We start from the raw sequence: 43,564 nt of genomic DNA on the forward strand, positions 1-43,564 counted from the left end.
TTGCCCGTGACGTCGCGCGAGTTCAGCGCCTCCCACAGTTCCGCCGCCTCCGCCTTGGCGACCGCCAGGTCCTTGTCGGACAGGAGGAACTTCTTCGTGTTCTTCCCGGTCTCCCTTGCTTTGCGGTCGTTGTCCAGGATGTCCGAGAGGCCCTTCATCGTCGCCCAGCCCTTCTCGGCGTGGAGTTCGGTGTGATCGTCGAGGGACTGACGTGCCCCACCTCTCAAGTTCCAGTTCTGGTGGCTAACTGACGGCCTTCACGAAAGGCTGCCGGCATGCCCCGCGCCTATCCCGCTGAGTTCCGGGTCCGTGCCATCGCGCTGGTTCGGGCAGGGAAAGAACAGAAGCAGACCGCCGTTGAACTCGGCATCCATCCGGTCACGTTGTCGAAGTGGTTGCGCCAGGACGACATCGACAACGGCCGGCGCCCCAGGACTTCCTGCCGCTCGGAGCGAAAGCCGTTCGGGCCGTCAGACCATCTACCTGCGGTGGCTCGCGCCAACACCGGGCGATGCATCCGCGCAGTCAGCGAGGCGCCAGCCTCGTCAGCCTGCGTCGGTCTCAAACTCGCGAGCAGCGGATTCAGTCCGCTGAGCCGGAGTTGACACTCCGGCACCCCACAAGGAACGTTTTCACAGGTCAGGGCATGCTTCTGGTGGGGCGGGTGGGACTCAAACCCGCGGCCGACGGATTATGAGTCCGCTGCTCTGCTTTACGCCGCAATCCGCCCCCTCATCACGTCCCAGTCGTCGGCATGCGGCCAGCCGCAGCCAGACGGGGAATGCCCTCGCCGCACGCACCGAGCCTTGCCATGCAAACGACAGATTGCGTCGGCAAGCCCGTTGTTGAGCTGGACGTCCGGGACCCGGTCTGGGTCTCGCGCCCGAGGCCAAGATCCGGGCCATTCCCGGAACAAGTCGCCATCCGCCGCCGGCAACGGTCCCGTTTCCACACGCCGGAGCAGGCACCTCGCGTGTACCACCATGAGACCAAGAACCTGCTGGCTGCCGTTCACCTGTTCTGAAGCAGAGCCTGGCTTGCCGACAAGCCGCTTCCGAGACCCCTCGCTGCAGCCATAGCCTCCCCATGGCGGTCCGCCCAAGGGGTGAGTACGGCAGCAGCGGCGCGCCGGGGCATTGGGGGATTCCCACAAAAGCCCCCTCGTCACGGACTTCTCCTTCCCTTCGTCGCCCAGGTAATCGGGGGCGCCTTGCCCCAGCACAATTCACCGAAGTCAGCATCGGCCTGGCCTACACGCGAGCGGTAGCTCCGGGGCGGACGCTCCAACAGCTGCGACACAAACGCAATGACACTGACACTCCGTCAGGAAAGTCAGCATTGGGTCAGCATCGGGCTGACTAAACCCGCCCACATATGGCCAGACATGAGAAGGCAGCGCTGCCCGTCGATGGACTTCGCAGGAGCGATCGACCTCTCGGGGAAACGGGGTGTCGAGCGGGGACAGCCGCGTCCCGCGAGAGGCCTGCACTAGAGCTGGAACCCCAGTTCAGCGCACCCTTCCGCGCGGTTTCAGTGGTACAGGCGGGAGTTCGGGAGCGCGCAGTGGGACCCCGTCGTACCCCACCACCTCACCGAATCGGGAGCCCGTCATCCAGTCCGAACGGGCCTGTGCGATATCGTCGGTGGACCGTCCGATGAAGTTCCACCACATGACCAACTCCTCCTCGAACGGCTCGCCGCCCAGGAGCATGAGGGACGCGTCCGACTCTGCGCGCAGGGGCAGTTCGGTGCGACCGCAGCCGAGGTAGAGCATGGAGCCCGGGAGCACCGGCACGCCGTCGACGTGCGCCTCGCCGGACATGGACAGAACGGCGTACTCGAAGTCGGGCTCCAGCGGCAGTCGTACGTCGGTGCCGCTCGCGAGGGACAGGTCGGCGCCGACGATCGGGGTGTACGTCGTGCCGGGCGAGGTCATGCCGTCGACGGTACCCAGGATGAGCGTGGCCTTGAGGCCGGCGGCCGTGACGAGCGGCAGCTCGGCGTGGTGCTCGAAGCGCGGGTCGGTGTGGCGGTGGCTGTCGGGGAGGGCGACCCACAGTTGCGCGCCGTGCAGGAAGCGGGCGTGCGACTTGGGGCTCTCCTCGGAGTGGCTGATGGCCCTTCCGGACGTCATGAGGCCCAGTTCGCGCGGGCGGATCGTCTGCAGGCTGCCCGTGGAGTCGCGGTGCAGCACCTCGCCCTCGTGGAGCCAGCTGACGGTCTGGAGTCCCATGTGCGGGTGCGGCGGGACCTGCATACCGGGCTCGTCGGAGATGTCGTCGGGCCCGTAGTGATCGACGAAGCACCACGCGCCGATCATGCGGCGGCCCAAGTTGGGCAGCAGGCGGCGGACTTCGGTGGACTCGCCGAGCTTGACCCGACGGGGACTGAGGAGTTCACGCACCGGCTCGGCCACCACGAAACCGCGGCCACCGCACAGCGCGGGAACTGCCTCGCGATCAAGATTGCTCATGGGCCACAACCTAGCCCCGTCGGGGACCGTCCGTCAGGCCGTCCTCCCTCCCCCGGGCTCCCGCGGACTCCCCCGGACGGGGGTACGTGGGCCGGAGTCGGTGCGGTCCTAGGGCTACGGGCGGAGGTCGGTAGGGCGTTGGTCGGGGACAGCCGAAAATAGTAGCCATGGACATAGTAGCCATGTATGGTTTTTCTCATGAGTTCGACATCCGCGCACGCGACCCCCGGCTTTCTCGTCTGGCGCCTGTCCACGAAGTGGCGCGTGGCCGTCGATCGGGCGGTCGCGCCACTGGGCCTGACCCACGCCCAGTACTCGCTGGTCGCGTCGCTGTACGGGATGCACAGGGCCGGGCAGCGGCCGAGCCAGCGTCAGCTCGCCGATCACACCGGACTCGAACCGCTCTACGTCTCGAAGCTGGCCCGCGCTCTGGAGGCGGCCGGTGTCGTCGACCGGACGCGGGATCCCGCCGATCCACGTGCGATCCGGCTGTCGCTCACGGAGGACGGACGCGTGGTCGCACGGCGCGCGACAGGGGTGGTCCAGGGGCTGCTGGAGCAGCTCCTCGAACCACTCGGCGGGCTCGGCGGCGAGCGCACGAAGGCGTTCAGCCGCGAGCTGGCGACCCTGCTCGACGTACCGCTCGATGCACCGATCGATGCACCGATCGATGCATCTCTCGACACACATCTCGATTCACATTCTGACGAGGAGTAGTCATGAGCATTCCCACCCCCCCGGTCGGCGGCCAGGTCGTCGGACTGGCCCACTACGCGAGCCGCGCGGCCCTGGAAGCCGCGCTGGCGCGCATCGGAAGCAGCTTCAACCAGTCGGTGGCCCTGCGGGCCGTCTCGGACCAGGGCGGCACCGTCGAGCGCGACCGGCTCGTGGAGCGGCTGACCGGGACACTGAAGATCGAGGAGTCGGTGGCCGAGGAGGCCGTCACGGAGATGACGGCCCTCAAGCTGCTGACGGAGACGGACACCTCGCTGGTGTCGCTCACCGAGCACGGCCGTGAGGTGTTCGAGGAGATCCGCACGGCCGGGAACGAGATCGCGGCCCGGCTGTACGCGGGCATCCCGGCCGAGGACCTGGCGACGGTAGGGCGCGTGCTGACCCTGGTGACGGAGCGGGCCAACGCGGAGCTGGCCGGCGGGTGACGCCCACGGGCCGAGGTGGTGGAATATTCAACCATCAGGTGAGGTTCTGGCACTCGAAGGAGGTCAGCAGTGGACACGAAGTACTACGACCAGGGGACGGCCGCGGAGCGCTGGGAGCGGGCGCAGCTGTTCTTCGACGCCAAGGACTACGCCGGTGCGGCGCGCGTTCTGGGCGGCCTTGTGGACGAGGTGCCGGAGCAGACCGGACCGCGGCTGCTGCTGGCCCGCGCGTACTATCACTCGGCCCAACTGCACCGCGCTGAGACCGAGTTGCGCACGCTCGTCGAGCGTGACCCGGTGGAGCACTACGCCCGGCTGATGCTGGGGCGCACGCTCCAGCGCCAGGGGCGTCACGACGAGGCCGAGTCGCACCTGCGCATCGCCTCCGCGCTCGCGGGTGACTTCGAGCAGGTGTGACCGCCCTTGCGGGTGCGACCATCCCTGGGGGTGCGACCGCCCGCCGAGGACGTGCACGTCGCCCGAAGGCATGAACGTCGCCCGAGGACGTGAACGTCCCCGGGAGCAGGACGAAGAGGCCGGGTGCCGGAGCGCCGTGGCCGGTCACCGAGGTGACCGGCCACGGCCACGGCACCCGGCCTCTGCCGTGTCACGCCGCGCGCGGCTCCATCAGCCGGGCCAGCAGGTCGTCCAGGCTGACCAGGCCGGTCAGCCGCCCCGTGTCGTCGCGTACGACGGCGAGGGAGGCGCGGTGCAGGCGGAGCTGTTCGACGGCGTGGGCGACCGTGTCGTGCGGTGACAGCTCCGGGACGGGGCGGGCCAGGTCGCGGGCGACCGCGGCCCGGCCCTGCGCGCGGGCGACCAGGGCGTCACGGGCGTGCACCGAGCCGAGAACCGTGACGCCGTCGCGGACCAGCAGGCGGGTGCGGTCGCTGTCCCCGGCGACGCCCAGTACGGCGTCGATCGCCGCGTCGGCGGGGACCGAGGTGATCCGGTCGGCCGGGATCTGGAGGTCCCCGACCGGGTGCTGCGGTGCGGTCAGGGAGCTGGTGATCAGCTCGGAGTCCTCCTTGCTGATCAGCCCGAGCCGCTCCGACTCCTGGACGAGGTGGGTGAGTTGCTCGCGGTTGTGGACCGAGGCCAGTTCGTCGCGCGGAGCGACCCGGCAGAGCCGGACCAGCGCGTTGCTCACCTTGTTCAGCCCCACGATCAACGGACGCACCGCCCGGGTCAGGGCCCGGAAGGGCGGCGTGAGCAGCATGGCGGAACGCTCGGGGTGCGCGATGGCCCAGGACTTGGGGGCCATCTCGCCGACCACCATGTGCAGGAAGACGACGACGAACATCGCGAGCGCGAAGGACACGCCGTAGCTCAGGCCGCCGGGCAGGCCCGCCCTGTGGAGCAACGGGTCGAGTTCGTGCGAGATCGCGGGCTTGGACACCGAGCCCAGGCCCAGCGTGCACACGGTGATGCCCAGTTGGGCGCCCGCGAGCATCAGTGACAACTCGCGCATTCCGGCCAGCGCGGCCCTGGCACCGCGTTGCCCGGCCGCGGCGGCCTGTTCCAGCCGGTGCCGCTTGGCGGCGACCAACGCGAACTCGGCGGCCACGAAGAACCCGCTGCCGATCAGCAGCAGTACGGTCACGAAGAGCGCCATCGAGAAACTCATGCCTGCTCCTCCGCACCGTCCACACGGTGGACAGGGTGGACACGGTCCGTGCCGCCCACACCGTCCAGGCCGTCCGTACGGTCCGTGCGGTCCGTCGCCGGCAGGCGTTCCAGGCGGACCCGTTCCGGTACGTGGCGGTCCAGTGCCTGTACGTCGATCGAGACGCGGCCTCCGTCGGACAGTTCGACGTTGACGCGGTCCGCGATGGCGGGGAAGCGGCCGAGGCGGTCGACGATCAGCCTCGCCACCGTGTCGTAGTCGTCCTCCTCGGGCAGGTCGATGCCGGTCGCCTCGGCGACCTCGTCCAGTCGGCGGCCGGCGTCGACGAGCCAGCCCTCGCCGTCGGCGACCGCGATCTCCTTGACGGTGTCGGTCTCGTCCGCGATGTCGCCTACGAGTTCCTCGGCGATGTCCTCGTAGGTGACGACGCCCGCCACGCCCCCGTGCTCGTCGAGGACGACGGCGAACTCGTCGTCGTGGGCCCGCATCTGTGCCACGGCCTCGGGCAGCGGCAAGGTGTCGGGCAGCAGCAGCGGTGCGCGGCCGAGCGCGCCGGCCGTCGTGCGGGTGAGCCGGTCGGCGGGCAGCCGCATCAGCTCGCGTACGCCCAGGACGGCGGTGATGTCGTCCGGGTGGTCGCCGAGGACGGGGTAGTTCGAGTGTCCGTACTTTGCGATCAGCTGGACGGCCTCCGTGGCTGTCGCGTCCTTGCGGACGAAGACGGCGTCGGCGCGCGGCACCATCACCTCGTCGAGGGTGCGGTCGGAGAACTCCAGGGCGTGGTCGAGGAGCTCGGCGGTTTCGCGCGGCAACTGCCCGTGCTCGTGCGACTCGCCGATGAGGTGGCCGAGTTCCTCGAGGGTCGCGCCGTGATGGAGTTCCTCGACGGGCTCGATGCCGACCTTGCGCAGCAGCTTGTTGGCGGCGCCGTCGAAAAGCCGTACGACCGGGCCGACGACCTTCAGATACGCGAGCGTGGAGCCCGCCAGGGCCTTCGCGAGGCGCTCCGGGACGGCCAGGGCCAGGTTCTTGGGGGCCAGTTCGCCCAGCACCATCTGGAGCACGGTCGCGAACACGAAGGCCAGCACCACCGAGATGCCGGTGACCGCGCCGTCCGGGATGCCGATCCCGGTGAGGGCGGGCTCGAGCAGGGCGGACACGGACGGCTCGGCGAGGAAGCCGACGACCAGACCGGTCACGGTGATCCCGAGCTGGGCGCCCGACAGCATGAAGGACAGCCGCTCCAGCACCTTCAGGGCGCGGGTGGCCCGTCGGTCGCCCGCTGCCGCTTCCCGCGCGAGCGCGAGGCGGTCGGCGGCGACGTACGCGAACTCCTGGGCGACGAAATAGCCGGTGCCGGCGGTCAGGACGAGCACGGCCGACAGGCCGAGTGCGGCACTCATCGAACACCACCCCACTGTGTGCCGCGATCAAGAGAAATCAGGCGGGGTGGTTCGGGACTGTGTCCCGGGGGGTCCGTCGGTCTGGCGGACAAGGAAGCGCTCCTCCGGAGTCGGTCTGTCCCTGGGAAACGATGCTGTTCGCAAACGAGTTCCCATGCCACCGAAGTTCTTTCTACACGGCTGTAGGAACCCCGAGGAGTGGTGGCGGAGCGACTGAGGAGTGGTGGCGGAGCTACAGCGGCGTGGCCGCGCGGAGGATCAGGACCATCGTCACGGCCGAGTTCGCCGACGACATCGCGGAGACGAGCGTGCCGACCGCGGCGCCCCAGGCGGCCAGCCCCACGGACGTGAACACGGACGGCCAGCTGCGGGCCGCCGGCGCGGGGCGCAGCAGGGCGGCGACCCGGCGCGGCACAGGACCCGCGGACGCGAATCCGGCGAGGCCGGTGAACGTGGCGAACCCCGGCACCGGGCCCCCGCCCGACAACAGGGCCGCCTTGCCGATCGCCCGCGCCACCACCGTGCGGTTGCCGACCGTCCGGGCCGCGTCCTCGTCCGCCCACCGCTCCGTGGTGTAGACGACGGTCGTACGCAGCGGCCGCAGGAACGGATTGGCGCGCGCCGCGAGTCGTACGGCGAGCAGGTGGCGGTGGTGAGCGGCCGTCAGGTGGGCCCGCTCGTGCGCGAACAGGGCACGTCGCTCGGGCGAGGTGAGGCCGCGCAGCAGAGCCGTGGTGACCACCACGCGGCCGCGGTGTCCGCCGGGCAGAGCGTAGGCGTAGGGCTTCTCCTCAGGGAGGACGACCACGCCACGGCTGGGCAGCGCGGCGAGCGCCCGCCGCGCGCGCCGGACGACCCGGTGGTGGCGCCACAGGGTGCGCCCGCAGACCGCGAGGACCAGGACCAGGGCCGGGATCGCCGCCTTGCCCGCGATCTCGTCGTACGGGACGGCCGCACGGACCTCCGCGTCGGACCAGCCGTCCGGAAGCGGGTTGCCGGGCAGCTGCGCGGTCCCGACGACCATCAGCAGGGCCAGGCAGAGTGTGCTGCACAGGGCCATGACGGTGGCGACCGCCGTCAGCAGCCGGGTGGCCGTACGCGGATGCAGATGCAGTTCGGCGAGGCGTGCCACCGGCCAGGCGCTGAGTGGCAGGACGAGCGGCAGAAAGACGAAGACCCCCATGAGACGTCAGTCTTCCGTACCGTCGGGCAACCCGTCGGCCCCGCCCACCCCGTCGGCCCCTCCCGCGACATCGGCCCCGTCCGTCGCATGGGCCGTCTCCAGGAGCGCGCGCAGGACCTGTTCGTCGTCCGGCGGCAGCGCGGTGACGAAGCTGGCGAGGACGGCCTCGCGGTCGCTCTCGCCGTCGAGGAGCCGGCGCATCTTGAGCGCGGCCAGGCCCGCGACGTCGGCGGTGGGCCGCCACACGAAGGAGCGTCCGCGTCGTTCGCGGGCCACCGCGTCCTTGGCGAGCAGCCGGGTCAGGATGGTGACGACCGTGGTGTAGGCGAGGCCGCCGCCGAGTCTTTCCTGCACCCAGGCGGCGGTCACCGGGGCCTGCGCCTCGCGCAGCGCGCCGAGCACCTGGCTCTCCAACTCGCCCTGCCCGCGGCGCCTGGAAGGCCGGTGCGGGTCCTCGCGGTCGCGCTGCGCCATGTCCGTCTCCCTCCGGCGTTCCCCTACCCGATCACGCTACCTGGCCTCCCTGGGTGCGCTTGCCACGGCGGTACGCGATCTCGCCGAGGACGACGTCCACGGCGACGAACACCGCGAGCGGGATGCCGAGCAGCGGGACGAAGTAGCCGAGCACGGCGACGGCCGCCATGAGCGGGACAAGGATCTGCGGCGGGACCTGCTGCCAGGCGCCGCGCGGGATGGGGCGGCCGAACGCGGAGGCACGGCCGCGCTGCCACCACATGCGATAGCCCCACACGATCAGCAGGACCAGGCAGAGCGCGAGGGCCATCAGGGCGATCTGGTTGACGAGGCCGAAGAGGACACCGCTGTGGGCGTCGATGCCCCAGCGCGTCAGTTTGGCGAGCAGCGGGTAGTCGGCGAAGTGGAGTTCGTCGGTGACCTTGCCCGTCGTCGGGTCCACGGCGACGGAGTCCTGCTTCTCGGGCCAGCTGCGCTGGACCTGCTTGACCACGTACGCGGTGGAGGCGTCGGCGGGTACGACGATCTCGACGGGGTCGCCGAGACCCTCGGCGCGGGCGGCCGCGAGGATCTTGTCGAGGCCCTGGGGCGTGGACGAGGCCGTGGTGCCGCCGGACCCGGAGCCGGTGTGACCCGCGTGCTCGCCGCCGGCCGCCACCGACGCGGACACCGAGGGGGTCGCCTGGCCGAGTGAGGTCCTGAGTTCGTCGATGTTGGCGCCGGCGTAGGTCGACCAGGTGAGTCCGGTCGCCGACAGGAAGAAGAACCCGGCCGCCGCCCACACACCGACGGTGCCGTGCAGCCCGAGGGTGCGACGGCGCCCGGACGTGCCCCGCAGCTTGCGCTGGGCTCGCCGTCGGCCGAACCACAGCACCAACCCGCCGGCCGCGATGACCCACAGCCAGCTCGCGGCGAGTTCGCTGTAGAGGCGGCCGTTCTCGCCGAGGTGCAGGTCACGGTGGAGTTCGTCGATCCAGGTGCGCAGCGGGAGCGCGCCGGTGGAGCCGTACTGCTCCAGCGATCCGCGCACCTTCGCGGTGTACGGGTCGACGAACACCGCGAGCGTGTGCCCCTCGCCGACGCCGGGGACGCCGGAGAGCAGCACCCTGGTCGTCGCGTCCGCCTCCGGCGACGGTCGTACGGCGGAGACCGCGCCCTGCGGGTGGGCCTTGTGGGCGGCGGCCACCTGCTGGGACAGCGGCAGCTTTTCGTCGCCCACCGGGACGGTCATTTCATGCGCGTACACGATCTTCTCGGCCTGGTACGAGGCGGCGTACAGGAAGCCGGTCAGGGCCGCGACCAGCAGGAACGGGGCGACGAGTATTCCCGCGTAGAAGTGCAGGCGCAGGATCAGGGGGCGCAGGGCCGCCTTTCTGGTGGGGGCCGGGGCGACGGGTTCGGGGGACTCGTCCGTCGTGGTCGTGGGAGCGGTGGACATGGGCGGGCTTCTCCGGTCGGACGGTGATGGGAATGCGGACAGAAGCGGGGAGAGGAGTGGAGACGGGGACGGGACGAGGAGGGGACAGGGATGGACTCGGGCCGTGGGCCGGGGAGTTGGCCCCCCGGCCCGGAGTGGTCCGTGGTGGTCCAGAAGTCGGGTCGCGGAGTCGTCGAGTTCCCGGGGCGCCACGTGGTCTGAGTCACACAGAGAGGCGCGTGGAGACCCGGCAGACGCCCCTGGCGCCGCCTCGCTTGACGCGATCGGTCTTGGCATCCTGGCGCGATGGCATCCGAACGTGACCCCAGCGCCTCCCGCCCCCTGAGCGAGCTGGTCGAGGAACTCCTCGACCATGAAGGCCCGTTGCCCATCGTCGCCGCCGGGCACCCGGTGCTGCGCCGCCCCGCCGAGCCCTTCGCCGGCCAGCTCGACCCGGGGCTCCTGACCCGCTTCGTCGCCGCCCTGCGCGCCACCATGCACGCGGCGCCGGGCGTCGGCCTCGCGGCACCACAGGTCGGCGTGCCCCTGCGGATCGCGGTCATCGAGGATCCGGCGCCGGTCTCCGAGGAGGTGCGGGTGGTGCGCGGGCGGGTGCCGCAGCCGTTCCGGGCGCTGGTGAATCCGTCGTACGAGGGGGTGGGCGCGGGGCGGGCCGTGTTCTACGAAGGGTGTCTGAGCGTGCCGGGGTGGCAGGCCGTCGTGGCCCGGCACGCCGAGGTGCGGCTGACGGCCCTGGACGAGCGGGGCCGAGCGATCGACGAGGTGTTCACGGGGTGGCCCGCGCGGATCGTCCAGCACGAGACGGATCACCTGGACGGCATGCTCTACCTCGACCGTGCCGAGTTGCGCTCGCTGTCCTCCAACCAGGCGATGGCCGATCGCTGGACGCAGCCGACTCCTGCGGAGGCCGCCGCCGCACTGGGCTTCGCCCTGCCCGACTGAGGGCGCGCGCCGCGGGACCCTGGGGCGACGGGTGTCCGGCGGCGGGAGTGACGGGTGCCGCCTTGCGGGCGGCCCCGACGGTCCGGGCGCGACCGACCTGCCTGAGACGGGACGCTCTCCGGGCCGGGCGCCAGGCCGGGCGGCAGGGCCGGGGCCAGGGCCAGGGCCGGATGACGCAGCCGGTCGGGACATCGACTGCCTGCCCCGGAAGGCCCGGGCCCGAACGAACCCGGAGCCCGAACGACACCGACCCGGAGCCCGAACGACACCGGTCCGGGCCCCGAACGGCCGGACCCGTCGGCCTCAGCCGCGCCGCCTCGGTCGGCCCGGGCCCGGCGCCGCCGAGGCTCGGACGGCTGCCGTCGGCCCATCGATCCCAGGTTCCCGAAGCCCCATACCCGGGGCCGAACCGCCCAGGCAGGAACGGCCGCCCCAGCCGGTCAACCTCAGCCGGCCGCACCCGAAGCCGCCGGGGACCCGAACCTCCGCCATGCCCCAGCCGCCCCAACGACCAGGTCCAGCCCTCCGATCCCGGACGGCCGCCCCCCAACGCGGTCGAACCCCGAATCGACGAACCCCAAGGCCACCGCCGCAACTCGAGCGCCGCCAGAACCCAAGTGGCGGACGCCGAACGGGTGAATCCGGCCGGTCGGTCCCGGAAGGCCGGGGCCCACGCCCGCGGCGCTCCAGCCGCCGACGTGCCAACCGCCGTTCCTGGCCCGTCGATCTCGGGCGGCCGTACCCGAACGACCGGCGTCGGCTACGCGTCCCGGTACATCTCCAGCAGCCGCAGCCACACCTCGCTCACCGTCGGGTACGACGGAACCGCGTGCCACAGGCGGCTGATCGGGACCTCGCCCGCGATGGCGATCGTCGCCGAGTGGATGAGTTCGCCCACGCCGGGGCCGACCAGGGTGAGGCCCACCAGGATCTCGCGGTTGATGTCGACGACCATGCGGGCCTTGCCGCGGTAGCCGTCCGCGTACAGGCCCGCGCCCGCCACGGAGGACATGTCGACGTCGACGGCACGGACGCGCAGGCCCGCGCGCTCGGCCTCGGCGAGGGAGAGGCCGACGGCCGCGGCCTCCGGGTCGGTGAAGACGACCTGGGGTACGGCCCCGTGGTCGGCGGTCGCCGAGTGCGCGCCCCAGGGATCGGTCTCCAGGAGGGGCACCCCGGCGGCACGGGCGGCGATGGCGGCGCCCGCGATCCGGGCCTGGTACTTGCCCTGGTGGGTGAGGAGCGCGCGGTGGTTCACGTCGCCGACCGCGTACAGCCAGTCACTGCTGGTGACCCGCAGGCTGTCGTCGACGTCGAGCCAGGAGCCCGGCTCGAGGCCGATCGTGTCGAGGCCGAGGTCGTCGGTGCGGGGCACACGCCCGGTGGCGAAGAGGATCTCGTCGGCCTCGATGCGGTCACCGGTGTCGGTGAGGGCCACCACGGTGGAGCCCTCGCGTGTCACCGCGGTCACCGAGGTGCCGGTGCGGACGTCGGCGCCCGCCTCCTTCAGCGACTCGGCGACCAGCTCGCCGGCGAAGGGCTCCATGCGGGGCAGCAGTCCCTTGCCGCGGACGAGGACGGTGACCTGGGAGCCGAACGCCTGCCAGGCCGTGGCCATCTCGACGGCGACGACACCGCCGCCCACCACGATGAGCCGGCCCGGCACCTCGTGCGCGCTGGTGGCCTCACGGCTGGTCCAGGGCCGGACCTGGTCGAGCCCCGGCAGGTCGGGGAGCAGGGCGCGGGTGCCGGTGCAGACGGCGACCGCGTGCCGGGCCGTGAGCACCTGCCGCTCGCCGTCGGGCCCGTCGACGGTCACCTTGCGCGGCCCGGCCAGGCGCCCGTGTCCGCGATACAGGACGGCGCCGATGCCGTCCAGCCAGCCGACCTGTCCGTCGTCCTTCCATTGGGAGGTGTAGTAGTCGCGGTGAGCGAGGACCGCGGGGACGTCGAGGGGGCCCTGCACCGCCTGGCTGAGGCCGGGTACGTGGCGGGCGTCGGCGCGGGCGATGACCGGGCGCAGGAGAGCCTTGCTGGGCATGCAGGCCCAGTACGAGCACTCACCGCCGACCAGTTCGCTCTCCACGACCGCGGTGGAGAGGCCGGCCGCGCGGGCGCGGTCGGCGACGTTCTCCCCCACGGGCCCGGCCCCGAGCACCACGACGTCGTACACGATGGATTCCGTTTCCGTCATGGGCACAGTCTGGTTGTTGGTGTGCTCGGAGGCCACACGGGTACGTGCGCGGAATACGCCGCCCAGGGGTGGCGTTGTGCACACCGGCTTCGCCCCGAGGCCCGACATCAGGAAGAGGTAGTCACGCCATGAGCAGCACGATGGAGCTGACCAAGGAGAACTTCGACCAGACGGTCACGGACAACGAGTTCGTCCTGATCGACTTCTGGGCCTCCTGGTGCGGGCCGTGCCGTCAGTTCGCCCCGGTCTACGAGAAGGCCGCGGAGGCCAACCCGGACCTGGTGTTCGCGAAGGTCGACACGGAGGCGCAGCCCGAGCTGGCCGCCGCCTTCGACATCCAGTCGATCCCGACGCTGATGATCGTCCGCGACCAGGTCGCGATCTTCGCCCAGCCCGGGGCGCTGCCCGAGGCCGCCCTGACGGACGTCATCGGACAGGCCCGGAAGCTGGACATGGACGAGGTCCGCAAGTCCATCGCGGAGCAGCAGGCCAAGCAGGCTCCGCAGGGCGAGTAGCTCCACGGGGCCGCACGGCGAACAGGTCCACCGGACCGCGGGCGGGTAAGCCCCGCACCACCCTTCCCTCAGAACGGGTAAGGCGCCACATCTCCGCGCACCGTCGTCCAGCGCACGTCGGTGAAGGCCTCCAGGTTGGCCTCACCGCCGAAGCGGGCGCCGGTGCCGGAGGCGGCGATCCCGCCGAAGGGGGCCACGGCTTCGTCGTTGACGGTCTGGTCGTTGATGTGGGCGATTCCGGTCGGGATGCGCTCGGCCAGGTCCAGGCCGCGCGCGGTGTCCCGGGTGACGATACCCAGTGACAGGCCGTAGGGTCCGGCGGCGGCGAGGGCCGCGGCCTCGTCGGCGTCCGCGAACGACCGTACGGGCGCCACCGGGCCGAAGACCTCCTCGGCGTAGGCGGGTGTGGCGTCGTCGACTCCCGCGAGGACCGTCGGACGGTAGAAGAGCCTCTCGTGCGTGCCGCCGGCCGCGAGCTTCGCGCCGCGCGCCGTGCTGGACTCCACCAGCCCCTGGATCTTGGCGAGTTGGGCGCTGTCGATGATGGGCCCGAGGTGCACCTGCGCACGGTGCGGGTCGCCGACGGCGAGCGAGTCGGCCTTGGCGGCGAGCCGCTCGACGTACTCCTCGTAGAGGGAGGCGTGGACGAGGTGGCGGCCCGTCGTCATGCAGATCTGGCCCTGGTGGAAGAACGAGCCCCACGCGGCCGTGGAGATCACCGCGTCGATGTCGGCGTCCTCCAGGACGATCAGCGCCGAGTTGCCGCCCAACTCCAGGTGGGCGCGCTTGAGGAGGCGGCCCGCCGCCTCGCCCACCGCGCGCCCGGCGGCGGTCGAGCCGGTGAAGGAGATGACCGGTACGTTCGGGTCGGCGACCAGCGCCTGGCCCGCCTCCGGACCGCCGGGCAGAACGTGCAGCAGGCCCTCCGGGAGCCCCGCCTCGGCGAGGACAGCGGCGAGCGCGAGTCCGCCGCAGACGGCGGTGCGCGGGTCCGGCTTCAGGACGACGGCGTTGCCGAGCGCGAGCGCCGGCGCCACCGAGCGGATCGAGAGGATCAGCGGGGCGTTGAAGGGGGAGATCACGCCCACCACACCGACCGGGACGCGTCGGGTGTAGGACAGACGCGGCGCCTCGGAGGGGAGGATCTGGCCGCTGGGGCGGGAGGCGAGGGCGGCGGCCTCGTAGCACTCCTGGGCCGCGACGTGCAGTTCGAAGTCGGCCTTGCCCGGGATCGAGCCGGACTCGCGCACGATCCATTCGCGCAGTTCGTCGGCGTGGGCGGCGAACAGGTCGCCGGCCCTGCGCAGCACGGCGGCGCGCACGAAGTGCGGTGCCTTCGCCCACTCCGCCTGGGCGGCACGGGCGTCCCGCGCGGCCGTGGCGACGTCCTCGGCGGCGGCGAGCGTGACCGTGGCCAGTGTCTCGCCGGTGGCGGGTTCGGTGACGGCGTACTCACCGCCCGCCAGGGTGCGGGACTGCCAGGTCTTGGGGTCGAGCAGCGGCATGTCGGCTCTCCGATCGTTCACTGTTCACCACCGGGACTCACGGTCCCAGCGGCAGTCCCGTGTAGTTGGCGGCCAGTTCGGCGGCCGCGTGGCGGGATGCCGTGATCCGGCGCAGCCGGGCGAGCTGGATCCGGTGGTCGAAGACATCCCCATTTGGTTGAGCGTGCAACATCCTAGTCATGTCGTACGAGAAGCGGGTGGCCTGCCATACCCGCGCAAGACACAAATCCGAGTAACGGTCGAGGAGTTGGGTCGATCCCGTGCGATGCGACTCGATGAGTGCGCGGGCCAGCACCCGTACGTCGGAGACGGCGAGGTTGAGCCCCTTGGCCCCGGTGGGCGGCACGATGTGCGCGGCGTCCCCCGCGAGGAAGAGCCGGCCGTGACTCATCGGCTCGTGGACGTAACTCCGCATCGGCGTGACCGACTTGGCGGTGATGGGGCCGCGTTCCAGGCGCCAGTCGCCGTCGACCGCGAAGCGCGCCGCGAGTTCGTCCCAGATGCGCTCGTCGGGCCAGTCGGCGACGTCGGTACCGTTCGGGACCTGTAGATACAGCCGGGACACGGTCGGCGAGCGCATGCTGTGCAGAGCGAAGCCACCGGGACCGCGCGCGTAGATCAACTCCGTGCCGGAGGGCGGCACATCGGCGAGGATCCCGAGCCAGGAGTACGGGTAGTCGTGCGCGTACGTGCGGCTCCCGTCGACGGGGAAGGCGTTCCGGGAGATGCCGTGGTAGCCGTCGCAGCCCACCACGTAGGCACAGCTCAGGGCCTGTTCGCGACCCTCGTGCACAAAGCGCACGCCCGGCGCGTCGCTCTCCGGACACTCGACCGTGAGGGCCTCGGCCTCGAACAACAGCGGTGTCCCGGCGGCGAGTTGGAGGGCGATCAGGTCCCGCACGATCTCCGTCTGGGCGTAGATCGTGACGGTACGGCCACCGGTGAGGGCCGGAAAGTCGATGTGGTGGCGCTCACGGTCGAAGCGCAGCTCGATGCCGTGGTGGATCAGGCCCTCGGCGTCCAGCCGGTCGGCGGCTCCGCACGCGCGCAGGGCGTCGACCGTGCCCTGCTCCAGCATCCCTGCGCGCTGGCGGTGCTCGACGTGGGCGCGCGACCTGCTCTCCAGCACGGCGCAGTCGATGCCCTCGCAGTGCAGCAGCCGGGCCAGCAGGAGCCCGGCGGGGCCGCCGCCGATGATGCCGACCGTGGTCCGCATGGCGCGCCTCCCGTACCTGATCGAGCCGCATCCGGTCCGGACGGGTCACATCCGGTCCGAACGGGTCGGATGCGGCCGGGGACCAGCTACAGCCTCTCTCAGGTCGAGTCGCGGTGCACCACCCGCGCGCCCAGTACCTCGTGGCTCTCGGGCGCCCCGCCCGGTTCGCGCACCACCCGGTCGACCAGTTCCGCGAGGTCGCGTCCGGACGGCAGTTCGATGTGGACGGTGCTGAGGCGGGGCCGCAGCAGTCGACCGAGCATGAGGTCGTCGGCGCCGATGACGGCCGTCTCGCCCGGGATGCCGACGCCCTCCTCCTGGAGGGCGCGCATCAGCAGCATGGCGTACTCGTCGTTGTAGGCGAACACGGCGTCCAGGCCGAGCGAGCGCCAGCGCGCCGCCAGCCGGGCGGCGGCCCCCTCCTCGTACGCGAGCGGCAGTGCGGTCGCCGTGGCGTCGGTACCGGTCAGGGACCGGCGTACGCCGTCGAGCCGGGACTTGGAGAAGATCTCCAGGCCGGGTTCCTCGGGCACCACGACGCCGATCCGGCGGCGGCCGCGGGCCAGCAGGTGGACGCCCGCGCTGTGGCCGACCTTGTCGTGGTCCATGAGCAGCGCGTGCGCGCCCTCGACGCGCTCGGGGCCGAGCGTGACGACGGCCCGGGCGCCGGAGCGCTTGAGGACGGCCACGCCCTGCGAGCCGAGGTCGCTGCCGGGCACCAGCACGGCGACCGGTCGCAGCTCCGCCCAGGCGCGGGCGGCCTCGTCGCCGTGCAGGCCGACACTGCCGTACTGCACGACCGTGTAATCCAGACGGCCCAGCGCCCACTGAAGTTCGTTGAGGAACTGGCTGTAGAGCGGTCCCACGGGCACGCTCGGCGTGGGCATCAGGACCATACGGCTGTGTCCGGCGCGCAGGGAGCGGGCGGCGGCGTGCGGAACGTACCCGAGTTCCTTGGCCGCCTCGTGGACGCGGCGGCGGGTGGGCTCGCTGATCCGGACGGCGCTGGTGTTGTTCAGTACGTACGAGACGGTGGCCCGGGAGACGCCCGCCAGGCGTGCCACATCGGCACTCGTCGGCACGGGTCGTTGTGCGGGCGTCGGCGGGACGGGCTGCTTCGGTATCTGCACCATGACGTCTCGCATCCTTGCAGAAACCCCGGGCGTCCCCTCGCGCCGGGGGAACCTCGTGGGCCCGCCCTGCCGGAACACCCGCTTCCGCGAGGGAACTTCCGCATCTCGTGCGGGATGGCCCGTGGTGCGGTTACCGTGCGGTAGACGACGTGCTCCGGAGGTGGTCACGTATGACTCACGACCGTGCCGCAGGTCTGGCGGAGTGTGCGCGCGCCCTCGCCCACGGGGAGGTGAGCGCACGCGAGCTGGTCGAGCGGGCGCTGACCCGTATCGAGGCGACGCAGCACTCCCTGAACGCCTTCCGGGTGGTGCGCGCCGAAGCGGCGCTCGCCGAGGCCGACGCGGCGGACAGGGAGCTCGCCGCCGGAGTGCGCGGGCCGCTGCTCGGGGTGCCGGTGGCGGTGAAGGACGACATGGACGTGGCGGGCGAGCCGACCGCGTTCGGCTGCCGGGGTGTTTTCCCGCCCGAGGCCGAGGACGGTGAGGCGGTACGGCGGCTGCGCGCGGCCGGCGCGATCGTCATCGGCAAGACCAACACCTGCGAGCTCGGCCAGTGGCCGTTCACCGAGGGGCCCGCCTTCGGCGCCACCCGCAACCCCTGGCACGCCGAGCACACCCCGGGCGGCTCGTCCGGCGGCTCGGCGGCGGCGGTCGCAGCGGGCCTCGTCCCGGCGGCGCTGGGCTCGGACGGCGCGGGTTCGGTCCGCATCCCGGCCTCCTGGACCCACCTCATCGGCATCAAGCCGCAGCGCGGCCGGATCTCGACCTGGCCGCGCGCGGAGTCCTTCCAGGGCATCACGGTCAACGGCACCCTCGCCCGTACGGTCGCGGACGCGGCCCTGCTCCTGGACGCGGCGAGCGGCAACCACGACGGCGATCTGCACCGCCCGCCCGCGCTGCGGGTGTCCGAGGCGGCGGGTCGCGACCCGGGCCGACTGCGGATCGCGCTGTCGCTGAAACCGCCGTTCACGGCGCTGCCCGCGCGCCTGGACCCCGTCGTACGGGCGCGGGTGGTCGCGCTCGCGGAGCGGCTCGCGGCGCTCGGCCACACGGTGGAGGAGGCCGAGCCCCGGTACGGGCAGATCGGGCTCACCTTCATCCCGCGCGCGACGGCCGGGATCGCCGAGCGGGTGCGCGACCTGCCGCATCCGCACCTCCTCGACCGGCGGACCCTGGGCGCGGCCCGGCTCGGCCGGCTGCTCGGCGGCGCGCCTCTGCGGGTGGCCCGGCGCGCCGAGGCGTCCCTGCACCGGCGGATCGGCGCGCTCTTCGACACGTACGACGTCCTGCTCGCGCCGACGACGGCCGCTCCCCCGCCGCGCATCGGCTCGATGGCGGACCTGAGCGGCCTCGGCACCGACCGGGCCATGATCGCCGCCTGCCCCTTCGCCTGGCCGTGGAACATCCTGGGCTGGCCGGGGGTGAACGTCCCCGCGGGGTTCGTCGACGGCGGCCTGCCGGTCGGCGCCCAGCTTCTCGGTCCGGCGAACAGCGAACCGCTGCTCGTCTCCCTGGCCGCCCAGTTGGAGGCCGACCAGCGCTGGCACGAACACTGGCCGCCGCACGGGGCGCCCGCGGACTCCCCGGCGGTGTAGACGAGTTCACCACACGTGCCGGGGGGCGAGTTCGGGGCACGTGCCGTGAGCGAGTTCGGCGCGAAGGCACTGACCAGGGGATTCGGGCCGTACGCTGGGCCCATGGACGATGCGTCGATGGTCGGGTTGATGGGGCGGGTGACCGGCACGGTCGGACCCGGGCTCGTCGGTGAGGTGATCGTCCGGGTCCGCGGCGGCGCCGAGCACTTCCTCGCGTACCCGGCCGCCGCGAAGGAGCGGATCGAGCGCGGCACGGTGGTGATGGTGGTCGAGTACCTGCCGCCGCGCACGGTGTACGTATCGGCCGCGTACGACAGTTGACGGCTCGTCTGTGCACGCTCCGCCCCAGGTGAGAGCGGTATGCGTCAAGATTGCAACAAGGATCCGTCAGCGTCTGTACCCCGGTCTTGCACAGGAGCACACTCCCTTCGTTCGGTGCCGATAGGGCACCATCAAAAGGGGGCGTATGCCGATGGTTGTCGGCGTCGTGGCGGGGGCGGTTGTCCTCGCACTGATCTTCATCGTTGTGGTCTTCAAGCTCATGTGGCGTGTCGCGGAGCCCAACGAAGCACTGATCATCTCCGGTTCGAAGCATCGGACCGAAGGCCTTGAAGAGGGCATGGGATTCCGCATCGTGACGGGGCGCGGCACGCTGGTGCTGCCGGGCGTGCAGGCGGTACGGAAGATCTCGCTCGATCTCAACGAGACCGAGCTGCACGTGGACTGCGTGACCACCCAGGGCATTCCGCTGAAGGTGCGGGGCGTGGTCATCTTCAAGGTGGGCGACGACTTCGTGTCGATCGCCAACGCGGGGCGTCGCTTCCTCGACCAACAGAAGATGATGTCGGAGCGGGTGCACAACGTGTTCGCCGGTCATCTGCGGTCCATCGTCGGTGGGTTGACCGTCGAGGACATGATCCGCGACCGGGAGAAGCTGACCGGCCAGACCCGGGCCGCGTGCGGTACGGAGATGGAGAAGCTCGGTCTGATCGTCGACTCGCTGCAGATCCACGAGATCGAGGACCCGACCGGGTACATCAAGAACCTCGCGATGCCGCACGCCGCCGCCGTACAGCGGGACGCGCGCATCGCGCAGGCGGAGGCGAATCGTCTCGCCACCGAGGCCGAACAGAAGGCCGCGGCCCGGATGTCGGAGGCGACCCGGGACAGCGAGATCCTCCAGGCCGGCTACCAGGCCGAGCGCGACAAGGCGGCGGCGAAGGCGCGGCAGGCCGGACCGCTCGCGGACGCCGCGGCCCGGCAGGACGTCGTCGTGCAGGAGACCCGGATCGCCGAGCTCGACGCCCTCCGTCGTGAGCAGCAGCTCCAGGCGGACGTCCGCAAGCCGGCGGACGCGCAGGCGTACGAGACGCGGGCCCGCGCCGAGGCCGAGCGTGACGCGCGTATCTCGGCGGCCGAGGCCAAGGCCAAGGAGACCGAGCTCGCGGCCGCAGCGGAGGCGAACCGGGTCAAGACGGCCGCCAACGCGGAGGCCGAGGCGACGAAGGCCCGGGGTGCGGCCGCCGCGACGGCGACCAGGGCCACGGGTGAGGCCGAGGCCGCGGCGGCTCAGGCCAAGGGTCTCGCGGCGGCCGAGGCGACCCGGGCGCAGGGTCTCGCGGAGGCGGAGACCATCAAGGCGAGGGCCGCGGCCCTCGCCGAGAACCAGGAGGCGGTGGTCGCCCAGCAACTCGCCGAGAACTGGCCGGAGATCGTCCAGGCGGGCGCCAGCGCGTTCGGGAACGTCGACCACATGGTGCTGCTCAACGGCGCCGACGGCATGTCGGACATGTTCGCCAAGGCGCTCACCATGGGCGGCACGGGCCTCGGCCTCGCCCGTCAGCTGCTCTCGTCGATGAACCAGGACGGGACGGCCGGCAACGGTACGGGGAACAACGGCGTCGCCGGGCTCAACGGGGCCGTACCGCCGCGCACGGAGAAGGTGCCGGTGGAGGGGGACGGCAAGCAGTGACGCCGAAGGAGAACGCCCGGGACTGATCCCGGCGGGGCGACGAGGGTGTTCCAGTCCCTCGTCGCCCGCTCTGCGTGGGCGCCGCGGCCCTCCGCCCCGACTGCTCGGCCTACTCGGCCCGCTCGGCCGCGGCGCCGACCAGACCGTCGAGCCAGGCCTGGTGGCCGTTGAGCATCGGGTTCGGGCGCTCGGTGGCCAGCGCGGCGGCGGGCCGACCGATCTGGGTCTCCTGGGTGAGGACGCGGACCCGGCCGCCGGGCAGGTCCTCCACGAGCCAGGCGTGCAGGACGTCGAGCCGCTCCTCGGGCGTGCCGTCCTGCTTCGCCGTCCAGGACAGACGGCCCGGAGTGTCTTCGCCGGGCGCCTGGAACTCCACGACGTGCGCGTCCAGCGGCGGGAAGCCGAAGGTGCCGAAGCTGAAGTGGATGCCGTCCGTCAGCACGGGGCCACCGCCCCGGGGAAAGCTGATGTCGGCGACGTTGTCGTAGTACGACCCCCACCGCGAGGTGTCGACGAGGTGGCGCCAGACGGCGACGGCGCTCGGGCCCGCCACGACGACCTCGTTGGAGACGAAGTTGTCACCGGTGCCCGGCAGATAGCGCTCGGGCCAGGTGATCGCGTTCTGGGTGGTCACGCCGAGGATCCGCCCATCGTGCGCCGGTACTGGCGCAACGTCTTCGGCAAACAGCTCTCGGCCCGGGCCGCAGTCACCGTGCCCAACCTGTACGCCGTCGTCTCCGCGGTCACCGCGGGCGCCGGCTACAGCGTGCTGCCCCGCTCCCTGTGCGAGGAGCACCTCGCCGACGGACGCCTCGCGCTGCTCCACGAGCCGGTCGAACCGCCCCTCAACACCCTCTTCCTCGTCCAACGCCCCGGCGCCGACGCGAACCCGGACGTCGTACGGGTCCGTGACCGCCTCCAACAGGCCGCCCGGACCTGGTAGTCGACCATCTCGGCCACCCGCTCGGCGGGTTGGACAGGGCAGGCTCTAACGTGAGCCGCGTGACTGCCTTTACCGATGACACCGCCGAAGACGTTCCCGGCCGTTACGGCCCTTCCGCGACCACCGAGGCCGAACCCCGCGAGGTGGGACGGGTGCGGACGGAGTACGCGCCCGCGCACGACGGCGACCCCGATCCCGGCGAGATCGTCTGGACATGGGTGCCGTTCGAAGAGAACGACGGGCGGGGCAAGGACCGTCCGGTGCTCGTCGTCGCCCGCGAGGACGCCGGCACGCTCCTCGCCGTCCAGCTGTCGAGCAAGCGGCACGACGGGGACCGGGAGTGGGTGCCGATCGGGAGCGGGCCCTGGGACCGGTCGGGGCGGGACTCGTGGGTGGATGTGGACCGGGTACTGCGGCTGCACGAGGACGGGATGCGGCGGGAGGCCTGTGCGCTGGATCGGATGCGGTTCAATTCGGTCGTGCGCCGCTTGCAGGAGCGGTACGGCTGGCGTTGAGGGCTCGTACGTAGGCGAACGTCTGCTCGAAGGAGCCTCGCGTCGCCTGATCCCTCGTGCGGTCCAGGACGCCGAACACGACATGGTCGAAAACACCCGCGAAGCGGCCCTCGACCAGCAAGTCGTGGAACGCGCCCGCCACCTGCGCCGGATCGTTCCGGAAGACGCCGCAGCCCCACGCGCCCAGCACCAGCCGGCGGTAGCCGTGGGCCGCGGCGGTCTCCAGGACGCGCTCGGCGCGAACGGCCAGGGCGGGTCCCAGCTCGGGCGCGCGCTCCGGGGCCGTGCGCAGGACGACTCCGGCGTTGGGGGCCGCGGCGGTCAGGAATCCGGCCGAGTACGGCTCGTCGAGCAGACCTCCGCGGTCGTCGCGGAAGACGGGCACGGCGGGTGAGTGGATGACACGGTCCGTGTAGAACGGATCCCGGTGAGCGCGGTGGTGGTCGTAGAACTCGCGGGCCCCCAGCAGACACGTGTACAGCGCGGAAACCCGGCACAGGGCCTCCTCCTGGGCCTGCGCGCCGTTCAGGAAGCCGCCGCCCGGGTTGCGCGCCGAGGCGAAGTTCAGGACGGCGACCGGGTCGGCCGGGCGTCCCACATCCTTGCGCACGAGCCGTCGGGCGGCCTCCAGGCTGCTCTCGCCCGTCACCTCGAACCGCGTGCTCCCGCGCGGTGCGCTCGCGGGGCCGGCGGCCGGTGCCCCGACCGGTTCAGGGCCGTACATGCGTGTTCCCGCCCGCGCGGCCTCGATGGCCGCGGCGATCGACACCGGGCGTCCGTCGGACGCGCGGTACCCGCCCGCCGCGACGATCTCCTGCGTCTGCTGCGCGAGCGCGCGCAGGCGCGCACTCATGGCGCGACCCCCGTACGCGCCACGAGGACGCCCCTCGCGATCTCCCCCGTCGCTCCCCCCGGCATTTCCTGGGCGAATTCCCCGGCCGATTCCCCCGTCGTGCCCATGAACGCATCGTGAGCGATGCTGGTCCTACGGCGCAACGGAATTTCCCAGCCTCGTAAACAGCGTCTCGCGGCCCGGCAAACAGCGCCTCCGGAACCCGCGAGCCACGAATTGCACCCTTGTGCGAACCGCCAAGAGGGTCTTGGGTGGGACGAGCGATGCCGGTCCGGCACCACAGACGTCGGGCCGGCGGCATGGTGGAATCTCAGGAGGATCCCGACATGTCCGATTCGGTGAGTGACTGTACGGAGCGCCGCTCCGCCGTCACCGAGGCCGAGGTGGAGGCGCTGGTCCGAGGCATCTGCTTCAAGACCGGACCGCCTCGCACCCTCGGTGTCGAAGTGGAATGGCTCGTCCACGAGCTGCGGCAGCCGCAGCTCCCGGCATCACCCGAACGACTCCAAGCGGCGTACGCCGCACTGCGGACCCTGCCCCTGCGTTCGGCGCTCACCGTCGAACCCGGCGGACAGCTGGAGCTCAGCTCCCTTCCCGCCGCCTCCCTGATGGAGTGCATCGGGTCCGTCTCGGCCGACCTCGACGCGGTACGCGCGGTACTGCGCGAAGCGGGTCTCGGCCTCAGCGGGTACGGCCACGATCCCTGGAACCCCCCGAGCCGCTTTCTCCATGAGCCGCGCTACGACGCCATGGAGCAGTACCTCGACCGGGCCGGCCCGGAGGGGCGGGCCATGATGTGCTCCTCCGCCTCCGTCCAGGTGTGCCTGGACGCCGGATACGAGGAACCCGGCCCCCTGGGGCACGGGCGCCGCTGGTGGCTGGCGCACCAACTGGGCGCTGTCCTGGTGGCCGCGTTCGCGCACTCGCCGGTGGCCGGTGGCCGGTACACGGGCTGGCGCTCCACGCGGCAGTCCCTGTGGGCGGCCATGGACCCGGGACGGTCCGCCGCGCCCCCGCTGGGCGGCGATCCGCGCGCCTCCTGGGCCCGGCACGTCCTGGACGCGCCGGTGATGTGCGTCCGGGCGCCGGACGGCCCCTGGGAGGTACCGGAGGGCCTGACCTTCCGGGCGTGGACCAGGTCCGAGACACCGCCCGACCGGGCGGATCTCGACTACCACCTGACGACGCTGTTCCCGCCGGTCCGCCCGCGCGGACATCTGGAACTGCGCATGATCGACGCGCAGCCCGGCGACGACGGGTGGATCGTGCCGCTGGCGGTGACGGCGGCGCTGTTCGACGACCCGGAGGCCGCGGAGGTCGCCTACCGGACCGTCAAACCCCTCGCGGAACGCGCCGAGGCACGGCCCGCTCCGTGCAACCCGCTGTGGAACGACGCCGCGCGGTACGGCCTCACCGACCCCGAGTTGCGTGAGGCCGCCGCCACCTGTTTCGCGGCCGCCGCCGAGGCCTTGCCCCGGCTGGGCGCCACCGCCGAGGTGCAAGAGGCCGTAGCGGAGTTCACGGACCGCTATGTGGCCCGGGGCCGCTGCCCCGCCGACGATCTGCTGAACCGCTTCCACAGCCGATTCCACGGTCAGCTCGACGGGAAGGACATCCGCACATGACCGCCCCCGCATCACCCACCGATCCGGAGTCGCTCCGGGAGCGCGCGCTCGACGCGCTGACCACGGCCCGCGACCGCACCGCGCTCCTGACCTCCTGCGTGGAGGAGCCCGAACTGACCGCGCAACACTCGCCGTTGATGTCCCCGCTGGTCTGGGACCTGGCACACATCGGCAACCAGGAGGAACTGTGGCTGCTGCGCGCGGTCGCCGGGCGGGACGCGATGCGGCCCGAGATAGACGGGCTGTACGACGCGTTCGAACATCCGCGATCCGAGCGGCCCTCGCTGCCGCTGCTGCCGCCCGCCGAGGCCCGTCAGTACGCCGCCGAGGTACGCGGACGGGCGCTGGACGTCCTGGAGAGCACCGCGTTCCGGGGCACGCCGCTGACCGAGGCGGGCTTCGCGTTCGGGATGATCGCTCAGCATGAACAGCAGCACGACGAGACCATGCTGATCACCCATCAGCTCCGCAAGGGGCCCGCCGCCCTCACGGCGCCGGACCCCGCTCCCGCGCCGCCGTTCACGGGACCCGCCGAAGTCCTGGTCCACGGCGGCCCGTTCACGATGGGCACCTCCACCGAACCGTGGGCCCTGGACAACGAGCGCCCCGCCCACCGGCGCGAGGTCCCGCCCTACTTCATCGACACCACTCCGGTGACGAACGCCGCCTACCAGGCCTTCATCGAGGACGGCGGCTACGACACCGAACGCTGGTGGAGCCTGGAGGGCTGGTCCCACATCCGCTCGCACGGCATCGAGGCGCCGCTGTTCTGGCGCCGCGAGGGCGGACAGTGGCTGCGGCGTCACTTCGGCATCACCGAGGTCGTACCGCCCGACGAACCCGTGCTGCACGTCAGCTGGTACGAGGCCGACGCGTACGCCCGCTGGGCGGGGCGCCGGCTGCCCACCGAGGCCGAGTGGGAGAAGGCGGCTCGCCACGACCCGGCGGCCGACCGCTCCACGCGCTACCCGTGGGGCGACGCCGACCCCACCCCCGAGCACGCCAACCTCGGCCAGCGCCATCTGCGTCCGGCCCCGGCGGGCAGCTATCCGGCGGGGGAGTCACCGCTCGGCGTACGGCAGTTGATCGGTGACGTGTGGGAGTGGACGTCGAGCGACCTGCACCCCTATCCCGGGTTCGCGGCGTTCCCGTACAAGGAGTACTCGCAGGTGTTCTTCGGCCCGGAGTACAAAGTGCTGCGCGGCGGTTCGTTCGCCGTGGATCAGGTGGCCTGCCGCGGGACCTTCCGCAACTGGGACTACCCGATCCGGCGGCAGATCTTCTCCGGATTCCGCACGGCCCGCGACGGGGCCGTCTGATGTGCCGTCACCTGGCCTACCTGGGGCCGCCCGAGCCGCTCGGCCGACTCCTCGTGGAACCGCCGCACAGTCTGTTCCGGCAGTCGTGGGCGCCGCGCCGGCAGCGGCACGGGACGGTCAACGCCGATGGTTTCGGGGTGGGTTGGTACGCCGAAGGGGATCCGGTGCCCGCGCGGTACCGGCGTCCCGGGCCGATCTGGGGCGACCAGTCGTTCGCGGACCTGGCCCGGGTCGTCAGGAGCACGGCGCTGCTCGGCGCCGTACGGGACGCCACCGTGGCGGGAGCTGACGGGGAGGCCGCGGCGGCGCCGTTCACCGCGGACCGCTGGCTGTTCAGCCACAACGGCGCCGTACGGGGCTGGCCGGGCTCCCTCGCCCCGCTGGTGACAAGCCTGCCCCCGGCCGAACTGCTGTCCCTGGAGGCCCGCTGCGACTCCGCGTTCGTCTGGGCGCTGCTCCTGCACCGGCTGCGCTCCGGTGACAACGAGGGCCAGGCGCTGGCCGACACCGTCCTGGAGGTCGCCGAGGCGGCCCCCGGGTCCCGGCTCAACCTGCTGCTCACAGGCGGCGACACGATCACCGCGACGGCCTGGGGCGACACCCTCTGGTACCTCGCCGAGCCCGGCCGCCGCACCGTCGTGGCGTCCGAACCGTACGACGACGACCCCCACTGGCAGGAGGTGCCGGACCGCACGCTGCTCGCGGCGAGCCGTACCGACGTCCTGCTCACCCCGCTCAAGGACCCGCACGCGCAGGAAGGCGCGCACGCCCCCTTGGCATCCGCACGCACCAAGGAGCCCAGCACGTGAGCCCGTTCCTTCTCACCCGCACCCTGCCCGAGGACGCCACGGACGCCGCGCTGCGCGCCGACGTCCTGCACGGCCTCACCCACACCCCCAAGACGCTGCCGCCGAAGTGGTTCTACGACGCCCACGGCAGCGAGCTGTTCGACCAGATCACCGAACTGCCCGAGTACTACCCCACCCGGGCCGAGCGCGAGATCCTCATCGCCCGGGCCCCCGAGATCGCCGCGACGACCGGTGCGCGCACCCTCGTCGAGCTGGGGTCCGGTTCGTCCGAGAAGACCCGCCATCTGCTCGACGCGCTGCCGGGGCTGCACACGTACGTGCCGGTCGACGTCAGCGAAAGTGCCCTCACCCAGGCCGGGCAAGCACTGATCGCCGAGCATCCGGGGCTCGGCGTGCACGCGTTGATCGCCGACTTCACGGGCGGCCTCGCGCTGCCGGGAACGCCGGGGCCGCGGCTGGTGGCGTTCCTCGGCGGCACCATCGGCAATCTGCTGCCGGCCGAGCGGGAGACGTTCCTGGCGTCCGTACGGGCGCTGCTCTCCCCCGGCGACTCGCTGCTGCTCGGCACGGACCTCGTCAAGGACGAGTCGGTGCTGGTCGCCGCGTACGACGACGCGGCGGGGGTGACGGCGGAGTTCAACAAGAACGTGCTGCACGTCGTCAACCGCGAACTCGGCGCCGATTTCGACCCCGACGCGTTCGCCCATGTCGCCCTCTGGGACGACGCGCACGAGTGGATCGAGATGCGGCTGCGGTCGCTGACCGACCAGACGGTGAAGATCCCCGCGCTCGACCTCGCGGTCGAATTCGCCGACGGCGAGGAACTGCGCACCGAGATCTCGGCGAAGTTCCGCGAGGAGGGGATACGTCGCGAACTCGCTGCCGCGGGGCTCGACCTGGCCCATTGGTGGACGGACCGGGAGAGCCGTTTCGCCCTGTCGCTGAGCGTGGTCCGCTGACACCCGCCCGGGTGGCCTGCCTCGACGGTGGGCCACCCGGGTGAGGGCCTGTCGTTCGGATCAGGTCGACCGGCCCTGGGTCACCCACGGTGCCCCGACATCTCGCGCACCGCCGCGCCGTGAGGCACCGTGGAGTGACGCGTGGCGCACCCGCCACGGCGGAGAGGAGCACCCGCATGTCCGACCACACGTATCGGGTCACCGAGATCGTCGGCACCTCCCACGAGGGCGTCGACCAGGCCATTCGCAACGGGATCTCCCGGGCCTCGCAGACCCTGCGCAACCTGGACTGGTTCGAGATCACCCAGGTCAGGGGGCAGATCGTGGACGGGGAGGTCGAGCACTACCAGGTCGGCCTGAAGGTCGGCTTCCGCCTGGAGGACGGCGCTTGAGCCCCGGGGTCTCCTGAAGCCCGGGAGACCCCTGGCCACCCCGCCCCGGGCCCCTCGAAAGCGGGGCCCCAGGCAGGGCTGCCCATGGGGAAAGCGGTGTCTCGGGCGGACCGGTCCGCGTCACCCGACGGGCCGAGCCTGGCCGGCGTGCGATGGCCCACAACGGCGGCGCCACCGCGCGCCGAAGCCCCGGCCGGAGCAGTCGGCCAGGCCGTGCGCGGCCCGGACCGGGAGCCCTCGGCGACGCCGAGCCGCGTCAACTGCTTCCCCGCCTCTCCGAGGAGTAGGACCCGCCCCGCCCACCGTGGGGCAACTCCTGAGCGCCTCCTCGGCTCCCCTGACGGACCCCTAGGTCCGTCCCTCCCGCTCCTGTGCGTCCTTCAGTGCCGCGGACGCCGTGGCCCAGCGGGCTCGGACGACCCTGAAACCGGCCCGTTCCGCCTCGTCGCAGACGAGTTCGTCGTCGTCGACCAGGACGTGGATCTCGCGGTCGCGCGCGAGCCGGCGCAGGACGTCCAGTTTGGTGTGACGGGCGGGCCTGCGGTCGTCGTTGCGTCGCATCCAGACGCGCCCCTCGGGCAACCCCTGCGCGGCCAGCCACTCGACGGTGTCACGACGGCAGCGCTCGGGACGGCCGGTCAGATAGACCACCTCGCACTCCTCCGTGCTGCGCAACGCCAGGGCCACTCCCTCCGCGAGTGGCGGATCCTGCGGTGCGGCGGCGAAGAACGCGTCCCAGTCCCGTGGTTTGCGCTCCAGGAACCGCTGCCGGTGCGCGCTGTCCGCGAGCGTGCCGTCGAGGTCGAACACGGCGAGCGGTCTGCTGGTCTTCTCCCTGGTCTTCTCCCTGGTCTTCTCCGTCACGCGGACCACCCTAGACAGGGCCGCCGACACCCGGCACACCACAGCCGCCGCCCGCCCCTGTGAACCCGTGGCCCTCTCGCGCCAACTTCCTTCACCACAAGCACTATTCACATCACCCAGCAAGCCCTTACCGTGATGCCTCGCACTGCATGTTGCACAGCATGTCGCACAACATTCGGTATTTCGAACGAGAGCGGGGCGGTGAAGGGACACCACCGCCCGGTTCTTCGGCATGCGGAGGTCGTTGTGAACCCCCCACTCGACAGACGTCACTTCCTCGCCGTCACCAGCACGTCCACGGCCGCCATGACCCTGGCCGCGGCCTGCGGCACGGCCCACGCCTCGACCGGGACCAACACCTCGGGCGCCCCGGTCGCCCACGACGCCAACGCCCCCGTCCGGCCGTTCCCCCTCGGCTCGGTGACCCTCCTGGACAGTGCCTTCCGGGCCAACCAGCAGCGCAACTCCGCCTATCTGCGCTTCGTGGACATCGACCGGCTGCTCCACACCTTCCGTACCAACGTCGGCCTGCCCAGCAACGCCCAGCCGTGCGGTGGCTGGGAGGGCCCGAGCGTCGAGTTGCGCGGCCATTCGACCGGCCATCTGCTCTCCGGGCTCGCCCTCGCCCACGCCAACACCGGGGAGCGGGCCCTGCGCGACAAGGGCCACCGGCTCGTCTCGGCGCTGGCCGAGTGCCAGGCCGCCTCTCCCGCCGCGGGCTTCGGCGTGGGCTATCTGTCCGCGTTCCCGGAGAGCTTCTTCGACCGCCTCGAAGCCGGGACCGGCGTATGGGCGCCGTACTACACGATCCACAAGATCATGGCCGGGCTGGTCGAGCAGCACCGGCTGACCGGCAGCGGACAGGCCCTCGACGTCGTGCTGCGCCAGGCCGAGTGGGTCGACCGGCGCACCGAGCCGTTGTCGCACGAGCAGATGCAGCGGGTGCTGGAGACGGAGTTCGGCGGCATGAACGACGTGCTCGCCGATCTGCACGCCCTCACCGGCGACGCCCGGTGGCTCGCCGTCGCCGAACGCTTCACGCACGCCCGCGTCTTCGACCCGCTGGCCAGGAACGAGGACAAGCTCGCGGGGCTGCACGCCAACACCCAGATCCCCAAGATGGTCGGCGCCCTGCGCCTGTGGGAGGAGGGTCTGCCCGACCGTTACCGCACGATCGCCGAAAACTTCTGGCAGATCGTCACCGATCACCACACCTACGTGATCGGCGGGAACAGCAACGGCGAGGGTTTTCACGAACCGGACGTCATCGCGGGTCAGTTGTCCAACAGCACCTGCGAGAACTGCAACAGCTACAACATGCTGAAACTGACCCGCCTGCTGCACTTCCACGCGCCCCGGCGCACCGATCTGCTCGACTACTACGAGCGGACCCTGTTCAACCAGATGCTCGGTGAGCAGGACCCGGACGCGGCGCACGGCTTCAACATCTACTACACGGGCCTGGGCCCCGGCGCCTTCAAGCAGCAGCCGTCCTTCATGGGCACCGACCCTGACGCGTACTCGACCGACTACGACAACTTCTCCTGCGACCACGGCACCGGCATGGAGACGCAGGCGAAGTTCGCCGACACGGTCTACTCGCACGACCGACACCGGCTGCTGGTGAACCTGTTCATCCCGTCGCAGGTCAACTGGCGGGAACGGAACATCACTTGGCGGCAGACCACCTCCTTCCCCGACCGGTCGTCGACCGTGCTGACCGTCACCGCCGGACGGGCCGCGCACCAGCTGCTCGTCCGTATCCCGTCCTGGGCCGCGGACGCCCGCGCGACACTCAACGGCCGCGCCCTGCCCGACCGTCCGGAGCCCGGCAGCCGGCTGACCCTCGACCGGGAGTGGCGCGCCGGGGACCGGGTCGAGGTGTCGCTGCCCATGCGCACGGTCATCGAGCCGACGCCCGACGACCCCGACGTACGGGCGGTACTGCACGGCCCGGTGGTCCTGGCAGGGGCGTACGGGGACAGGGCGACGCCGTGGCTGCCGCGCCTGGACACCGGATCCGTACGGCAGGAGCCGCAGGAGCCGCTGCGGTTCACCGCCCGCGCCGACGGCGAGGACGTCTCACTCCTGCCGATCTCCCGGGTGCACCACCAGCACTACTCCGTGTACTGGCAGACCGGTGAACCACCGCCACCGCCACCGGAGTTCGCCGCCTGGCACCGTTTCGACGAGACCTCCGGGACCACGGCCGCCGACGCCACCGGGAACGGGAAGGCGGCCCAGCTCGTCGGCGGTGCCGCCTGGACGGCGGGCGGCGCCGACGGTGGCGCGGTGGCGCTCGACGGCACGGACGGGTACGTACGCCTGGCCGACGACCTCCTCGCGGGCGCCGCCGTCTACACGCTGGCCACCTGGGTGCGGCTGGACGGCCAACCCGGTGTCTGGAGTCGGGTGTTCGACCTCGGCACCGGCGTCACGGCCAACATGTTCCTCACCCCGCTCAGCGGCGACGGCACCCTTCGCTACGCCATCACCGCCGCAGGCGCGGGCGCCGAGCAACGCATCGACGCCGCGCCGCTGCCCACCGACCGTTGGGTGCATGTGGCGGTGACGTACGGCGGCGGGACCGCCGTCCTGTACGTGGACGGGCAGGAGGTCGGGCGCAACGCCCAGGTCACGGTGGATCCGCGCTACTTCGGCAACCACATCCGTGCCGGGTACCTCGGCAGGTCGCAGTACGCCGACCCCTGTCTGAGGGGTGCGGTCGACGACTTCCGTGTGTACGGCAAGACCCTCACGGCCGAGGAAGTCGTCGCCCTGGCCCAGGCCTAGGCGACGCCACCTCGACGTGTGCGCAGGACGGGTGGGGACGCGGAGCCGCCGCGCCCTCACCCGGATCAACAGAAACAAGGAGAGCCGCAAAAAATGATCACCCCCGACCGGAACGCGTCCTCGACGCCGCTCGACCCGTCCCGCCGCAGTCTGCTGCGCGCGATGGTGGCGATACCCGCGACCGCACTCGTGCTGGGCGAACTGCCCGGCCTGCTCGGCTCGGCCGCGGCGGCGGCTCCCGCGCACGGCTCCGCCACCCGCTACACCATCGTGCCGTTCCTCAACAGCGACGACGGCACCGTGAACGTGTACCAGTCGGACGACGCCACCGACTTCCGGCTCGCCAAGTCCTCCGCCTACACCCCGCCCAGCAACCGCATCCGCGACGCCAGCGTGTTCAAGCACACCGACGGCTACTACTACATCACCTACACCACCCACACCTGGCAGGACGTCAGCACCACCATCGGCTTCGCCCGCAGCTCCGACCGGGCCAACTGGACCTTCCTGTACGACTACACGGTCCCGATCACCGGTCTGTCCCGCGCGTGGGCGCCCGAGTGGTTCGTCGACAGCGACGGCAGCGTGAACGTCATCGTGTCCTGCTCGACCACCGACGACGAGTGGATCTTCACCCCGTATGTGATGAATGCCGCCAACTCGGCCCTCACCGCGTGGAGTTCACCCGTGGCCCTGTCCGGCATCGGCGCCAACCACATCGATACGTTCATCGTGAGGATCGGCTCCACGTACCACGCGTTCCCGAAGAACGAGACGACGAAGTACATCGAGTACGCCACCGCGTCCAGCCTGACCGGGCCGTACACCATCACCCGCACCGGCGACTGGGCCGGCTGGGGCGGCACCCGTGAGGGTCCCTCCGTGATCCAGCTCGACAACGGCGCCTGGCGGATCTTCTTCGACGGCTACGGCGACAGCAGTTACTACTACAGCGACAGCTACGACACCTTCGCGACCTGGACCGCCCCGAAGAAGCTGCCGGGCATCTCCGGAACGGCCCGCCACTTCACCGTGATCAAGGAGACGGTGTCCGGCGGTGTCGACCTGGCCACGGGCGTGACCCGTTCCTTCCGATCGGGCAACTACTCCACCCGCTACTGGCAGGAGCAGTCCGCCTTGCTCAACCTGCCCGTGGTCAGCAGCTCCAGCACGACCGCCGAGAAGCAGGCCTCCACCTTCACCGTGGTGCCGGGCCTCGCCGACGCGAACGCCTACTCCTTCCGGGACGCGGCCGGCAACTACCTGCGCCACTGGGACTTCCGGGCCCGCTTCGACGCGAGCGACGGTACGTCGACGTTCGCCAAGGACGCCACGTTCGTCATCCGCACGGGCACCCCCGACGGCGCCGTCCGCTTCGAGTCGTACAACTACCCGGGCTACTACCTGCGCCACTACAACTACCAGCTGCGCGTGGACGTGTCGGACGGCACCGACCTCTTCCGCCAGGACAGCTCCTTCGTACCCGTGACGGCCTGGGCATGAGCGCCGCAGCCGCAGCCGCATCCACAGCCTCAGCCCAGGAACACAGGGAGAAGAACCCGATGAGCGACAGCCCCGGACCCCTTGAGCCGTCCCGCCGCACCGTGCTGGGGGCGATGGCCGCCCTCACCGCCTCCTTCGCGATCGGCGTTCCGTCCGCCCGCGCCGCGACCGGATCCGCGTACGTGATGGGCTACTTCACCGAGTCCCCGAACGGGCTCGGTGACGACTACGGCCTCCATCTCGCCGTCAGCACCGACTCGCTCCAGTGGATGCCGCTGAACCAGAACAACCCGGTCGTGACCCCGACCGGGGGCACCGGCGGCCTGCGCGACCCGTTCATCCTGCGCAAACAGGACGGCACGTTCGTCGTGCTCGCCACCGACCTCAAGGGCACCGACTGGAGCCTGCAGAGCCAGTACATCCATGTCTGGGACTCCGCCGACCTGCGCTCCTTCACCGGCTACCGGCGGCTGAAGCTGCACGACATGGCCACCCACAGCTGGGCTCCGGAAGCGTACTGGGACGCGGGCCGCGGGCAGTACGGGATCATCTACTCGGCCGTCAACTCCACGGGCCACAACGTCATCATGGTGAACTACACCACCGACTTCGTGACCGCGTCGACGGCGCAGGTCTTCTTCGACCCCGGCTACGACATCATCGACGGCGACCTGGCCGTGGGCGTCGTCGGGGTCAACTACCTCTACTTCAAGAAGGACCAGACGCTGGTCGGCGCCAAGTCGAGCTCACTGGACCCGGGCAGCTTCACCGTGTTCAGCACACCCGTCGCGCACGGCGGCACCGAGGCCCCGATCCTCGTCAAGTCCCAGACGTCGGCGACCTGGTACCTCTGGGGGGACACTTACACCCCCAACGGTGTCTTCTACGCCTGGCAGAGCGGCGACCTGGCCACGGGCACCTGGACCGCGGTCGACCAGCGGCTCTACACCCAGCCGGTCAACTCGAAGCACGGCACCATCCAGCCGATCACCACCACCGAGTACGACAACCTCGTGACGGCGTACGGCAAGCCGGGCTGGAACCGCATCAAGTCCTACAACTACCCGGACCGGTACGTCCGTCACGCCGACTACGTCGGCCGGATCGACGCCTACCCGTTCGACCCGTACACCGACGCGGAGTGGAAGCTCGTGCCGGGGCTCGCCGACAGCTCCGGGGTGTCCTTCCAGTCCGTCAGCTACCCCACACGCTATCTGAGGCACTACAACTACCAGCTGCAACTGGACGTCAACGACAGTACGACGACGTTCGCGCAGGACGCCACGTTCTACCGGACCGCGGGCCTGGCCGACACCTCCTGGTCATCTTTCCGCTCCTTCAACTATCCGGACCGTCACATCCGCCACGCAAACTACGTCCTGCGCATCGATCCCATCTCCACCAGCACCGAGAAGGCCGACGCCACGTTCACGGTCGGCTACTGACGCCCCGTCATCCCTCAGTACCCAGTCCCCAGGAGACACCCCCATGTCACCTCTCCGAAGAGTCCTCGCCACCATGGCCGCGGCAGCCGCGGCCCTCGGCGGACTCACGGCGACCGCCCCCGCCGCGGCGGCCGCCGACTCGGGCACCTTCAACGTGCTCAGCTACAACGTCGCCGGACTCCCCGAGATCATCTCCAGTGCCTCGACCCCGCGCGACACCAGCACCACGGCGATAGGCCAGCGGCTCGGCCCGTACGACATCGTCCACGTGGAGGAGGACTTCAACTACCACTCCTATCTCTACGCGGGCGACACCACGCACGCCTACCGCACGCCCACCAGCGGTGGCGCCGGGATCGGCAGTGGGCTCAACACCCTGTCGAAGATCTCCTACGACACCGACGACTTCGAGCGGGTGCACTGGAACTCCTGCCAGATCGACTCGGGCGACTGCCTGACCCCCAAGGGCTTCACGTTCATGCGGGAACGGCTGGCCGAGGGCGTGTACGTCGACTTCTACAACCTGCACACCAACGCGGGCACCAACGACGGCGACCTGGCCTCGCGGGCGGACAACCTCAACCAGCTCACGGCCTTCATCCAGAGCCACTCCAAGGGCAACGCCGTGGTGGTCATGGGTGACACCAACACCCGCTACACGCGTGCCGGCGACACGATCGCCGAGTTCGGCGCGGCCAACGGCCTGACCGACGCCTGGGTCAAGCTCATCCGCGGCGGCACCCCGCCCGCCAAGGGCAGCGACGCGCTGGTCTGCGACCAGACCGGCGCCACCGTGCCCAACACCTGCGAGGTCGTGGACAAGATCCTGTACCGCGGCAGCAAGCTGGTCACGCTCAACGCCACGAGCTACAACAACGAGCACGCGAGCTTCCTGACCTCGGACGGGCTGATGCTCTCCGACCACGACCCGATCACCGCCAAGTTCACCTGGTCGCGCAACCCCTCCTTCCAGCTGAGCGACCAGTTCGGCGGCCCGCACGGGGACTACTTCAACGACATCGACAGCGTGCCGGCCGGGGCCAGGGCGACCGCCCTCACCCTGCGCAGCGGCTCGCGCGTCGACCAGATGGGCTTGACGCTGAGCAGCGGCACGACGCTGACCCACGGCGGCACGGGCGGCACCGCGTCGTCGCTCACGCTCGGCAGCGGCGAGTACGTCACCTCGGCGCAGCTGTGCCAGGGCGTGAAGGACGGCAACACCCGGATCTTCTACGCCAAGTTCACCACCAACCTCGGCAACAGCCTGGCGGGCGGTGCGTCGACCTCGGACTGCGTGACCCGCACGGCGCCGTCGGGCTGGCAGATCGCCGGGTTCCACGGCCGCACGGGCGACGAGGTCGACAAGATCGGCTTCATCTACACCCAGCGCTGACCGGACACGACCGAGCCCGTGGCTCCTGGTGTGCGCACACCAGGAGCCACGGGCTCACTTGCTCACTTGCTCAGTCACGAGGCTCGGCTCACTCACGAGGAAAGCCACTCGGTGGCGTTCAGGGCGAGGGCGGCGTTGGTGGCACCGGTGTCGTTCCAGCCGTCGTAGAGCGTGTTGCCGGACTGGCCGGTGCCGTCGTCGATCGGCGAACTGTCGCCCCAGAAGGCGACCTTGCCGCTTCCGAAGGTGCTGGTGGCGAAGAAGGCCCCGGTGTTGCCCGAGTAACCGGAGCGGTAGAGCAGGCCCTTGGCCGCCGAATTGTCGGCGGGCTTCAGCGTGACCGTCGTACCGTTGGCGATGAGGCTCTTGGTGACGGTGCCGAACGAGCCGTGCAGGACCGCGTTGGTGCTGTCGCTGATCGCCGCGGGGTAGCCCGAGCTGATGTTCAGCGAGTCGACGGAGAAGCCGAACGGGTCGGTGGAGTCGACGCTGTTGTTGGTCATCAGATCGTTGAGGATCTTCACCGCGTCGTAGCCGTCGCTGTTGCGGTCGGCCCCGGTGTGGTCGGAGATCATGAACAGACCGCCGCCGTTCTTCACGAACGTCATGATCGCGGTCTTCTCGGCCGTGGTGAAGAGCGTGTTGGGCTCGGGCAGCACCAGCGTGTCGAAGTTCGACAGGTCGGTGGCCGAGCTACCGCCATACGTCAGCTTGGAGCCCGAAGGCAGCGTGTCCAGGCTGTAGTCGCCGGTCTTCTGCAGGGCCACGCCCCACGAGGAGAGCGCGCCGGTCCAGTCGGTCTCGGAGGACGGCGAGGAGTCCTCGCTCAGCGGGTTCGGCTGGCTGGTGGAGATGATCCAGTCGGCGTTGCCCGCCGTCTCGGCGTGGCCGTTGTCGAACAGGACGCGATGGGTGGTGGCCGCGTGCGCGGGGGCGGCGGTGGTCGTCTGGAGCGCGGCTCCCGTGAGCAGCACGGCGAGCGCGGTGAGGGCGACGGCGAGTCTGTGGCGGGGCCTTGTGGGGGTGAGCATCCGGCGTTCCTCCATGGGTGGGGGCGGGGGAAGAGGCGGTGCGGGGCGCCGATCTGCGCGCGTAGAACGGCCGTTGAACGACTGCCGTTCGACACAACGGTGGACAGTACAGACGTGATCGAGGCCGCCGGGAGACCCTGCCGCGACTTATCATCAACCTCTTACCTTGCGCCACAACCGGCACGGGGTTCAGGCCAGTTGACTGCTCGCACCGTGGTTGACCGCGGCAGGTGGCCGCCGCCCCGTCAGGACGCGCCGCCCCGTCAGGACGCGTCGACCAGCCAGGGCCTGATCTGTCTGCGCGCCTCGTGCAGCCGGGACTTGAGCGTGCCGAGCGGAATGCCGACGCGCTCGGCGACCTCGGCGTACTCCAGCTGGCAGATGTCCCGGTAGACCAACGGCGCGACCAGATGCGGGTGTTCGCGCTCCAGGCGCTCCAGCGCCTCCAGGAGGTCGATGCGGGATCCGGCGATCACGCTCGTGGTGCGCGGGTCGACGTGCTGCGAGGCGTCGATGACGTCCGGCTGCTCGGCGGCCCGCCGCTTCAGCTCGCGGTACTTCTGACGGGCACAGTTGGCGACGACCGTGTACAGCCAGGTGCTGAACCGGCTGCGCCCCTCGAACGAGGTGATCTTCCGCGCCACCTGGAGCAGGACGTCCTGCGCAGCCTCCTCGGCGTCCTCGCGGCAGGGCAGAAAGCGCCCACAGCGCCGCACGACCTCCGGCCGGATCCCCTGGAGCAGCAGGTCAAGCGCTGCCGGATCACCCGAGGCCGCGCGCAAGGCAAGCTCCTCGGTCGCCGCCGCGTCCTGCACTGGGTGCTCCCCTCGGTGTCGATCAGAGGCCAGGCATCATAGCTCCGCTCCCACGGGTGCACAGACCGGCGGTACGGGTGTGAGGGGTGTCCGTCAGCCCTTGAGGGTGACGCGGTCCGCCGTCTCCAGCGCGCAGACAGGGAGTTCAGCCCTGCCTGCCCCGGTCCAGCAGGGAAGGTCACTGCCCCGTGCCCGCCTCTCGGTCGTCCACGGCGCCCACCACGACGTCCTCAACGACCTCCAGCACCGCTCGGTGGCGGCCGAGGTCGTCACCTTCCTGGAAACGCTGCGCAACGAACTGCGGCCGCTGATCACGGTGCGGTCGAGCGCCTGGTGAGCAACCGCCCGCCCGCTCCGTACGTCTGAACCCCGATCCCGGAAGGTCCCGTCATGGCCTCGATCCTCTCCGTCTCCGGAAGCCCCTCCCCCACCTCCCGGCTACTGGGACGTCGAGGTCGACGACGACGGCACACTGATCGTCGCGCCCGCCACCGCCACGGCGCTGGAGCAGGTCACGGACCACTTCTCCGCCGCGTTGGGAGGCCGTACGACCGTACTCGCGCCCACGGGGTGAACCGCCACCCATGCCCTGTCGTACGAGCACGCGGCCCGACAGGGCATTGACTCCCCCGGGATAACTTAGAGTAGCCTTACCTAAGTTGGCCGGTTTCCGGAGGGTGGCTGGTGAGAACAGGGGAACCATCGGGGCGGGACGTCCTGACACGCTCGATCAAGGGGCAGGCGCGGCGCGTCGGTCTCGGTGCGGCGCTCGGGTGTGTGCATCAGCTGGGGGAAGCCCTGGTACCCGTCCTCATCGGTGTCGTCATCGACCAGGCCGTGGCCGGGCGGGACGCCGGGCGACTGGTCCTCTGGCTGGCCGTCCTCGCCCTCATGTACGTGGCGCTGTCGTGGAGCTTCCGGCTGGGCGCGCGGGCCGGTGAACGCGGCGCGGAAGAGGCCGCGCACACACTCCGCCTGGCGATCGTGCGCCGGGTGCTCGACGCCCGCGGGGGCGCCGAGGAGGGACGGCTGCCCGGCGAACTGGCCAACGTGGCCACCGAGGACGCCAAGCGGGTCGGCGCGGTCAACATGGCGCTGATGAGCGGCATCTGGGCCGTCGCGGGCGTCACCGTGAGCGCCGTGGTGCTGCTCCTGACGTCCGTGCCGCTCGGGCTGATCGTGCTGCTGGGCACGCCCGTCCTGCTGTGGCTGGGACATCTGCTGAGCAAGCCGCTGGAGCGCCGCAGCGAGGCCGAGCAGGACCGGGCCGCCCACGCTTCGGGGGTGGCCGCCGACCTGGTGGCCGGGCTGCGGGTGCTGAAGGGGCTGGGCGCGCAGCAGGCGGCCGTCGAGCGCTACCGCCGGACCAGCCGTGTCTCTCTCGCGGCCACCCTGCGCGCGGCACGTGCCGAGTCCTGGCAGACCGGGCTCGTCCTGGCCCTCACCGGTGGGTTCATCGCGCTGATAGCCCTGGTGGGCGGGCGGTTGGCGCTCGACGACTCCCTCACGCTGGGCCAGTTGGTGTCCGCGGTGGGTCTCGCGCTCTTCCTGCTCGGGCCGTTGGAGACGCTCGCCTGGGTCAACGCCGACCTGGCGCAGGGCCGCGCCTCGGCCGCCCGGGTCGCGGAGGTGCTCGCCTCGGCACCCGCCGTCGTGGACGGGGACACCCCGGTGCCGGACCCGGTGCGTGGGGAGCTGCGGCTGCGCGGCGTACGTCTCGGTGGGCCGGACGGCGTGGACCTGGATCTGCCGGCCGGCCGGCTGACCGGGATCGCCGTGACGGATCCGGCCTGCGCCGAGGCCCTGTTGCGCTGCCTGGGCCGGGAGACGGACCCGGAGTCGGGTTCGGTCGAGCTGGACGGCGTGCCGTTGACCCGACTCGATCCGGCGGAGCTGCGGGCGGCGGTACTGGTGGCCGCCCACGACGCCGTACTGTTCGACGGCTCGCTGGCCGCGAACGTGACCCCGGGCGAGGAGTCGGCGAGCGACCTGGTGGAAGGAGAGCCGGTTCTCCGGACGGAGCGCGCCATGGCCGCCGCACACGCCGACGAGGTGGCCCGCTCCCTGCCGCACGGCGCCGCCACCGGTGTCGGCGAGGGCGGCCGGTCCCTGTCGGGCGGGCAACGCCAACGCGTCCTGCTGGCACGGGCCCTGCGCGCCGGGTCACCCGTCCTGGTCGTGCACGATCCGACGACGGCCGTGGACGCGGTGACCGAGGCACGCATCGCCGACGGGCTGCGCAAACTCCGCCGGGGACGCACCACGGTCGTCGTGACCAACAGCCCGGCGCTGCTCGCCGTCACCGACCGGGTGGTCCTCCTCGACGGCGGCCGGGTCGGGGCCGAGGGCACGCACGCGGAGCTCGTACGAGCCGACGCGACCTACCGGACGGCGGTGCTGGCATGACGGCGGAAAGCGAGCGGACGGATTCCGAGCGTGCGCTGCTGCCCACGGCCAGTCCCGCTCGTACCCGGGCGGCGGTGCGCGAACTGCTGGGCCCGCACCGAGGGTTGGCCGCCGCCGGGTTCGGCCTGATGGTGCTCGCCACCTCCGTCGGACTGCTCACCCAACCGCTGCTCGGCCACATCGTCGACGTGGTCACCGAGCGGCGCTCCCCCGACGCGCTCACACTGCCCGTGGTCGCGCTGGCCGGGGTGGCCGTGGTGCAGGGCGTCACGACCGCGCTGGGCATGTCCCTGGTGTCCCGGCTCGGCGAGACCGTGCTCGCCCGGCTGCGCGAACTGTTCGTGGAACGTGCCCTGTCACTGCCCCTGAAGCGGCTGGAGAAGGCAGGCTCCGGCGACCTCAACGCGCGCGTCACCCGTGATGTGTCCCGGGTCGCCGACGCGGTACGCGGCGCCCTGCCCGAGCTGGCGCGCTCCGCGCTGTCGATCGTGCTGACCCTGGGCGCCCTCGCCCTGCTGGACTGGCGGTTCCTGCTCGCGGCGCTCGTCGCCGTGCCCGTGCAGGCGCACACGGCTCGCTGGTACGTGCGCAACGCCGTGCCCCTGTACGCCAAGGAGCGCATCGCCACCGGGGCACAGCAGCAGCAACTGCTGGACACCATCGGCGGGGCCCGGACCGTGCGGGCGTACGGGCTTCAGGCCGACCACACGCGACGGGTCACCGAGCGCTCGCGGGCGTCGGTGGAGCTGACGATGAGGGGGGTGCGGCTGGTCCTGCGCTTCTACGGCCGGCTGCACATCGCCGAGTACGCGGGACTCACCGCCGTCCTGGTCACCGGGTTCCTGCTGGTGCGCTCCGGCTCCGCCTCGGTCGGCACGGCCACGGCCGCCGCGCTCTACTTCCACAGCCTCTTCGGACCGGTCAACACCGCGCTCGTGCTGCTCGACGACGCCCAGTCGGCGACGGCCGGGCTGGCTCGCCTGGTCGGGGTGGTGGACGAACCGGCGCCCGCGGCCCCCGCGTACACGGGCGACCGTACGACCGCCGCCGGTGCCCCGTCCGTGACGCTGACCGCCGTCTCCCACGCGTATGTGCCCGGCCGCCCGGTGCTGCACGGCGTCGACCTGGAGATCCGGCCCAAGGAACGGGTCGCGCTGGTCGGCACCACCGGCGCGGGCAAGACGACCCTCGCCAAGCTGGTCGCCGGACTGCACCGCCCGGAGGAAGGCCGGGTCGACGTCGGCGGCGCCGAACCGGACGAGTCCGGGGGGCTGGTGGGGCTCGTCACGCAGGAGGTCCACGTCTTCGCCGGGCCGCTCGTCGACGACCTGCGGCTGGCCCGCCCGGCGGCGGACCACGAGGAGCTGCGGGAGGCGCTGGCCACGGTGGGTGCCCTCGGCTGGGCCGAGGCGCTGCCGGCGGGCCTGGACACGGTCGTCGGCGACGGCGGCCACCGGCTGACCGCCGACCGGGCCCAGCAACTCGCCCTGGCCCGCCTGCTGTTGGCCGACCCACCCGTCGTCGTGCTCGACGAGGCGACCGCGGAGGCGGGCAGTTCGGGCGCCCGCCAGCTCGACGAGGCCGCCGAGCAGGCCCTGCGAGGCCGCACCGCGCTGGTCGTGGCGCACCGACTCAGCCAGGCCGCCGCCGCCGACCGGGTGGTCGTCCTGAGTGACGGCCGGGTCGTGGAGAGCGGCACGCACGACGAACTGCTCACCGCCGGGGGCCCGTACGCCGCCTTGTGGCACGCGTGGTCCGGCAGCCGCTCCTGGGGCGACCGCCCCTGACCCCGTCCCCCTCCACTCCTCCTCGACCCGGCCACCTCCGTCGAACCGACCGCGACGAACCCACCGCGACGAACAGAAGGATCATCCGATGACCCGCGCCACCAGAGCCTCACGGCTGTCCGGCCTGCTCGCCTCCGTACTCCTGCTCACCGCCGCTGCGGTCGGCTGCGGCTCCTCCGACTCCGACTCCGGCTCGTCCCCCTCCGGCGCGTCGGGGGCGGACTCGAAGTCCGTCGCCGGCGCCTATCCCGTGACGCTCGACCACAAGTTCGGCAGTACGACGATCAAGTCCGAGCCCAAGCGGATCGTCACCGTCGGCCTCACCGACCAGGACGCGGTCCTCGCTCTGGGCAACGTGCCGGTCGCGACGACCGAGTGGCTGGGCGGCTACAAGGGGGCCGTCGGCCCGTGGGCCCAGGACAAGCTGGGCGGCGCTGCGGCGCCGACCGTCCTCAAGGACACCGGCACCGGCCCTCAGGTGGAGAAGATCGCCGCTCTGAAGCCCGATCTGATCCTCGCCGTGTACTCGGGGCTGACCAAGTCCCAGTACGAGAGCCTGTCGAAGTTCGCGCCGGTCGTGGCCCAGCCGAAGGCGTACAACAACTACGGCGTGCCGTGGCAGCAGCAGACCGAGGAGATCGGCAAGGCGCTCGGCAAGGAGACCGAGGCCAAGGCGCTGGTGTCGGGCGTCGAGGACAAGTTCGCCGCGGCGAAGAAGGCCAACCCGGCGTTCGCCGGGGCCTCCGCGGTCATGGCGACCCCGTACGAGGGCACGTTCGTGTTCGGCAGCCAGGACCCGCGCTCGCGGTTCCTGTCCGACCTCGGCTTCTCGTTGCCGAAGGACCTCGACAAGGTGATCGGGGACCAGTTCGGTGCCAACATCAGCAAGGAGCGCTTCGACCTGCTCGACCAAGGCGTCGACGTGTGGATCGTGCCGGACACCACCACGGCGGTCACCAAGCTGCACAACGACAAGATCTACGCCGACCTGAACGTGGTGAAGCAGGGGCGCGAGGTCTTCGTCAAGGAGACGAGTGACTACGGCAACGCGGTGTCCCTGTCGACCGTGCTGAGCATCCCCTACGTCCTGGACCGCATGGTGCCGCAGCTCGCGGCGGCGGTGGACGGCAAGGCCGCGACGAAGGTGGAGCAGCCGGCGTCCTGAACCAGCCGTACGGATGGGGGGGGGGGGTTCAACGGGGGGTCCGCCCCCCCCCCCCGCCTCTTTCCCCCCCCCCTCCAAGACCCTCCCGCCTCCCGCCCCTCCCATTTGTTTTCCTTT

General features: G+C 71.4%; 38 protein-coding genes and 3 pseudogenes (1 of these 41 only partly in view). 25 read left to right on the plus strand and 16 right to left on the minus strand.

Annotated elements, in window-relative coordinates:
- Positions 1–227 carry the start of a hypothetical protein gene (locus ACZ7M3_RS11365; RefSeq protein ID WP_472062540.1) on the minus strand. 367 nt of this gene lie to the left of the window's left edge, so only the first 227 of its 594 coding nucleotides appear in the window; the start codon lies at positions 225–227; its stop codon lies beyond the left edge, outside the window.
- A 93-nt stretch (positions 228–320) separates the two neighbouring features.
- On the opposite strand from ACZ7M3_RS11365, the gene ACZ7M3_RS11370 reads away from it, so the two are divergent.
- Positions 321–605 carry a hypothetical protein gene (locus ACZ7M3_RS11370; protein WP_472063106.1) on the plus strand — a complete coding sequence of 95 codons (285 nt, stop codon included), beginning with the start codon at positions 321–323 and terminating at the stop codon, positions 603–605.
- 902 nt (positions 606–1,507) lie between these two features.
- Here ACZ7M3_RS11370 and ACZ7M3_RS11375 read toward each other — a convergent pair.
- The gene (locus tag ACZ7M3_RS11375; RefSeq protein WP_472062542.1) at positions 1,508–2,473 is read right to left on the minus strand and encodes a pirin family protein; all 966 of its coding nucleotides are present in this window, start codon (positions 2,471–2,473) and stop codon (positions 1,508–1,510) included.
- Positions 2,474–2,671: 198 nt separating this feature from the next.
- Between ACZ7M3_RS11375 and ACZ7M3_RS11380 the strand changes: the two genes are divergently transcribed.
- The 3 genes from ACZ7M3_RS11380 (at position 2,672) to ACZ7M3_RS11390 (ending at position 4,050) form a co-directional block, all read left to right on the plus strand.
- A complete protein-coding gene (locus ACZ7M3_RS11380) occupies positions 2,672–3,190 on the plus strand; it encodes a MarR family winged helix-turn-helix transcriptional regulator (RefSeq protein ID WP_472062544.1) in 519 nt (172 codons plus the stop codon).
- A gap of 2 nt (positions 3,191–3,192) precedes the next feature.
- A complete protein-coding gene (locus ACZ7M3_RS11385; RefSeq protein WP_472062546.1) occupies positions 3,193–3,633 on the plus strand; it encodes a MarR family transcriptional regulator in 441 nt (146 codons plus the stop codon).
- Between the two features lie 69 nt (positions 3,634–3,702).
- Positions 3,703–4,050 (plus strand): tetratricopeptide repeat protein, encoded by a 348-nt coding sequence (locus tag ACZ7M3_RS11390; protein ID WP_097223805.1) that lies wholly within the window; start codon positions 3,703–3,705, stop codon positions 4,048–4,050.
- 190 nt (positions 4,051–4,240) lie between these two features.
- Here the strand turns inward: ACZ7M3_RS11390 and ACZ7M3_RS11395 are convergent, their stop codons facing one another.
- The 5 genes from ACZ7M3_RS11395 to ACZ7M3_RS11415 form a co-directional block, all read right to left on the minus strand.
- Entirely contained in the window at positions 4,241–5,260 is a 1,020-nt protein-coding gene (locus tag ACZ7M3_RS11395) for a hemolysin family protein (protein ID WP_452965639.1), read from the minus strand.
- Positions 5,257–6,663, minus strand: coding sequence for a hemolysin family protein (locus ACZ7M3_RS11400; RefSeq protein WP_472062548.1), 1,407 nt, complete (start codon positions 6,661–6,663; stop codon positions 5,257–5,259). The genes ACZ7M3_RS11395 and ACZ7M3_RS11400 overlap by 4 nt, the downstream gene beginning before the upstream one ends.
- 232 nt (positions 6,664–6,895) lie before the next feature.
- Positions 6,896–7,846, minus strand: a complete 951-nt coding sequence (locus ACZ7M3_RS11405) for a M56 family metallopeptidase (protein ID WP_472062550.1) — start codon at positions 7,844–7,846, stop codon at positions 6,896–6,898.
- A gap of 6 nt (positions 7,847–7,852) precedes the next feature.
- The gene (locus ACZ7M3_RS11410; RefSeq protein ID WP_472062552.1) at positions 7,853–8,320 is read right to left on the minus strand and encodes a BlaI/MecI/CopY family transcriptional regulator; all 468 of its coding nucleotides are present in this window, start codon (positions 8,318–8,320) and stop codon (positions 7,853–7,855) included.
- A 31-nt stretch (positions 8,321–8,351) separates the two neighbouring features.
- Positions 8,352–9,758, minus strand: coding sequence for a PepSY-associated TM helix domain-containing protein (locus tag ACZ7M3_RS11415; RefSeq protein WP_472062554.1), 1,407 nt, complete (start codon positions 9,756–9,758; stop codon positions 8,352–8,354).
- A gap of 285 nt (positions 9,759–10,043) precedes the next feature.
- Between ACZ7M3_RS11415 and ACZ7M3_RS11420 the strand changes: the two genes are divergently transcribed.
- Complete coding sequence (locus tag ACZ7M3_RS11420) at positions 10,044–10,700, plus strand: peptide deformylase (protein ID WP_472062556.1); 657 nt, start codon at positions 10,044–10,046, stop codon at positions 10,698–10,700.
- A gap of 760 nt (positions 10,701–11,460) precedes the next feature.
- Here ACZ7M3_RS11420 and ACZ7M3_RS11425 read toward each other — a convergent pair.
- A complete protein-coding gene (locus ACZ7M3_RS11425; protein ID WP_472062558.1) occupies positions 11,461–12,894 on the minus strand; it encodes a dihydrolipoyl dehydrogenase family protein in 1,434 nt (477 codons plus the stop codon).
- A 128-nt stretch (positions 12,895–13,022) separates the two neighbouring features.
- On the opposite strand from ACZ7M3_RS11425, the gene trxA reads away from it, so the two are divergent.
- Positions 13,023–13,409 carry a thioredoxin gene (trxA, locus tag ACZ7M3_RS11430; protein ID WP_054231635.1) on the plus strand — a complete coding sequence of 129 codons (387 nt, stop codon included), beginning with the start codon at positions 13,023–13,025 and terminating at the stop codon, positions 13,407–13,409.
- 68 nt (positions 13,410–13,477) lie between these two features.
- Here the strand turns inward: trxA and ACZ7M3_RS11435 are convergent, their stop codons facing one another.
- The 3 genes from ACZ7M3_RS11435 to ACZ7M3_RS11445 all read right to left on the minus strand — a co-directional run bounded on the left by ACZ7M3_RS11435 (position 13,478) and on the right by ACZ7M3_RS11445 (position 17,263).
- On the minus strand, positions 13,478–14,914 hold the full coding sequence (locus ACZ7M3_RS11435; RefSeq protein ID WP_472062560.1) for an aldehyde dehydrogenase family protein: 1,437 nt from the start codon (positions 14,912–14,914) through the stop codon (positions 13,478–13,480).
- A 37-nt stretch (positions 14,915–14,951) separates the two neighbouring features.
- Positions 14,952–16,130, minus strand: coding sequence for a 4-hydroxybenzoate 3-monooxygenase (locus tag ACZ7M3_RS11440; protein WP_472062562.1), 1,179 nt, complete (start codon positions 16,128–16,130; stop codon positions 14,952–14,954).
- Positions 16,131–16,228: 98 nt separating this feature from the next.
- On the minus strand, positions 16,229–17,263 hold the full coding sequence (locus ACZ7M3_RS11445; protein ID WP_472062564.1) for a LacI family DNA-binding transcriptional regulator: 1,035 nt from the start codon (positions 17,261–17,263) through the stop codon (positions 16,229–16,231).
- Positions 17,264–17,433: 170 nt separating this feature from the next.
- Here ACZ7M3_RS11445 and ACZ7M3_RS11450 point away from each other — a divergent pair, with 170 nt between their 5' ends.
- From ACZ7M3_RS11450 to ACZ7M3_RS11460, 3 genes are all read left to right on the plus strand, one after another.
- Positions 17,434–18,858, plus strand: coding sequence for an amidase (locus tag ACZ7M3_RS11450; protein ID WP_472062566.1), 1,425 nt, complete (start codon positions 17,434–17,436; stop codon positions 18,856–18,858).
- Between the two features lie 102 nt (positions 18,859–18,960).
- Positions 18,961–19,179 (plus strand): hypothetical protein, encoded by a 219-nt coding sequence (locus ACZ7M3_RS11455; RefSeq protein ID WP_095857581.1) that lies wholly within the window; start codon positions 18,961–18,963, stop codon positions 19,177–19,179.
- 145 nt (positions 19,180–19,324) lie between these two features.
- Positions 19,325–20,830 (plus strand): flotillin family protein, encoded by a 1,506-nt coding sequence (locus ACZ7M3_RS11460; RefSeq protein WP_472062568.1) that lies wholly within the window; start codon positions 19,325–19,327, stop codon positions 20,828–20,830.
- A gap of 109 nt (positions 20,831–20,939) precedes the next feature.
- Here the strand turns inward: ACZ7M3_RS11460 and ACZ7M3_RS11465 are convergent, their stop codons facing one another.
- Positions 20,940–21,464, minus strand: coding sequence for an SRPBCC family protein (locus ACZ7M3_RS11465; protein ID WP_472062570.1), 525 nt, complete (start codon positions 21,462–21,464; stop codon positions 20,940–20,942).
- On the opposite strand from ACZ7M3_RS11465, the pseudogene ACZ7M3_RS11470 reads away from it, so the two are divergent.
- Both ACZ7M3_RS11470 and ACZ7M3_RS11475 read left to right on the plus strand, forming a co-directional pair.
- Positions 21,462–21,773, plus strand: a pseudogene (locus tag ACZ7M3_RS11470) (LysR substrate-binding domain-containing protein); the annotation flags it as partial. The gene ACZ7M3_RS11465 and the pseudogene ACZ7M3_RS11470 overlap by 3 nt on opposite strands.
- 59 nt (positions 21,774–21,832) lie before the next feature.
- Positions 21,833–22,288, plus strand: a complete 456-nt coding sequence (locus tag ACZ7M3_RS11475; RefSeq protein ID WP_095851156.1) for a type II toxin-antitoxin system PemK/MazF family toxin — start codon at positions 21,833–21,835, stop codon at positions 22,286–22,288.
- On the opposite strand, the gene ACZ7M3_RS11480 is transcribed toward ACZ7M3_RS11475, so the two are convergent.
- The gene (locus ACZ7M3_RS11480) at positions 22,242–23,141 is read right to left on the minus strand and encodes a TIGR02452 family protein (protein WP_472062572.1); all 900 of its coding nucleotides are present in this window, start codon (positions 23,139–23,141) and stop codon (positions 22,242–22,244) included. The two genes, ACZ7M3_RS11475 and ACZ7M3_RS11480, sit on opposite strands and share 47 nt — an antisense overlap.
- A gap of 326 nt (positions 23,142–23,467) precedes the next feature.
- Here ACZ7M3_RS11480 and egtA point away from each other — a divergent pair, with 326 nt between their 5' ends.
- From egtA to ACZ7M3_RS11505, 5 genes are all read left to right on the plus strand, one after another.
- Entirely contained in the window at positions 23,468–24,766 is a 1,299-nt protein-coding gene (egtA, locus tag ACZ7M3_RS11485; protein WP_472062574.1) for an ergothioneine biosynthesis glutamate--cysteine ligase EgtA, read from the plus strand.
- Positions 24,763–26,085, plus strand: coding sequence for an ergothioneine biosynthesis protein EgtB (gene egtB / locus ACZ7M3_RS11490; RefSeq protein ID WP_472062576.1), 1,323 nt, complete (start codon positions 24,763–24,765; stop codon positions 26,083–26,085). Before egtA ends, egtB begins: the two co-directional genes overlap by 4 nt.
- Positions 26,085–26,894 (plus strand): ergothioneine biosynthesis protein EgtC, encoded by an 810-nt coding sequence (egtC, locus tag ACZ7M3_RS11495; protein WP_472062578.1) that lies wholly within the window; start codon positions 26,085–26,087, stop codon positions 26,892–26,894. Before egtB ends, egtC begins: the two co-directional genes overlap by 1 nt.
- A complete protein-coding gene (egtD, locus tag ACZ7M3_RS11500; RefSeq protein WP_351305202.1) occupies positions 26,891–27,853 on the plus strand; it encodes an L-histidine N(alpha)-methyltransferase in 963 nt (320 codons plus the stop codon). The genes egtC and egtD overlap by 4 nt, the downstream gene beginning before the upstream one ends.
- Positions 27,854–28,029: 176 nt before the next feature.
- Positions 28,030–28,245 (plus strand): dodecin, encoded by a 216-nt coding sequence (locus tag ACZ7M3_RS11505; RefSeq protein WP_054231621.1) that lies wholly within the window; start codon positions 28,030–28,032, stop codon positions 28,243–28,245.
- A gap of 348 nt (positions 28,246–28,593) precedes the next feature.
- Here the strand turns inward: ACZ7M3_RS11505 and ACZ7M3_RS11510 are convergent, their stop codons facing one another.
- Positions 28,594–29,109: a phosphatase domain-containing protein gene (locus tag ACZ7M3_RS11510; RefSeq protein WP_472062580.1), complete on the minus strand. Its 516-nt coding sequence runs from the start codon at positions 29,107–29,109 to the stop codon at positions 28,594–28,596.
- A gap of 246 nt (positions 29,110–29,355) precedes the next feature.
- Here ACZ7M3_RS11510 and ACZ7M3_RS11515 point away from each other — a divergent pair, with 246 nt between their 5' ends.
- The 4 genes from ACZ7M3_RS11515 to ACZ7M3_RS11530 all read left to right on the plus strand — a co-directional run bounded on the left by ACZ7M3_RS11515 (position 29,356) and on the right by ACZ7M3_RS11530 (position 36,243).
- A complete protein-coding gene (locus ACZ7M3_RS11515; protein ID WP_472062582.1) occupies positions 29,356–31,902 on the plus strand; it encodes a beta-L-arabinofuranosidase domain-containing protein in 2,547 nt (848 codons plus the stop codon).
- Between the two features lie 93 nt (positions 31,903–31,995).
- Entirely contained in the window at positions 31,996–33,405 is a 1,410-nt protein-coding gene (locus tag ACZ7M3_RS11520) for an AbfB domain-containing protein (RefSeq protein ID WP_472062584.1), read from the plus strand.
- Between the two features lie 59 nt (positions 33,406–33,464).
- Positions 33,465–34,850: a glycoside hydrolase family 43 protein gene (locus ACZ7M3_RS11525; RefSeq protein ID WP_472062585.1), complete on the plus strand. Its 1,386-nt coding sequence runs from the start codon at positions 33,465–33,467 to the stop codon at positions 34,848–34,850.
- 43 nt (positions 34,851–34,893) lie between these two features.
- Complete coding sequence (locus ACZ7M3_RS11530) at positions 34,894–36,243, plus strand: jacalin-like lectin (protein ID WP_472062587.1); 1,350 nt, start codon at positions 34,894–34,896, stop codon at positions 36,241–36,243.
- Between the two features lie 92 nt (positions 36,244–36,335).
- On the opposite strand, the gene ACZ7M3_RS11535 is transcribed toward ACZ7M3_RS11530, so the two are convergent.
- Both ACZ7M3_RS11535 and ACZ7M3_RS11540 read right to left on the minus strand, forming a co-directional pair.
- A complete protein-coding gene (locus ACZ7M3_RS11535; protein ID WP_472062589.1) occupies positions 36,336–37,274 on the minus strand; it encodes a hydrolase in 939 nt (312 codons plus the stop codon).
- Between the two features lie 263 nt (positions 37,275–37,537).
- Positions 37,538–38,089 carry an RNA polymerase sigma factor gene (locus ACZ7M3_RS11540; RefSeq protein WP_472062591.1) on the minus strand — a complete coding sequence of 184 codons (552 nt, stop codon included), beginning with the start codon at positions 38,087–38,089 and terminating at the stop codon, positions 37,538–37,540.
- 175 nt (positions 38,090–38,264) lie between these two features.
- Between ACZ7M3_RS11540 and ACZ7M3_RS11545 the strand changes: the two are divergent.
- The 5 genes and pseudogenes from ACZ7M3_RS11545 to ACZ7M3_RS11565 form a co-directional block, all read left to right on the plus strand.
- Positions 38,265–38,426: pseudogene (locus ACZ7M3_RS11545) on the plus strand (alpha/beta hydrolase); the annotation flags it as partial.
- 114 nt (positions 38,427–38,540) lie between these two features.
- Positions 38,541–38,663, plus strand: a pseudogene (locus ACZ7M3_RS11550) (NADPH-dependent FMN reductase); the annotation flags it as partial.
- A gap of 110 nt (positions 38,664–38,773) precedes the next feature.
- Positions 38,774–40,495, plus strand: coding sequence for an ABC transporter ATP-binding protein (locus ACZ7M3_RS11555; RefSeq protein ID WP_472062593.1), 1,722 nt, complete (start codon positions 38,774–38,776; stop codon positions 40,493–40,495).
- Positions 40,492–42,282 carry an ABC transporter ATP-binding protein gene (locus tag ACZ7M3_RS11560; RefSeq protein ID WP_472062595.1) on the plus strand — a complete coding sequence of 597 codons (1,791 nt, stop codon included), beginning with the start codon at positions 40,492–40,494 and terminating at the stop codon, positions 42,280–42,282. Before ACZ7M3_RS11555 ends, ACZ7M3_RS11560 begins: the two co-directional genes overlap by 4 nt.
- Before the next feature lie 88 nt (positions 42,283–42,370).
- Positions 42,371–43,447, plus strand: a complete 1,077-nt coding sequence (locus ACZ7M3_RS11565) for an iron-siderophore ABC transporter substrate-binding protein (protein ID WP_472062597.1) — start codon at positions 42,371–42,373, stop codon at positions 43,445–43,447.
- Positions 43,448–43,564: the final 117 nt, after the last annotated feature.

Source organism: Streptomyces sp. NPDC111656 (genome assembly GCF_055656965.1).

Coding starts and splice junctions, on each gene's coding strand:
- ACZ7M3_RS11525 (WP_472062585.1), top strand. CDS start 33,465: ATGAGCGACAGCCCCGGACCCCTTGAGCCGTCCCGCCGCACCGTGCTG.
- ACZ7M3_RS11435 (WP_472062560.1), bottom strand. CDS start 14,914: ATGCCGCTGCTCGACCCCAAGACCTGGCAGTCCCGCACCCTGGCGGGC.
- trxA (WP_054231635.1), top strand. CDS start 13,023: ATGAGCAGCACGATGGAGCTGACCAAGGAGAACTTCGACCAGACGGTC.
- ACZ7M3_RS11480 (WP_472062572.1), bottom strand. CDS start 23,141: ATGAGTGCGCGCCTGCGCGCGCTCGCGCAGCAGACGCAGGAGATCGTC.
- ACZ7M3_RS11520 (WP_472062584.1), top strand. CDS start 31,996: ATGATCACCCCCGACCGGAACGCGTCCTCGACGCCGCTCGACCCGTCC.
- ACZ7M3_RS11505 (WP_054231621.1), top strand. CDS start 28,030: ATGTCCGACCACACGTATCGGGTCACCGAGATCGTCGGCACCTCCCAC.
- ACZ7M3_RS11405 (WP_472062550.1), bottom strand. CDS start 7,846: ATGGGGGTCTTCGTCTTTCTGCCGCTCGTCCTGCCACTCAGCGCCTGG.
- ACZ7M3_RS11535 (WP_472062589.1), bottom strand. CDS start 37,274: ATGCTCACCCCCACAAGGCCCCGCCACAGACTCGCCGTCGCCCTCACC.
- ACZ7M3_RS11425 (WP_472062558.1), bottom strand. CDS start 12,894: ATGACGGAAACGGAATCCATCGTGTACGACGTCGTGGTGCTCGGGGCC.
- ACZ7M3_RS11440 (WP_472062562.1), bottom strand. CDS start 16,130: ATGCGGACCACGGTCGGCATCATCGGCGGCGGCCCCGCCGGGCTCCTG.
- ACZ7M3_RS11375 (WP_472062542.1), bottom strand. CDS start 2,473: ATGAGCAATCTTGATCGCGAGGCAGTTCCCGCGCTGTGCGGTGGCCGC.
- ACZ7M3_RS11395 (WP_452965639.1), bottom strand. CDS start 5,260: ATGAGTTTCTCGATGGCGCTCTTCGTGACCGTACTGCTGCTGATCGGC.
- ACZ7M3_RS11445 (WP_472062564.1), bottom strand. CDS start 17,263: ATGGTGCAGATACCGAAGCAGCCCGTCCCGCCGACGCCCGCACAACGA.
- ACZ7M3_RS11385 (WP_472062546.1), top strand. CDS start 3,193: ATGAGCATTCCCACCCCCCCGGTCGGCGGCCAGGTCGTCGGACTGGCC.
- ACZ7M3_RS11400 (WP_472062548.1), bottom strand. CDS start 6,663: ATGAGTGCCGCACTCGGCCTGTCGGCCGTGCTCGTCCTGACCGCCGGC.
- ACZ7M3_RS11455 (WP_095857581.1), top strand. CDS start 18,961: ATGGACGATGCGTCGATGGTCGGGTTGATGGGGCGGGTGACCGGCACG.
- ACZ7M3_RS11565 (WP_472062597.1), top strand. CDS start 42,371: ATGACCCGCGCCACCAGAGCCTCACGGCTGTCCGGCCTGCTCGCCTCC.
- ACZ7M3_RS11450 (WP_472062566.1), top strand. CDS start 17,434: ATGACTCACGACCGTGCCGCAGGTCTGGCGGAGTGTGCGCGCGCCCTC.
- ACZ7M3_RS11460 (WP_472062568.1), top strand. CDS start 19,325: ATGCCGATGGTTGTCGGCGTCGTGGCGGGGGCGGTTGTCCTCGCACTG.
- ACZ7M3_RS11415 (WP_472062554.1), bottom strand. CDS start 9,758: ATGTCCACCGCTCCCACGACCACGACGGACGAGTCCCCCGAACCCGTC.
- ACZ7M3_RS11420 (WP_472062556.1), top strand. CDS start 10,044: ATGGCATCCGAACGTGACCCCAGCGCCTCCCGCCCCCTGAGCGAGCTG.
- egtB (WP_472062576.1), top strand. CDS start 24,763: ATGACCGCCCCCGCATCACCCACCGATCCGGAGTCGCTCCGGGAGCGC.
- ACZ7M3_RS11530 (WP_472062587.1), top strand. CDS start 34,894: ATGTCACCTCTCCGAAGAGTCCTCGCCACCATGGCCGCGGCAGCCGCG.
- egtC (WP_472062578.1), top strand. CDS start 26,085: ATGTGCCGTCACCTGGCCTACCTGGGGCCGCCCGAGCCGCTCGGCCGA.
- ACZ7M3_RS11560 (WP_472062595.1), top strand. CDS start 40,492: ATGACGGCGGAAAGCGAGCGGACGGATTCCGAGCGTGCGCTGCTGCCC.
- egtA (WP_472062574.1), top strand. CDS start 23,468: ATGTCCGATTCGGTGAGTGACTGTACGGAGCGCCGCTCCGCCGTCACC.
- ACZ7M3_RS11410 (WP_472062552.1), bottom strand. CDS start 8,320: ATGGCGCAGCGCGACCGCGAGGACCCGCACCGGCCTTCCAGGCGCCGC.
- ACZ7M3_RS11380 (WP_472062544.1), top strand. CDS start 2,672: ATGAGTTCGACATCCGCGCACGCGACCCCCGGCTTTCTCGTCTGGCGC.